Origin of the sequence: Phormidium sp. FACHB-1136, from assembly GCF_014697375.1 — a bacterium.
Classification (GTDB): domain Bacteria; phylum Cyanobacteriota; class Cyanobacteriia; order Phormidesmidales; family Phormidesmidaceae; genus Nodosilinea.
Genome location: NZ_JACJRS010000022.1, coordinates 1 through 57,671, shown reverse-complemented (window position 1 = coordinate 57,671; position 57,671 = coordinate 1). Strand labels below are relative to the sequence as shown.

General features: G+C 57.2%; 46 protein-coding genes and 1 pseudogene (1 of these 47 running past the window's edge). 23 read left to right on the top strand and 24 right to left on the bottom strand.

From position 1 onward, the window contains the following. Positions 1-1,199, bottom strand: partial view of a transketolase C-terminal domain-containing protein gene (locus H6G62_RS09060; RefSeq protein WP_190494257.1) — the 5' portion only. 703 nt of this gene lie to the left of the window's left edge; 1,199 of the gene's 1,902 nt are visible here — the first part of the coding sequence; its start codon is at positions 1,197-1,199; its stop codon lies beyond the left edge, outside the window. 646 nt (positions 1,200-1,845) lie between these two features. On the opposite strand from H6G62_RS09060, the gene pip reads away from it, so the two are divergent. The 3 genes from pip to hpsP all read left to right on the top strand — a co-directional run bounded on the left by pip (position 1,846) and on the right by hpsP (position 5,338). Next, positions 1,846-2,796: a prolyl aminopeptidase gene (gene pip / locus H6G62_RS09055; RefSeq protein ID WP_190494254.1), complete on the top strand. Its 951-nt coding sequence runs from the start codon at positions 1,846-1,848 to the stop codon at positions 2,794-2,796. A 127-nt stretch (positions 2,797-2,923) separates the two neighbouring features. Beyond that, positions 2,924-4,105 (top strand): hormogonium polysaccharide biosynthesis glycosyltransferase HpsO, encoded by a 1,182-nt coding sequence (gene hpsO / locus H6G62_RS09050; protein WP_190494289.1) that lies wholly within the window; start codon positions 2,924-2,926, stop codon positions 4,103-4,105. A 27-nt stretch (positions 4,106-4,132) separates the two neighbouring features. Further along, entirely contained in the window at positions 4,133-5,338 is a 1,206-nt protein-coding gene (gene hpsP, locus H6G62_RS09045) for a hormogonium polysaccharide biosynthesis glycosyltransferase HpsP (protein WP_190494252.1), read from the top strand. A 58-nt stretch (positions 5,339-5,396) separates the two neighbouring features. Here the strand turns inward: hpsP and H6G62_RS09040 are convergent, their stop codons facing one another. Further along, a complete protein-coding gene (locus H6G62_RS09040; protein ID WP_190494250.1) occupies positions 5,397-5,567 on the bottom strand; it encodes a PCP reductase family protein in 171 nt (56 codons plus the stop codon). Positions 5,568-5,961: 394 nt separating this feature from the next. Here H6G62_RS09040 and sigC point away from each other — a divergent pair, with 394 nt between their 5' ends. Continuing rightward, positions 5,962-7,407, top strand: a complete 1,446-nt coding sequence (gene sigC, locus H6G62_RS09035; protein WP_277883015.1) for an RNA polymerase sigma factor SigC — start codon at positions 5,962-5,964, stop codon at positions 7,405-7,407. 112 nt (positions 7,408-7,519) lie between these two features. On the opposite strand, the gene larC is transcribed toward sigC, so the two are convergent. Further along, complete coding sequence (larC, locus tag H6G62_RS09030) at positions 7,520-9,100, bottom strand: nickel pincer cofactor biosynthesis protein LarC (protein WP_190494249.1); 1,581 nt, start codon at positions 9,098-9,100, stop codon at positions 7,520-7,522. 143 nt (positions 9,101-9,243) lie between these two features. Here larC and H6G62_RS09025 point away from each other — a divergent pair, with 143 nt between their 5' ends. Beyond that, positions 9,244-9,909, top strand: a complete 666-nt coding sequence (locus H6G62_RS09025; protein WP_190494247.1) for an L-threonylcarbamoyladenylate synthase — start codon at positions 9,244-9,246, stop codon at positions 9,907-9,909. Between the two features lie 171 nt (positions 9,910-10,080). On the opposite strand, the gene alaS is transcribed toward H6G62_RS09025, so the two are convergent. The 4 genes from alaS to H6G62_RS09010 all read right to left on the bottom strand — a co-directional run bounded on the left by alaS (position 10,081) and on the right by H6G62_RS09010 (position 15,067). Then, entirely contained in the window at positions 10,081-12,702 is a 2,622-nt protein-coding gene (gene alaS, locus H6G62_RS09020; protein WP_190494245.1) for an alanine--tRNA ligase, read from the bottom strand. A gap of 380 nt (positions 12,703-13,082) precedes the next feature. Further along, positions 13,083-14,684 (bottom strand): HAMP domain-containing sensor histidine kinase, encoded by a 1,602-nt coding sequence (locus tag H6G62_RS27320; protein ID WP_199324855.1) that lies wholly within the window; start codon positions 14,682-14,684, stop codon positions 13,083-13,085. A gap of 120 nt (positions 14,685-14,804) precedes the next feature. Further along, positions 14,805-14,930, bottom strand: a complete 126-nt coding sequence (locus H6G62_RS28290; protein WP_277883014.1) for a hypothetical protein — start codon at positions 14,928-14,930, stop codon at positions 14,805-14,807. Further along, the gene (locus H6G62_RS09010; RefSeq protein WP_190494243.1) at positions 14,927-15,067 is read right to left on the bottom strand and encodes a hypothetical protein; all 141 of its coding nucleotides are present in this window, start codon (positions 15,065-15,067) and stop codon (positions 14,927-14,929) included. Before H6G62_RS09010 ends, H6G62_RS28290 begins: the two co-directional genes overlap by 4 nt. Positions 15,068-15,489: 422 nt before the next feature. Between H6G62_RS09010 and H6G62_RS09005 the strand changes: the two genes are divergently transcribed. The 3 genes from H6G62_RS09005 (at position 15,490) to H6G62_RS08995 (ending at position 18,782) form a co-directional block, all read left to right on the top strand. Next, positions 15,490-16,128 carry a hypothetical protein gene (locus H6G62_RS09005; RefSeq protein ID WP_190494241.1) on the top strand — a complete coding sequence of 213 codons (639 nt, stop codon included), beginning with the start codon at positions 15,490-15,492 and terminating at the stop codon, positions 16,126-16,128. 185 nt (positions 16,129-16,313) lie between these two features. After that, a complete protein-coding gene (gene dnaA / locus H6G62_RS09000; protein WP_190494239.1) occupies positions 16,314-17,741 on the top strand; it encodes a chromosomal replication initiator protein DnaA in 1,428 nt (475 codons plus the stop codon). A 402-nt stretch (positions 17,742-18,143) separates the two neighbouring features. Next, positions 18,144-18,782, top strand: coding sequence for a restriction endonuclease subunit R (locus tag H6G62_RS08995; RefSeq protein WP_190494237.1), 639 nt, complete (start codon positions 18,144-18,146; stop codon positions 18,780-18,782). 36 nt (positions 18,783-18,818) lie between these two features. Here the strand turns inward: H6G62_RS08995 and vapB are convergent, their stop codons facing one another. The 3 genes from vapB to H6G62_RS08980 form a co-directional block, all read right to left on the bottom strand. Continuing rightward, positions 18,819-19,052: a type II toxin-antitoxin system VapB family antitoxin gene (vapB, locus tag H6G62_RS08990; RefSeq protein WP_190494235.1), complete on the bottom strand. Its 234-nt coding sequence runs from the start codon at positions 19,050-19,052 to the stop codon at positions 18,819-18,821. A gap of 2 nt (positions 19,053-19,054) precedes the next feature. Beyond that, positions 19,055-19,363: a DUF4926 domain-containing protein gene (locus tag H6G62_RS08985; RefSeq protein WP_190494233.1), complete on the bottom strand. Its 309-nt coding sequence runs from the start codon at positions 19,361-19,363 to the stop codon at positions 19,055-19,057. A 138-nt stretch (positions 19,364-19,501) separates the two neighbouring features. Beyond that, positions 19,502-23,251, bottom strand: a complete 3,750-nt coding sequence (locus H6G62_RS08980) for an AAA family ATPase (RefSeq protein WP_190494231.1) — start codon at positions 23,249-23,251, stop codon at positions 19,502-19,504. A gap of 124 nt (positions 23,252-23,375) precedes the next feature. Between H6G62_RS08980 and H6G62_RS08975 the strand changes: the two genes are divergently transcribed. Both H6G62_RS08975 and H6G62_RS08970 read left to right on the top strand, forming a co-directional pair. Continuing rightward, positions 23,376-23,573, top strand: coding sequence for a hypothetical protein (locus H6G62_RS08975; RefSeq protein WP_190494229.1), 198 nt, complete (start codon positions 23,376-23,378; stop codon positions 23,571-23,573). 159 nt (positions 23,574-23,732) lie between these two features. After that, positions 23,733-24,146, top strand: coding sequence for a type II toxin-antitoxin system VapC family toxin (locus tag H6G62_RS08970; RefSeq protein WP_190494227.1), 414 nt, complete (start codon positions 23,733-23,735; stop codon positions 24,144-24,146). A gap of 39 nt (positions 24,147-24,185) precedes the next feature. On the opposite strand, the gene H6G62_RS08965 is transcribed toward H6G62_RS08970, so the two are convergent. After that, a complete protein-coding gene (locus H6G62_RS08965; protein WP_199324854.1) occupies positions 24,186-24,605 on the bottom strand; it encodes a hypothetical protein in 420 nt (139 codons plus the stop codon). 334 nt (positions 24,606-24,939) lie between these two features. On the opposite strand from H6G62_RS08965, the gene H6G62_RS08960 reads away from it, so the two are divergent. Beyond that, positions 24,940-25,506, top strand: a complete 567-nt coding sequence (locus H6G62_RS08960; protein ID WP_190494225.1) for a Uma2 family endonuclease — start codon at positions 24,940-24,942, stop codon at positions 25,504-25,506. A 140-nt stretch (positions 25,507-25,646) separates the two neighbouring features. Here H6G62_RS08960 and H6G62_RS08955 read toward each other — a convergent pair whose 3' ends face one another. Continuing rightward, positions 25,647-27,206 carry an HlyD family efflux transporter periplasmic adaptor subunit gene (locus H6G62_RS08955; protein ID WP_190494223.1) on the bottom strand — a complete coding sequence of 520 codons (1,560 nt, stop codon included), beginning with the start codon at positions 27,204-27,206 and terminating at the stop codon, positions 25,647-25,649. Between the two features lie 134 nt (positions 27,207-27,340). Continuing rightward, on the bottom strand, positions 27,341-30,334 hold the full coding sequence (locus H6G62_RS08950) for a peptidase domain-containing ABC transporter (protein ID WP_190494221.1): 2,994 nt from the start codon (positions 30,332-30,334) through the stop codon (positions 27,341-27,343). A 1,035-nt stretch (positions 30,335-31,369) separates the two neighbouring features. Between H6G62_RS08950 and H6G62_RS08945 the strand changes: the two genes are divergently transcribed. Both H6G62_RS08945 and H6G62_RS08940 read left to right on the top strand, forming a co-directional pair. Beyond that, positions 31,370-35,164: a calcium-binding protein gene (locus H6G62_RS08945; protein WP_190494219.1), complete on the top strand. Its 3,795-nt coding sequence runs from the start codon at positions 31,370-31,372 to the stop codon at positions 35,162-35,164. A 136-nt stretch (positions 35,165-35,300) separates the two neighbouring features. Further along, the gene (locus tag H6G62_RS08940) at positions 35,301-35,858 is read left to right on the top strand and encodes a hypothetical protein (RefSeq protein WP_242051903.1); all 558 of its coding nucleotides are present in this window, start codon (positions 35,301-35,303) and stop codon (positions 35,856-35,858) included. Between the two features lie 104 nt (positions 35,859-35,962). Here H6G62_RS08940 and H6G62_RS08935 read toward each other — a convergent pair whose 3' ends face one another. Next, a complete protein-coding gene (locus tag H6G62_RS08935; RefSeq protein WP_190494217.1) occupies positions 35,963-37,240 on the bottom strand; it encodes a cyclic nucleotide-binding domain-containing protein in 1,278 nt (425 codons plus the stop codon). A gap of 94 nt (positions 37,241-37,334) precedes the next feature. On the opposite strand from H6G62_RS08935, the gene H6G62_RS08930 reads away from it, so the two are divergent. Beyond that, complete coding sequence (locus H6G62_RS08930; RefSeq protein ID WP_190494215.1) at positions 37,335-37,886, top strand: hypothetical protein; 552 nt, start codon at positions 37,335-37,337, stop codon at positions 37,884-37,886. A gap of 2 nt (positions 37,887-37,888) precedes the next feature. Here H6G62_RS08930 and H6G62_RS08925 read toward each other — a convergent pair whose 3' ends face one another. Beyond that, the gene (locus H6G62_RS08925; RefSeq protein ID WP_199324853.1) at positions 37,889-38,644 is read right to left on the bottom strand and encodes a COP23 domain-containing protein; all 756 of its coding nucleotides are present in this window, start codon (positions 38,642-38,644) and stop codon (positions 37,889-37,891) included. 310 nt (positions 38,645-38,954) lie between these two features. Between H6G62_RS08925 and H6G62_RS08920 the strand changes: the two genes are divergently transcribed. Next, positions 38,955-40,793, top strand: coding sequence for an RluA family pseudouridine synthase (locus tag H6G62_RS08920; protein WP_199324852.1), 1,839 nt, complete (start codon positions 38,955-38,957; stop codon positions 40,791-40,793). Between the two features lie 52 nt (positions 40,794-40,845). On the opposite strand, the gene H6G62_RS08915 is transcribed toward H6G62_RS08920, so the two are convergent. From H6G62_RS08915 to H6G62_RS08895, 5 genes are all read right to left on the bottom strand, one after another. After that, a complete protein-coding gene (locus H6G62_RS08915; RefSeq protein WP_190494213.1) occupies positions 40,846-41,772 on the bottom strand; it encodes a bile acid:sodium symporter family protein in 927 nt (308 codons plus the stop codon). Positions 41,773-41,813: 41 nt separating this feature from the next. Beyond that, positions 41,814-42,272 carry a Fur family transcriptional regulator gene (locus H6G62_RS08910; protein WP_242051902.1) on the bottom strand — a complete coding sequence of 153 codons (459 nt, stop codon included), beginning with the start codon at positions 42,270-42,272 and terminating at the stop codon, positions 41,814-41,816. 80 nt (positions 42,273-42,352) lie between these two features. Further along, complete coding sequence (locus tag H6G62_RS08905; RefSeq protein WP_190494211.1) at positions 42,353-43,996, bottom strand: hypothetical protein; 1,644 nt, start codon at positions 43,994-43,996, stop codon at positions 42,353-42,355. A gap of 75 nt (positions 43,997-44,071) precedes the next feature. After that, positions 44,072-44,485: a hypothetical protein gene (locus tag H6G62_RS08900; protein WP_190494209.1), complete on the bottom strand. Its 414-nt coding sequence runs from the start codon at positions 44,483-44,485 to the stop codon at positions 44,072-44,074. A gap of 128 nt (positions 44,486-44,613) precedes the next feature. Beyond that, the gene (locus H6G62_RS08895; RefSeq protein ID WP_190494207.1) at positions 44,614-45,555 is read right to left on the bottom strand and encodes a hypothetical protein; all 942 of its coding nucleotides are present in this window, start codon (positions 45,553-45,555) and stop codon (positions 44,614-44,616) included. A gap of 192 nt (positions 45,556-45,747) precedes the next feature. Here H6G62_RS08895 and H6G62_RS08890 point away from each other — a divergent pair, with 192 nt between their 5' ends. The 4 genes from H6G62_RS08890 to H6G62_RS08875 all read left to right on the top strand — a co-directional run bounded on the left by H6G62_RS08890 (position 45,748) and on the right by H6G62_RS08875 (position 49,186). Then, positions 45,748-46,620: an MlaE family lipid ABC transporter permease subunit gene (locus H6G62_RS08890; protein ID WP_190494205.1), complete on the top strand. Its 873-nt coding sequence runs from the start codon at positions 45,748-45,750 to the stop codon at positions 46,618-46,620. A 145-nt stretch (positions 46,621-46,765) separates the two neighbouring features. Continuing rightward, positions 46,766-47,527, top strand: coding sequence for a fasciclin domain-containing protein (locus H6G62_RS08885; RefSeq protein ID WP_190494203.1), 762 nt, complete (start codon positions 46,766-46,768; stop codon positions 47,525-47,527). A gap of 144 nt (positions 47,528-47,671) precedes the next feature. Beyond that, complete coding sequence (locus tag H6G62_RS08880; RefSeq protein WP_190494201.1) at positions 47,672-48,304, top strand: L,D-transpeptidase; 633 nt, start codon at positions 47,672-47,674, stop codon at positions 48,302-48,304. A 57-nt stretch (positions 48,305-48,361) separates the two neighbouring features. Then, complete coding sequence (locus tag H6G62_RS08875) at positions 48,362-49,186, top strand: aldo/keto reductase (protein WP_347239319.1); 825 nt, start codon at positions 48,362-48,364, stop codon at positions 49,184-49,186. Between the two features lie 163 nt (positions 49,187-49,349). On the opposite strand, the gene H6G62_RS08870 is transcribed toward H6G62_RS08875, so the two are convergent. Beyond that, entirely contained in the window at positions 49,350-49,970 is a 621-nt protein-coding gene (locus tag H6G62_RS08870; protein ID WP_190494199.1) for a hypothetical protein, read from the bottom strand. Between the two features lie 184 nt (positions 49,971-50,154). On the opposite strand from H6G62_RS08870, the gene H6G62_RS08865 reads away from it, so the two are divergent. After that, positions 50,155-50,475, top strand: a complete 321-nt coding sequence (locus tag H6G62_RS08865) for a hypothetical protein (RefSeq protein WP_347239318.1) — start codon at positions 50,155-50,157, stop codon at positions 50,473-50,475. Between the two features lie 6 nt (positions 50,476-50,481). On the opposite strand, the gene H6G62_RS08860 is transcribed toward H6G62_RS08865, so the two are convergent. The 3 genes from H6G62_RS08860 to H6G62_RS08850 form a co-directional block, all read right to left on the bottom strand. Next, positions 50,482-52,197: a TolC family protein gene (locus H6G62_RS08860; protein WP_190494197.1), complete on the bottom strand. Its 1,716-nt coding sequence runs from the start codon at positions 52,195-52,197 to the stop codon at positions 50,482-50,484. A gap of 271 nt (positions 52,198-52,468) precedes the next feature. Next, entirely contained in the window at positions 52,469-53,878 is a 1,410-nt protein-coding gene (locus H6G62_RS08855; protein WP_190494195.1) for a TIGR03279 family radical SAM protein, read from the bottom strand. Positions 53,879-54,178: 300 nt separating this feature from the next. Further along, positions 54,179-55,024, bottom strand: coding sequence for an undecaprenyl-diphosphate phosphatase (locus H6G62_RS08850; RefSeq protein WP_242051905.1), 846 nt, complete (start codon positions 55,022-55,024; stop codon positions 54,179-54,181). 389 nt (positions 55,025-55,413) lie between these two features. Here H6G62_RS08850 and H6G62_RS08845 point away from each other — a divergent pair, with 389 nt between their 5' ends. From H6G62_RS08845 to H6G62_RS27755, 3 genes and pseudogenes are all read left to right on the top strand, one after another. Further along, on the top strand, positions 55,414-56,166 hold the full coding sequence (locus tag H6G62_RS08845) for a DUF3120 domain-containing protein (protein ID WP_242051901.1): 753 nt from the start codon (positions 55,414-55,416) through the stop codon (positions 56,164-56,166). A gap of 203 nt (positions 56,167-56,369) precedes the next feature. Next, entirely contained in the window at positions 56,370-57,365 is a 996-nt protein-coding gene (locus H6G62_RS08840) for an FHA domain-containing protein (RefSeq protein ID WP_190494193.1), read from the top strand. Positions 57,366-57,561: 196 nt separating this feature from the next. Continuing rightward, positions 57,562-57,671, top strand: a pseudogene (locus tag H6G62_RS27755) (IS630 family transposase); the annotation flags it as partial.

Sequence of the window (57,671 nt, the reverse complement as noted above, 5' to 3'; positions counted from 1 at the left end):
ATTTCCAAAAAGGCCGCGAAGGTGGCAAACACGCCCTGCTTGCCCTTTTCCATGCCAAAGCCCGCCGCCGCCGAGAGGTTGCCCCGCTCTTGGATGCCGCCGCTGACAAAGATTTCGGGGTAGGCCTTGCGAATCTGGGCCAAGCCACAGGAGCCTTCCAGGTCGCTATCCACCACCAGAACGCTGGCCTTGCGGGTGGCTTCGTCCATCTCGCCCAGCACTTCCACCATGGCATCGCCGAAGGTGTTGCGGTTGGCCCCGGTGGTTTTGCTGGAGCCGATGAACTCGTAGGGGTTGGGGCTGGGGGAAATGCCGTTGAGGATTTCCACCGCTGCGGTGTGGCCCTTGGCTTCTAGGTAGCTGATGGCGGCTTTGACGGAAATCACGTCGTGGCCGTGGGTGCTGCCCTCGATGCCTTCGATGCCCACCGCCATCGCCCGCTTGTTGATGACCGCCACGGGGCCAGGGGTGTTGATCGCCTTGCAGATGTTGGCATAGAGGCTGTCGATGTCTTCGCCGTCGCCCTCAAATACCGTCAGGCCGTGGCCTTCCAGGGTTTTCTTGACGCTGTAGCCGCCCATGTAGCTGGAGGGGTGTCCGGCAATGGTGACATCGTTGTCGTCGATCAGCAGCTTGACGTTGACATGGTGGGCCACCGCAAACCGGGCCGCTTCGGCGTCGTTGCCCTCCTGCTGGGAGCCATCGGAACCGAGGCAGAACACGGTCTTGCCGGGGTTCGCCATGGCCACACCGTTGACGTAGGGCCACATGTGACCCAGGCGACCGGAGCTAAACTTCACGCCGGGGGTGAGGCCCAATTCGGGGTGTCCGGGCAGCTTTTGGCCTGCTTCCCGGTAGCGCATCAGTTGCTCGGCGGGCATATCGCCGTTCAGCACCGACATCAGGTATTGGGTGGCCACCCGGTGCCCCGCTTCGTCAAAGAACACAGGCACATACTTCTCTCCCGCGCCCCGGAACAGGGCATCCAAAATCACCACTTCGGGCACCGTGTCGTAGGGGCCGCCGGTGTGTCCGCCTACGCCGCGAGCCGCCCCCGTGGCCGTAAAGAAGACAATGGCATCACGACAGAGCTGAATATTGGCCTTAAGGGCGCTGCGTTGCTCGTCGGTGAGGGTGGGGTTAGCGGCATCTAGAGAAATTCGTTGGTACGCGCCCAGGTCAATGGGAAAGCTCGTCATAGTGATTGTCCTAGTGATAGGTCTAGTGGTTGGTCTAGCGGGGGTATGTGGCTGTGTGGAACAGGCCATCGCCTATCCCCTACCCCACGGGGGCGACTAGAGATTAGTCCCTCTCCATCATTCAATACTCTGGGATCGCTGTGAAGGGCTGCATCAAGACTTGGTTAAGGTTGGTAAGCCGATACCCGATCACGCCTTCTACGGCTAGTAGGGTAGGCCGGACTTTATGGCTGAAACCGATGAGATTTTATCGATTAGAGCCCAAAATGAGCACCCAGATGACTGGCCCGCCAATGCTGGACAAAAAATTGTGATCACAATCACGACCAACACCCCTCGTATATCACCAACGCTAGGGGTGCCATTCCCTACCATGGGAAAAAGCGTAGGAGGGTACCTACCGTGGCCAATCCCTGCAATAAGCCCCTCAAAACCAACCCCTTTATCAGCCTTCGTGACCCGCAAACAGGGGAATGGCGCGTGGTAAAGATCAACCCCAGGAACCGTCGATAATTCCTGGGGATAAAAATCGACCGCTCTGCATCTCGGAGCATTCTGACCAGCGGTAGAATAGCCCCATTGATTCAGTTGTTCCGCAGTTTTTAGGGAGCCACTGATCAGATCCCGATTTCCTTCGCTGGCCCCTATGCGTACCCTTTATCCTCCCATCGAGCCCTACCATACCTTTGGGCTACGGGTTTCTCCCCTTCACCATCTCTACATTGAGGAAGTGGGGAATCCCCAGGGGAAGCCTGTGATTTTCTTACACGGTGGGCCGGGGGGCGGCACCACACCGATCTACCGTCAGTTTTTTGATCCCCAGCGCTGGCGAATCATTTTGTTTGATCAGCGGGGTTGCGGCAAAAGTACGCCCTACGCCGAGCTAGAAGACAACACCACCTGGGCCTTGGTCAGCGATATGGAGGCGATCCGCGAAACCCTGGGCCTTGAGCAGTGGACGGTATTTGGGGGCAGTTGGGGTAGCACCCTGGCCCTGGCCTATGCCCAAACCCACCCTGACCGATGCAATGGGCTGATTCTGCGCGGCATTTTTACCCTGCGCCAGAAGGAAATTCACTGGTTTTACCAAGAAGGAGCCAGCTTTTTATATCCCGATGCCTGGGATCAGTACCTCGCCCCGATTCCAGAGGCCGAGCGAGATGACCTACTGACCGCCTATTATCGACGGCTGACCAGTGAGGATCGACAAACTCGTCTAGAAGCCGCCCGCGCCTGGGCGATTTGGGAAGCCAGCACCAGTATGCTGATGCCGAATGCCAACCTGGTGAACCGCTTTGGGGCCGACGAATTTGCCCTCGCCTTTGCCCGCATTGAGTGTCATTATTTTGTCAATCATGGCTTTTTCGATCAGGATGATCAACTTTTGCGAAATGTAGATCGCATTCGTCACATTCCCGGCGTGATTGTGCAGGGGCGCTACGATGTGGTATGTCCGGCGACGACGGCCTGGGAACTTCACCGGGCTTGGCCAGAGGCAACGTTTGTTTTGATCCAAGACGCGGGCCACTCAGCCCTGGAAGCCAGCATTGTCGATGCTTTGATCGAGGCTACCGATGCCTTTGCCAGTCGTCCCTAGCTACGCTTACACCTCCCCCAGGTGCCCCTGGGTCTTTCCGTTGTGTCACAGGACAGAGGATGTCCTAGTCTAAACCCAAGGCTTTTCCCCGTTGCCCCTCCCCTCCCCAGCCCTGAAGGTTTTTGCCATGCGTGTGTTGGTGCTAAGCCATACTTATATTGTTGACCTCAACTGCGAAAAGCTACGGGCTTTGGCGCACCTCAGTCCCGATATCACGGTGAGGGTGGGGGTGCCTCGGCGCTGGAGTCCTGGGGGGGTGCAAAATCGGCTGATCGAGTCCCAGGGCTGGGAAGACGGCAATTTTCGGTTGGTGCCCCTGGGCAACTTTAGCCAAAATCATCAAGGCTTGCTGGGTTTTGGGCCAGACTTAGTAACGCTCATGCGCGAGTTTCGGCCCCAGGTGATTCAGGTGGAACAGGGGGCCAAATCCCTGGCCTATACCCAAACCATCACCCTTAATCGTCTGCTGGGCCTAAACGCCAAGAACGTCTTTTTTACCTGGTGGAACCTGCCCTACGCCCTGAAGTTTCCGGTGTCCTGGCTAGAATCCTATAACCTGCGCCACACCGACGGTCTAGTGGCGGGCAACCAAGACGGAGCTGATGTACTGCGCCAGCGGGGCTACCAGGGGCCATACCGAGTGATGCCTCAGCTTGGGGTGGACGAAACCCGTTTTTTCCCACAGTCTCAGCCCGATCTAGCCCAGCAGCTCAATATTCCCGAAGACACCTTTGTGGTGGGATTTGTGGGACGGTTTGTGGCCGAAAAAGGGCTACTCACCCTCTGCGATGCCCTGGCAAGCCTGAAGGATCATCCCCAGCCCTGGGTGTTGCTGCTGCTGGGCCGAGGCGACCTCAAAGACACGCTGCAAGCCAACGTGGCGGCGGCGGGCTTGTCCGACCAGGTGCGCTGGGTGGAGAGCGTTCCCCACGCCGATGTGCCGAGTTACATCAACCTCATGGATACCCTGGTGCTACCTTCAGAAACCACTTACCAGTTCAAAACCCTCACCTCCGTCGGTTGGAAAGAGCAATTTGGCCATGTGTTGATTGAGGCCATGGCCTGTGCCGTGCCCGTAATTGGATCCGATTCTGGCGAAATTCCCCACGTCATCCAAGACGCCGGACTGGTCTTTCCCGAAGGCAACGCCGCCGCCCTCGCCGACCGCCTGCGTCTGCTGTTAGAGAACCCCAGTCAACGCCAAACCCTGGCCGAACGGGGCTACAGCCGCGCCATAACCCACTACACCAACACAGCCCTTGCCAAGGAGCTTCTGGCCTTCTATCAAGACCTCGGCGTTAACCCCTAACCCTCGATCCCCACCTCCAACCCTCCCATGTCCCTCCGCGTCCTGCAAATTGTTCCTTCCATATCCCTGGTCTATGGGGGGCCAAGCCAGATGGTGCGCGGCTTTTCCCAAGCCCTCGCCCAGGCCGGATCGGAGGTCACCGTCCTCACCACCGATAGCAACGGTGACAGCGGGCAAGCCCCCCTTGATGTGCCCCTAAATCAACCCGTCGAACAGGACGGCTACAGAGTGCGGTATTTTCGCTGTTCCCCCTTTCGGCGCTACAAGTTTTCTGTGGATTTGCTGAGGTGGCTGTCCCAGAACGCCCAGAATTACGATATTGCCCATATTCACGCCCTGTTTTCCCCCATTAGCACCGCAGCGGCCACCGTGGCTCGGCAGAAAAACTTACCCTACATCCTGCGCCCCCTCGGCACCCTCGACCCCGCAGACTTGGCCAAGAAAAAGCGCCTAAAACAGCTCTATGGTCAACTCTTGGAACGCCCTAACTTGGCCGGGGCGGCGGCTATCCACTTCACCAGCCCCCTAGAGGCGGAGGTTTCCCATCGCTTTGGGGTGGCCACCACAGACTGGGTGATTCCCCTCGGCGTCGATCCCCAGCCTTCTCTGTCACGGGCAGAACAGGATCAGGTGTTGGACGCCCTACAAGTACCGAGGGATCGGCCCATCGTCCTATTTCTGTCGCGGTTAGACCCTAAAAAAGGGTTAGATCTGCTGATTCCGGCCTTAGCCCAGGTGGCCCAAGCGGATCGACCGTTTCACCTGGTGCTGGCGGGAGACAATCCCCAAGATCCGGCCTATAAACAAGCCATTGAGCAACAGATTCAAACCCTAGGGCTGGCCAAACGCACGACGATGACCGGGTTTGTGCGCGGTGCCCAAAAGCAGGCGCTTCTGCAAGCGGCGGCCTTGTTTGTGTTGCCCTCGTACTACGAAAACTTTGGCATTGCCGTGGCCGAAGCAATGTTAGCGGGTTTGCCAGTGGTCATTTCCAACGGCGTGTACATCTGGCCCGACATTGTGGCTGGAGAGGCGGGCTGGGTTTGCGATCTTTCTGTGGATGGGATCGCAGGGGCATTACAGGAAAGTCTGCAAAGCCCCGACCAGCGTAAACTTCGCGGTCAGCAGGCCCAACGCTACGCCCAAACCCACTACCGCTGGGACGCCATCGCGAAGCAAACCCTCGCCGCCTATGATCAAGTGTTGCCGCGTCGGGGAGATGGCTCTCGGTAAAGGCTTCGGGTGGTGCATGGCGGAGCGAATCCACCCTACGGATGATTGAATCGCAGCACTATTGCCCAAACTCTAGACGCACCTGTTCCACGATTTCCGCCGTGATGGCGTCGGCGTCTTGTTCGCGGGCCACGTCTTCAATGCGTTTGCGGGCCTGGGCACGGACAAAAAAAGGAATGTTTTTGAGTTTGGCTTGGGCCTCGGTTGTCCAGGAGGGAAAGTCTGACATGGGCGGACGGGGATCAAGGGTTCAACAACAGGCCACTGAGGATCCAGGCCATTGCCTCCGATCCATCGAAGCCCGATCATCCTCACATCCTAATCGGGAATGATCGGACTAATGTGAGTTTTTCACGAAGGTGTAACGTTCCGTCAGGAATGGGCGGCAACCTTGGCGTAGATTACTCTGTCAGTGAAACTACCCGGCCTACCCGTGGCTGGAGCGATGGGGTCTGTTTTAGCCCCTATTCAGGCTGAGTTGCTCCGTTGGTGACGGGCTGGTGACGGATTTATGACGAGTTTGTGACTGGTTTGCTTAACACTGTTTCTAAAAATATGCCAGCGGGGAACACTAACAGCATCGCCCACTAATGGCCCATCTGTACGAGTTATTCGAGAGTGTCATGGTAGCAACACCACGCTATAGCCGAGACGACGATGCCCAGCGGGCCACCCGCACGGTGGCTCTATCTTTAGAACGGGGGAACGCCATGGAGGCCGATGGGTGGGAAACCGCCGATCAGACCGCCGATCAGACCGCCGATCAGACCATGGAGGCCGAGGAGATCGCAGCGGTGGACGACGACGGGCCAGCCGACCACGCCTTAGATGACGACGCTACCGCAGACGATGCCCTAGACCTTGAGGACGCCGCAATGGACACCCCCAACTCGGATATGCACCCTGCTGATGTGGATCCCGCTGAGGTCGAGGATCTAGCCACTGGTGACTTTGAGGCCGATGCAGCGGCCCTGCTGCAAAACCGTCGCACTACGGATTTGGTGCGGCTCTATTTGCAGGAAATTGGTCGGGTAAAGCTGCTGGCCAAGGATGAGGAGGTCTCCGAGGCCCAATGCGTCCAAAACTATATGCAACGGCTGCAAGCCCTAGAACAAGCCGCCAAGGTAGAGGGCGGCATCCTCAGCACCTACCACACCCTGCTGCAAACGCGGGATCGGCTGTCTTCCCAGTTGGGCTATCGACCTTCCCTAGAGCGCTGGGCCACGGAAGCCCAAGTTCCCATTGCCGAACTAAAACCCACCCTAGCGGCGGGCAAACGGGCCTGGGCCGACCTCAGCGACCTGACGGTGCCCGAATTAGAGCAGGTGGTTGCCGAGGGCATTCGGGCGAAGGAGCACATGATTAAGGCCAACCTGCGCCTAGTGGTTTCCGTGGCCAAAAAGTACCAAAATCGCGGTCTAGAACTGCTGGATCTGATCCAAGAAGGCACCTTGGGTCTAGAGCGGGCGGTGGAAAAGTTTGACCCCACCAAGGGCTACCGCTTCAGCACCTACGCCTACTGGTGGATTCGCCAGGGCATTACCCGCGCCATTGCCACCCAAAGCCGCACCATTCGCTTGCCCGTCCACATCACCGAAAAGCTGAACAAAATTAAAAAGGCCCAGCGCAAACTGGCCCAAGAAAATGGCCGCACCCCCACCGTGGACGACATCGCCAAGGAACTGGACATGACCGGGCCGCAGGTGCGCGAGGTGCTGCTGCGGGTGCCGCGCTCCGTTTCCCTAGAAACCAAGGTGGGCAAAGACCGCGACACCGAACTGGGCGACCTGCTGGAAACCGAAGGTCTGTCGCCGGAGGACATTTTGATTCGCGAATCCCTGCGGCGCGATCTGCAACAGCTCATGGCCGACCTCACCACCCGTGAGCAGGACGTGATCACCATGCGCTTTGGCCTCACCGACGGCACCTCCTATTCCCTGGCGGAAATTGGCCGCGCCCTAGAGCTCTCCCGTGAACGGGTGCGCCAAATTGAATCCAAAGCCCTGCAAAAACTGCGCCAACCCAAACGCCGCAACCGCATCCGCGACTACCTCGAAGCCCTCGGCTAGTTGGTGCTCCTCCGTGAGGGCACCCTACAACTAACGCAATAACATCGACAAATCGACACACTGTAGGGACGAGGTCTCCTCGTCCTCTTCGTTTACATCAACGTTTGTTCCATCAGGCTTGATCCCGATACCAAGATCCCAAAGCCGTGTGGTAGACCACCTGCCAAGGTACGCCACACTGTTGGGCGAGGGCGGCGCAGTCCTCGTATTCGGGGTGGACGTTCAGCACCGCCTGGGTGGAGGGATGGTAGGCCACCTTCAGCGTGATGGGGCCGTAGGGGGTTTCCAGGGTTTGGAAGTCTCGCTTAAGGATGGTGCGCTGTTGTTGACGATGACGGATGCCCAGCGTGGGCGTTTCGGCAAACAAAATGTCGGTACAGCGGGCCTCGGTGTCGGGGTGGCACAGCACCGTAATCAGCAGCCCCGGTCGCGATTTTTTCATGGCGATGGGTTGGGCAAAGACATCTAAAGCGCCTGCTTCAAATAAACGGTCATAGAGGTAGCCCATGGCCTGGGGCACCATGTCATCCACCTGGGTTTCTAGCACCGCAATGGTTTCGGTGTTGGGTGGGGTGTTGCTTTGCTGAACGTCATTTTTTTGAACGTTGCTTTTTTGAATGTCACTTGGCGGAGCGGTCGAGGAGACCTCGCCCCTACGGTCTGTCACCGTTCCCACCCACAGCCGCAGAATGTTGGCCTGGGGAAAGTCCTTTTGTCCGGCCCCCAATCCCACCCGATTTAGGGTCATCGTTGGGGGTTCCCCAAACCCTTGGGCCAACGCCGCCACGATGGCCGCCCCGGTGGGCGTCACCCGTTCACCCCAGAGACCGTTGTTGTAGATGGGCATTTGGCGCATTTCCATCAGCTTGAGCACCGCCGGAGCCGGGACAGGCAGCCAGCCGTGGGCCGCTTTCACCCGTCCTTGCCCTGTGGGTAGGGCTGAACAAAACAGTTCATCAATGCCCAAGTAATCCAGTCCTAAACAGGTGCCCACAATGTCCACGAGGGCATCGGTGGCCCCCACCTCATGGAAATGCACTTGGTCGATGGCGATGCCGTGAACCGCCGCCTCTGCCTCCGCCAGTTGCCGAAAAACGGCCAAACTCCAGCGACAGACCCGTTCCGGTAGACCTGCCTGGGTAATCAGGGCTTCAATTTCTGGCAGGTGCCGGGTACCGGGGGGATGGCCATGATCGAGATCAGCCTGGAGTGAGGGAGACGGCTCAGGATTAGGGGAACCGTGACTGTGGCTGTCCTGATGGCTGTGGCTGTGGGCGGAAGCGTGGCTGTGGGAAGATCCGTGACTGTGGGCAACAGCGTGGCTATGGGTGTGGCTATGGGTGTGGCTATGGTGACCGTGGGCAGAACGATGGGCAGAACTGTGGCTGTGGGCCGGATGTGCTTGTTCGTGGCTGTGGTGACTGTGACTGTGGGCTGCACTATGGGCGTGGCTACCGTGGTCGTGTTGCCAAACTTCCTGGGCAAACGAGTCTTGCAAATCAACGCTGGCTTTGAGGGCACGAAGCCCCTGACGCAAAACGGGGGCCGCCGACAGATGAAATTCATCCCCCAACCCTAGCCGATCCAACTGGGTTTGAAGATAGTCGATGGGCACCCCGGCATCCAAAATGGCCCCAAGGCACATATCACCGGAAATGCCCGATGGACAGTCGAGGTAGGCTATCGTTTTCATACAAATGTGCTGAGCTGTGCCAGAATTCTTCCAAGATAGGGGAGCCGCCGTTGGCTAGCGCACCAAAGTCGTCCTAGGAGGGGCTTGGGGGGTAGCATCCTGGCCCCATCGGCACGGTTCGGGACGTTTGAAGAGGCAACCCCATGGCAACGCACTATCGACTGCACCCCGAAACTCCACAGTCTCGCAAGGTGCAAACCATCGTGGATGCCCTGCGTCAGGGGGCTATTGCCCTCTACCCCACAGACACAGTCTACGCCATTGGCTGCGACCTCAATCATCGGGAGGCGGTGCAGCGGGTGCGCCAAATCAAGCAGCTCGCCAACGATAAACCCCTCACCTTCCTCTGTTCCTCCCTGTCGAACATTACCGACTATGCCGTTGTGAATGACAATGCCTACCGCATTATTCGCCGCCTGATTCCGGGGCCGTTTACCTTTTTGCTGCCCGCCACCAAGCAGGTGCCGCGCCTGGTGATGAGTCCTAAACGCCGCACCACCGGGATTCGAGTTCCCAATAGCCCCATTTGTTTGGCACTGATTGAAACGCTGGAGCATCCCATCATTTCTACATCGGCCCTAAGTGTGGTGCCCCATCCGGCGGCTAAATCCAAGCCCCGTCATATCGACAAGGCGGAGGTGTTTGATGTGCTGGAAAAACTGGTGGACATCATCATCGACGACGATGAACCCATGGCCTACGAGGTTTCCACCATCATTGACATGATCGACGACGAACCTACCATCATCCGCAAGGGGCTAGGCTGGGAAACCGCCTGCGATTGGGGTGCTCAGTTAGCGACGTCGTAATTCGTTGGGTCTGAATTGAGTGGTTTCCTAATCAGCAAAACGGGGGTTCGCTGCGGCCTAGCCATACCAAATCCTAATCGAATAACCCCGATTCCCAGCCCAGCAAACCGTAGGGGCGAGGTCTCCTCGCCCGCTGATACCGGGGGCAAACAAGCCAGATTTAGTATAAGACTATTGCAAACTCTCCACTAGTTGGGCTTTAGCCGTATTCAATGCTTCCGCCAATTTACCCGGATCGCGCCCGCCCGCTTGAGCCAAGTTAGGCCGTCCGCCACCGCCGCCGCCTGTGATCTTGGCAATGCCGCCGATGAACTTGCCCGCTTGCAGCTTTTTGTCGATGACTTCCGGGCTGAAGGCGGCGACGAGGCTAACTTTCTCGGCTTCGGGGATGGAACCGAGGACAACGGCTCCGGCTCCCAGCTTTTGCAGCAGGCGTTCGGCGGCGGTTTTCAGGGCTTCGGCACTGACGCCCTCCAGTTCCGCCACAATCAGCTTCAGGTTACCGACGGTTTCAGCGGTGGCAATCAACTGATCGGACTTCAGCACCGCCAGTTCCGACTTGAGGACATCCAACTCCTTCTGAGCCGCTTTCAGGTCGGTTTGCAAGGTGGTGATGCGGTCGGGTAGTTCTTCCGGCTTGGCCTTAAAGCGGTCGGACAAATCCCGCACCACGGCATCACGGACGTTGAGGTATTCCAGCACCGCTGGCCCAGCGACAGCTTCAATGCGGCGAATGCCGGAGGCCACCCCGGTTTCGGAAATCACCTTGAACAGGCCAATTTCGGCGGTGTTGCTGACGTGGGTGCCGCCGCACAGTTCCATCGAAACACCGGGGAAGTCAATCACCCGCACTTCGGCTCCGTACTTTTCGCCAAACATGGCGGTAGCGCCCTTGGCCTTGGCCTCGTCGATGGGCATCACGGCTACGTCGGCGGCGTGGCCTTCGTCAATCCAGGTGTTGACCTGTTCTTCGACCTGCTGAATTTCGTCGGCGGTGAGGGCGCGGGGGCAGTTGAAGTCAAACCGCAGACGGTCGAAGGCTACCAGGGAACCCGCCTGGGAAATGTCGGAATCCACCAGCTTTTTCAGGGCCGCTTGCAGCAGGTGGGTGGCGGTGTGGTTGGCCTGGGCACGACGGCGGCAGGCGCGATCAATCTGGGCGGTGACGGCATCGCCGGATTTCAGGGTACCTCGCTCCACTCGGCCCACATGGACAAAGAAATCGCTGTCCTTTTTCACATCCACAACGCGGACGACCACGGACTCGCCGGACAAATAACCCCGGTCGCCAATCTGCCCACCGGATTCGGCATAGAAAGGGGTTTGGTCGAGGACGATCTGCACGTCTTGGCCTGCTTCGGCTTGGTCTACCGCACTGCCCTGCACCAAAATCGCCTCAACTCGGCTGGTGCTGCTGGCCTCGGTGTAGCCCAAAAAGGTGGTGGAATGGATGTGTTCGGCCAGGGCATCGAGGCTACCCTGCACGGTCAGGTCAATGGTTTCGTGGGCATCCTTAGAGCGCTGGCGCTGTTCTTCCATCGCTGCCTCAAAGCCCGCTCCATCGACGGTAAGGCCCTGTTCTTCGGCGATTTCCTGGGTGAGTTCTAGGGGGAAGCCGTAGGTGTCGTAGAGCACGAAGGCATCCAGGCCAGAGATTTGCTTCGCCTTGGAGGCCGCCTCGCGCTTGAGTATTTCCGCTAGCAGCTTTTCGCCCCGTTCCAGGGTTTCCAAAAAGCGGGCCTCTTCCCGATTCAGTTCGGCTTTGATGGTGGCCTCCCGTTCGCGGGTGTTAGGGAAGGGTTCTTCGGCAAGCTGAATCGCGCTTTCGGCCACGGTGCTGATGAACGCGCCTTCAATGCCGATCAGTCGTCCATGGCGTACCACCCGCCGAATTAGCCGCCGCAGCACGTAGCCCCGACCCACGTTAGAGGCGGTGATACCGTCGGCAATCATGTGAACGACGGCCCGCACGTGGTCGCCAATCACCTTGAGGGACACCTTGGTTTTATCGTCGGCCTGGGCGTAGTCGAGGTTCGCTAGCTTCGCCGCCGTTTCGATGATGGGGAAAATCAGGTCGGTTTCGTAGTTGTTGGGCACCTGCTGGAGGATTTGCGCCATCCGCTCTAGGCCCAGCCCGGTATCGATGTTTTGGTTTTGCAGCGGCGTCAGGTTGCCCTCGGCATCCCGGTTGTACTGCATAAACACCAGGTTGTAGAACTCGATGAAGCGGCTATCGTCTTCGAGATCAATGTGGTCGTCGCCCAGTTCGGGGTGGAAGTCGTAGTAAATTTCGGAGCAGGGGCCGCAGGGTCCCGTGGGGCCAGAGGCCCAAAAGTTATCGGCCTCATCCATGCGCTTAATGCGATGGGCGGGAATGCCCACCTGGTCGCGCCAGATGGCAAAGGCATCGTCGTCTTCGCGGAACACGCTCACTACCAGGCGTTCCGCAGGCAGCTTGAACACTTCCGTCGAAAGTTCCCATGCCCAGGCGATGGCCTGCTCTTTGAAATAATCCCCAAAGCTGAAGTTGCCCAGCATCTCAAAAAACGTGTGGTGCCGTGCGGTGCGGCCCACGTTTTCGATGTCGTTGGTGCGAATGCACTTTTGGGAGGTTGTCGCCCGATCCACATCCGCCGCCCGCTGGCCCAGAAAAATCGGCTTGAAGGGCAGCATCCCGGCAATGGTGAGCAGCACCGTGGGATCCTCTGGCACCAGGGAAGCGCTGGCTTTGATGGCATGGCCCCGCGCCGCATAGAAGTCCAAAAAGGTCTGGCGGATCTGTGCGCCAGTCATCACAGTTGCAGCGGGAGATTTGGACTTGGCCATGGGACGTTAGGAAGGGTGGGGTTGAAGAAAAGTAAAGGGTTTCTATTCTAGATCCATCGTACCCTGTCCGTCCCTGGCCAGAACGCTCCCGTTACCCCTCATTTGGTAACTGCCATGCCAATGCTCAATGAGGTTTCCTTTGCGTCGATCCCAGGGCCAGTGCTTGTACCCCAAGCCGGGTAGTCCTATTTCGTACAGGCTTTCGTAAAGGCTAGAGAATAATCAGACGACCCTAAAGACCTTACGGCAGTAGATGGCTGTTTCTGGCTAGTTTTCCTCTGCCCCGTAGACTCATGCACTACCACTTCGTGCATGACACGCCCTAGCGTCCGTGAGTGGCTCTGCCATTACAGGGTGCGGGTTTCTAGGGGTAGAAAGACGGTGAGAACTTCTCCGGCTTGGGGGCGTTGGCGAACGATGAGTTTGCCGCCCAGGGATTGAAACAGGTTTTTGGTGGCGTGGAGGTTGAGGCTTAGCCCTCCGGTTTCGGGCTGAAAAATCAGCAGTTGCCCCAGGGCTTTGAAGGGGGAGGACAGCAGGGTATCGGCATTTGGCCCTGGGTCGTTGGCATCGGCGTCGGGGGGGTGTGATTGGAACTGAAGTTTGAGCTGGTGTCCGGCAAGGGTGACGGCCAGTTCGATGTGGCTGTAGGGGGGGAGGCTGTGGGTAAAGCGGTCAATCAGGCCCGCGAGTACCTGGTTCAGCATGGTGGGGTCGCTGTTGACCAGGGGCAGTTGGGGGGGCAGGGTAACGGTCAGGGTGTGGTTGCGGCGGCTGGCCTGCTGCTGCCATAGGGGAATGGCCTCCTGGAAGAGGTGATCGAGGGGGAAGGCGGAGAGGGGCGATTTGGGCTGTTGATGGGCTTCGGTTTCCAGTTCTACTGCCCGAAAAATTAGGTTAAAGCGGTCGATCTGCTGGGTACATTCCCGGTCGATGGATCGCAGCCGTCGGGCGACTTCCTCGGTCACATCCTTGCGCTTGAGTAGGGATCGGGTGAGGGTGCGGATGGTGGTGAGGGGGGTACGAATTTCGTGGGCCATGGCCTTCAGCAGTTCCGTGTCGCTGCCCATTTCTAGATCCGGGGCGGGGTCGGCGGGGTCGGCGGCGGGGTCGGCAGCGAGGGCTGGCCCCAACGGGCTGGCGGGCCGGGAGGCGGGCCACCCCTCACGCCCCAGGATTTCGCGGCGGGGGGTGAGTTCGGCGGCGGCAAAGACCACGGGGCTAGGGGCGGAGGGCTGAGCTTGGTGGCGTAGGCGTTGGATCAACAGGTGACTGTATTGGGTAACCAGGCGATAGTCGGGGGCCACGGGCGGAAATTGCGTGATCAGGGAATCTACCGTAGCCAGCAGGGCGGGGCGCACCTGGGCAATGCGCAGCCGTACCTGCTGCCAAGTTTGCTCGGCTAGGGTGGGGTCAAAGGAAAAGCGAAAACTGGGTTGGCCATCGTCCCCATCCCCCAGCACCAGCACGAGGCAAAAGTCGGCGGTGAGCAACAGGCAAAAGCGCTCCTGGGCCAGGGGATCTTCGGGGGAGAGAGGCACCATGGGCAGGTCGTTGAGGGTGCCCTCCATTCGCCCCCGCTGCCGACCGGGCAACTGAGGACGGGCAACGGCCAAAATGCGCTCCAGCGGTTCGGGCACCAGCAACCAGTGGTGGATCAACTGCCCTCCCAGGCGATCCGGCAGTACCGGAAATGGCCCTGAGATCACCACTCCCAGAGGGAACCGTTCCCCTGATCGGGCGATGGGGGCGGGACAAGTGGCCAAAAGCTGAGCCAGGGCCGCAATGCCCCCTAGCCATTCCTGTTCGGCCCGTCGTCGTTCCTGGGCCTGGGCTTCTAGGGTGCCGATGCCATCTGTAGATGACCGACTCCCACCCCCGCCCTGCACCCAGGGCGACGACCCTTGATTGAACAGTTGGCTGAGGGAAAAGAAGGGAGGGTGCGCCAATGAACTTACCTGACTCGCAGCGGGGCTAGGGCCACCTAGGCCGGGGGCTATTGCGAGATTACGGCTTTCCTCTACGATTTGGCTATGGGTAGAACCGAACGTTTCTAGCTCCGGCGGCTTCTAGCCAAACCAGTCGGAGGCCATGGCCACCTCCCGATCAAGGCGATGGTTCGCACAGGTGACGATGGCCTCATCGTCCCCATGGACTGTATGGGAATGACGTAAAGGACCGGTAGGCGTCGTCATAGGTAGGCGGTTAGGCGCTGCCGTAGGTCGGTGGTATTCGCTGTAGTTCCAGGGTGGGGGTAGGAGGGGGCTTGCAACACCGTCTCGATTTTGGCCACAACAATGGGCAAGGTAACATTAGCGATAGCTTGGGACATGGAAATAACTCCGGGGAGCGTCTAAAATACGGCAAATAAAGGGGTCAGACTCTGGATACAGCGGGGAAACTCATCTCAGGATAGATAGATCATGCTAGAGCCATCAGCGGTATAAATATTCCATGAAGGCAATTCATTCAGACATTCAGACCATCACAGCAACGACCCATCAATTTATCCAGAATGAGAATAAGAAACTGGGGATCAAGGTAATCGATGTAATAACAGGGATATTTCCAGGATGATCGATGGAGGATAGTGCCCTAGCTACGTTTCAAAGAAAAATATTTTCTCCCCAGAAAAACAGACAACTTGATCAGAAACGATGAATTGCTCAATGGGTTTTAATCTGTTTCCTTGGGCACAATTCAACGGTTGGCTACCTCCCTTAATCTGCTCTGGGTTTTACCCTAAATTGCATCATGAATGTCGCCCTGAATTGCACCCTAGATACCACTAGCGATGCCCCCATACATCATCCCGTTCTACTTGTCCTCTGCGGCGGATTCCATCCCCCCGGCGACACGGAGGCATTACTCGCCCTTTGGGCCAAGGATCCAACCCTGAGCCGTATCCCCGCCATCTCCCTTGGCATGGAGACGCCCTGGGCACCGCTATCGGCCTATACCCTGCGCCAATCCCTCGATCAGGCGTGGGGCCAAGTGCCGCATCGCGCCCAACCCCCAGACCTCGTCCTGTGGGCCTTTAGTGCGGGGTGTGTGGGAGCGGTGGCCCTAGCTCATCATTGGCACCGCTATCGGGGCACGGTGCGGGCCATATTTTTGGTCGATGGTTGGGGGGTGCCTGGGGTTGGGGCTTTTCCCTGTCATCGCCTCAGCCACGATGCCTTTACCCACCACAGCAGCCGTCGGTTGGGATCGGGGCAGGCGGATTTTTGGGCCGATCCAGCGGTGCCCCACCGACAACTCTGGCGCAGCCCGCAGACGGTGACGGGCCTAGGGAATTTACCGCCCACGAGTGCATTACCCCCGCCCCGCCAACCCCTCAGTGCAGCGGATTTTTTGACCGCTTGGACAATGTTTTATTTTTTGAGGGGATGAACACTATATGTAGATCCGTAACCCCGTTCCTGGCGTATATCTAGTACTCTAGAGATCCAGAAATTTCCTTAGTTCGGCTCATCACGTTAGGCTATTTTCCCTTAACCCTTGGAACCGCAAGCGTTAGGCCGGATGCCCTGGGTGATGGGGGCGTCTAAGGGCGTCGCATCATCACGAGGTATGCTGTGGATCAGGCTCTCAATCGTTTGTGGGATCAAGTGCTAGAGCGGCTTCAGCAGCAGCTTAGCTCCCCCACCTACGAAACCTGGATCAAGCCCGCCCAGGCCCAGACCCTGAGCGACACGACCTTGGTGATTTCTACGCCCAACCCCTTTGCCCGTAACTGGGTACAAAAGCACTATTTGCCCAGCATTGCCCAGGTGGTGGAAGAGCTGGTGGGGCGACCCTTAGATATTCAGGTGGTGGTGGCCCCAGAGGGCGGGACGCCGCTGGAGGTGCCCTCGGCCTCTGGGGAGGAATCTATGCCTAGCAACGCTGGCAGGACAGGCGGTGGGACAAGCTGGTTGACTCCGGCGGCTCCGCCCCGCCCCACCATGACCGAGTTGCCCAACGTCAGCCGCGCCGACTACAACGACCTCAACCCCAAGGCCGTGTTTGACCGCTTTGTGGTGGGGGCCAATAACCGCATGGCCCATGCCGCCTCCCTGGCCGTGGCCGAAGCACCGGGGCGGGAGTTCAATCCGCTGTTTCTCTGTGGCCGGGTGGGGCTGGGCAAAACCCACCTGATGCAGGCCATTGGCCACTATCGCCAGGAGATTGCCCCCCACGCCAAAATTGCCTACGTGTCTACGGAGCAGTTCACCAACGACCTGATCGCCGCCATCCGCAAGGACAGTATGCAGCACTTCCGATCCCACTATCGGGATGTGGATATTCTCTTGGTGGATGATATCCAGTTCATTGAGGGCAAGGAATACACCCAGGAGGAGTTTTTCCACACCTTCAACACCCTGCACGAGGCGGGCAAGCAAATTGTGCTGGCGGCGGATCGGCCCCCCCACCAAATTGTGCGGCTGCAAGAGCGGCTGATTTCCCGCTTTTCCATGGGGCTGATTGCCGATATCCAACCCCCCGACTTTGAAACGCGGGTGGCCATTTTGCAGAAAAAAGCCGAATACGAACAGGTACATCTGCCCCGCGAGGCCATCGAATACATCGCCTCCAGCTACACCTCCAATATTCGCGAACTAGAGGGGGCGCTGATTCGGGCCATCGCCTACACCTCTATCTCCGGCCTGCCGATGACCGTGGAACACCTCACCGCCGTGCTCAACCCGCCCACGGAACAGATGGAAGCCTCGCCCCAGGTGGTGATGTCCACCGTGGCCGAACATTTTAATGTGTCCATCGAAGACCTAAAGGGAGCCTCGCGGCGACGGGAAATTAGCCAAGCCCGCCAGATGGGCATGTACCTGATGCGCCAACACACCGACCTCAGTCTGCCCAAAATTGGCGATGAGTTTGGCGGCAAAGACCACACCACGGTGCTCTATAGCTGCACCAAGGTAGAAAGCCTGCTGAAGCGCGACCTAGACCTCGCCCAAACCGTGCGCCAACTCAGCGACCGCATCCATGTGGCAGGCCGGGGTTGATCACCAGAATTCCTAGGGTGCATTCGCGGCACCACCATTCTTCCAGCGGAGGGGCGTAAACGGGCGATGGGTGCAGGTCGCAAGGCAACCCTGAGGCACTTGGCAGATAAGTTGCTATTCATCCTGGTGTATTTCCGAAATAACCTCAGTTCGGGTTAAGCTCAGTAGTCCGATGCCCCGGAAGCCCTCACCCCCCCGCCCCCTCTCCCACGGGGAGAGGGGGAGCTAGAGTTTCAAAGTCCCTCTCCCTTGGGGAGAGGGATTTAGGGTGAGGGCCAGCGTCGTTGCCAGAAGCGGGTTTCTAGCGATTGAAGCCTTTGGCTTATCCCGAACTCAGATTAGGCTACAGTGCTAGCCCCAGGCTCCTGTCACCGCCGCGCTCTGTCCCCTTCGCAAGATGCTATGGGCAGCATTATTCCTGCCAGCCAAATTTCTATCGCCCTGCTCGAAGAGCGCTATGACCTGCGAGAAGCAACCCAGCCAGATTTTTTTCTGGAATGGACACAGGGGCTAGGGGAACTGACCGAGCTAGAAAAGCAATATCTTGATCGGGTGAAAACCCATTTCAAGCTCCTCCTCAAAAGGAGGCCATTGTTAGAAAACAGCGTCAAGATGGTGGTGCTTTCGCCCCTGTTGGATAGGGCGGGTTTCTACGATGACCCGTTTCATATTCGTTCGGAGGTGAGTGTTGACATTGCCGTTGAGGACGAGGGGCAAATGATTCGCGGCAGGATCGATGTTTTGGTGCTGAGGGATCGGTTTTGGATCTTGGTGCTGGAGGCGAAGCGCAGTGATTTTGACGTGAATGTGGCGATGGGGCAGGCGCTGGCTTACATGCTGGCAAATCCTGAGTTGGGCCAGCCTACGTTTGCCATGGTGAGCAATGGCCAGAGTTCTTTGTTTCTGAAGCTGGCGAAAACGCCTCAGTATACCAACTCTCGCCTATTTTCTTTAGTCAATCCGGAGAATGACCTTTATGAGGTGCTGAAGGTGATGAAGCGGATTGGGCAGGTGGTCGTGGCCGAACCCCAGAGCGATTAGACCAGCCCTACCGCCAAGCCGACCGCCCACAATATTTCATTCAAACAACGGCTCCCGATCTTCCAAGGGCGGCTGTTCGCGGGTGGACATAAAGTCATCCGTGAAGTGGCTGAGGCTATCAAACAGGGGTTGCCAGGGCTGATCGGTGCTGAGCAGAACGATAGCATTACCGACTTTTTTGATGTAAACCTCTGTGCCGTTGAGATGGAAGGCCGCAGGCAAAACCACGACCTGGCCATTGTCATTTGTCAGTAATGGGGTGGTTTCCATGGCTAAACCTCTGGGCGATCTACCTCTAGGGTACTGGTTTCTCCAGACCGGGGGGTCTCCTTTTCCAGTCGAGATCGCACGGTCAGAATGTCGTCTGGACGTAATGGGGCCATTGCCGATTGGGGCACCGTCACCACATCCACCGATTCGCCGAGGGCGTTAAAGACCTCCAGGATACAGCCCGCTTCGCCGTCGTCTGGGGCGGGGAGGGTATCAATGAAGGTGGCAATATCGCCCTGCCGCAGGTGGTACTCCGGGAAGTCTCGATTCAGGGAAACGCGGCTATACAGGGGAATTTCAGAGTCTTTCATCGCTTTGGTTTGAGCGTGACGAACTGGATAATGTTGTCCTTAGCACGTTCTATCCACACTGTAACAACAAGCAGAGCACCCTTGGGGCCAAGGATTGGGTCTTCAATTTCATGCCATACCCGCCCTTTTGGCCAAACCCTACCGCCAAGCCGACCGCTCACAGGTGCGCCGCGCTACCCTCACTGTTTCGTCGGTTTCGCTTTTGGCGACAAGGTAGCCCCGAATGCGGTTACAGGTGTAGTTTACCCAGCCCACCTCTGCCAGCCACAAGGGCCACAGCCGTATCGTGCCATCATCACTGCCACTGACAATGGTTTTCCCATCGGGGCTGAAGACAACAGCATTAACACCACCATAATGGCCTGTTATCGGTTGCCCCAAAGGCTGACCGCTGCGATCCCATAGTCGTATTGTGCTGTCATATCCCCCACTCACTATCGTTTCCCCATCAGGGCTAACTGCCACGGAGCTGACCCAACCTCTATGGCGAGTTAGAGATTTGCTTAAGAATTGACCATTGCGATCCCACAGTCGTACTGTGCCGTCATGTCCCCCACTCACTATAGTCTCCCCGTCAGGGCTAAAAGCTACAGAATAGATTTGACCCCTGTGGCCAGTTAAGGGCTGACTCAGGGGTTGGCCATTGCGATCCCACAGTCGTACTGTGCCGTCATATCCCCCACTCACTATGGTCTCCCCGTCAGGGCTAATGGCCACAGCATTGACCCAGCCTTCATGTCCAGTCATAGGCTTTCCTAGGGGTTCTCCCATGCGATTCCACAGCCGCACGGTGCCATCAGAACCTCCACTAACCACTATTGCTCCATCAGAACTAATGGCTACTGTAACTCGCTCCCCATGACCAGTTAAGGGCTGGCCTAAAGGTTGGCCGTTACGATTCCACAGCCGCACGGTGCCATCAGAACCTCCACTAACCACTATTGCTCCATCAGAACTAATGGCTACAGCCCTAACCCACTCATCATGGCCAGTCATGGGTTGGCCCAAGGGTTGACCACCACTATCCCATAGCCGCACGGTGCTATCCGCACTTCCACTAACTACTGTTTTCCCATCTAAGCTAATGTCCACAGAAGTGACCCAGTCGTCATGACCAGTTATGGGTTGCTCCAGCGATTTACTGTTTTGATCCCACAACCGTACTGTGCCATCAAAGCCCCCACTGACCACTGTTTCCCCATCCGGACTAATGGCCACAGAAGTGATATTGCCGTTATGGCCCGTCATGGGTTGGCTGAGGGGCTGACCACTACGATTCCATAGTCGCACCGTGCCATCAGTCCCTCCACTACCTATCATTTCCCCATCGGAGCTAATGACGACAGAGTTAACAGCACCATCGTGGCTAATGATGGATTGGCCAAGGGGTTGGCCGCTGAGCCTCCACAGTCGCACCGTGCCATCAGTCCCCCCGCTAACCACCGTTTCCCCATCGGAGCTAATGGCCACAGAATTAACAGCACCGTCGTGACCAATGATGGGTTGGCCGAGGGATTGGCCACTAAGGCTCCACAATCGCACCGTGCCATCATCCCCCCCGCTAATCACCGTTTCCCCATTGGAGCTGATGGCCACAGAATTAACAGCACCGTCGTGACCAATGATGGGTTGGCTGAGGGATTGGCCACTAAGACTCCACAATCGCACCGTGCCGTCATCCCCCCCACTAATCACCGTTTCCCCATTGGAGCTGATGGCCACAGAATTAACAGCACCGTCGTGACCAATGATGGGTTGGCCGAGGGATTGACCACTAAGACTCCACAATCGCATCGTGCCATCATCCCCCCCGCTGACTACCGTTTCTCCATCAGAGCTGATGGCCACAGAATTAACAGCACCATCGTGGCCAGTGATTATTTGGCCAAGGCTTTGACCGCTGCGATTCCATAGCCGCACCACGCCAAAATCTCCCCCGCTGATTATCGTCTCCCCATCGGGGCTAATGGCCACTGACAGAACCCAGTCGCCGAGATTACCAAATATTGGGTTTCCATCAGGGGTAGTGCCTACTTGCATAACACCGCTATCATGAACCCCGATCACGCGAGTGAACTGAGCATAACGATTGCCCAAATCCAGGACAGCGGTAGATATCAGACGCTGTCCACCACCAATGCGAGGAAAGTGAGTCAAGGGATTCTCCCCAATGTTAATCGCCGCCAATCCGCTGACCATGCTCCCCAGCGGGTCGCTCTCAGCTAGGTTTTTAGCATTAGTTTCGTAAATCTCAATCTGTCGCAACTCAGCCCGTCGTACCTGGTACCCCGCAAACCCCGTCAACGTGGTTGTTAAAACTAGACCCGCAGCCAGTCCAGCGGTTCCCAGGCGTTTTAGGCGCTTTTCTTGCCGTTCGGCTTGGTCAGCGGCGGTAAAAAAGGACATATCTAGGGTCGTCATATCGCCCTGGTGGTGCTGGGCAAAGCTACGCAGCAAATCCAGGTCGGGCGGTCGCCACAGCAGGCCAGCGGGTTTGCCTTGGTCGTGCCAATATTGGGCCGCAGTTTCTAGGCGGCGCTGAAAGCGAATATCGTCGCGGCTGCTGTCCAGCCAGTCGTTGAGCTGTTGCCAGTGGCCAAACAGGGCTTCGTGGGTCACTTCCGCCACATCCTGGTTTTCTTGGCTGGCCAACGTTACCAATCGCGCCCCAGGAGACGAAAACCTCGCTAGAACCTGCTTTACGGCCTCCGGGCTATCCTGGCTGGCGATTAGGCTTTCCACCGGGGCACGGCGGCGGGTGTCGCGGGTGCCCTCCCCCAGTTGCACCAGGCCGATAAAAATGCGGCGGGCCGTCTCCTGTTCCCCTGGGCTGAGGTGGTCGTAGATCTCCTGGGCCTTTCCGGCTAGGGCACCACCCACACCCCCCATCTGGCGGTAGGTCTCCGCCGGGGCCACCCCCTGGGCCAGCCCCTCCCAAATGCGGCTAAGGGCAAACTGAAGCAGCGGCAACGCCCCCTCCCGGCCCTCGGTATCCGTCACCAACAGATCCACCGTGGCCTCATCTAGGGGATGTCCAGCTCGTTTGGCGGGTTCAGCAATGGCGCGGCGCAGTTCCGCCGTGGTCATGGCGGGCACAATCACGCTTTGGTCAGACCCGATGATTTGGTTCAGCCCTGGGTGGCGCTGGGTTTCGCCCAAAAAGTCGCTGCGGAGAGTGATCACCACCGAAACCTGGGCACTGGGGTCTTGGGCGGCGGTGAGCAGGTTGTCGATGAAGGCTTGGCGTTCCCCAGCCTCCTTACAGAGGGAATAGACCTCCTCGAACTGGTCTACCAGCACCACCAGCGGGGCATCCTGGATTTGGGGAATTAGGCTGGCGATGCGGCGCAGGCCGTCGTAGGTGCCTTCTGGGGTGGCGATGCCTAGCTCCGTGGCAAATTCCCGCGTTTTGGTGACGGGCATGGGGTCTTGGGTTGCCGTTTTAGCCAGCACCCCCGCCAGCGCCTCCAGGGGATGGCTACCGGGCACCAGCACCGCCACCCGCATCTGGGCCTTGCCCAACAGGGGCCGCTGGGCCAAGGCCGGAATCAACCCCGCCCGCGCCAAAGAAGACTTGCCAGAACCCGATGGCCCCAGAATCGGCAACAACCGGGGCACCGCCGACTGCTCCACCAGTCGTTGAAACCGTTCCCAGAGCCGTTCCACCTGGGCTTCGCGGCCAAAGTAGCGGTCGCCGTCCTGCTCTGTAAAGGCGGCCAGCCCCTTGTAGGGATTGGGGCCAAGCTGGGCGGGGGTATCGGCGGGGGCTTCCGGTTGCGGCGGGGTAGTTTGGTGAATCACATAGATCGTGTTGCCATCGCCGGAAACAATGGCACTGCCCACCGCACTCTCTTGAATGTGAATGCCACGATTCGACTGGTCTAGCATCGCCCTGATTGCCCCTTTCCGTAGGCTTCACCCTTTGATAGCACAAACTGACAGATCTGCTTCATCTGGCATAGTCTAGAGACGATCAATTAAGATTTAGGATAATCACTCAAGAGCAAGCGTAATGCCCATCATTAAAATCCCTAAACAGTATTTAATCGATCAAAATGAAGAGTTCATTACCGTGGATGTACCTGCATCAGTAGTATCGCTCTGGCAGCGGGACTATGACAAAATAACTAAGGCCAAGGGACTGCTAAAAGACAAGCGAAACCAAATGCTGGCCCATCTCGATACCATGCGCCAGGAGTGGGATCGTTGAAGTATCTCTACGATACCAATATTTTTATTTATTAGGCCAATTCAAGGTTGAAGTGCAACACCTGCTCAAATCCGCTTGCAGCCATGGATCTAATACTAAGCCTATGAAGGAGACCTATAGCCTGCTGTGCTGCGCTGTACCGTGTTCCTGGTTGTGGTCATGACCGCGAAGGCTGACAGCGGCTCTGAGACAGAGTGTTGCACTTCAGATTTGAGTCTGCGTTATTTTGCAGAAGAGCCAGAAGTATTGCGGTTTTTCTCGGAATCATTTCTCAGTCAAAATGAGGCATTCATTTCTCCCATTGTGCGAATTGAATTGTTGAGCTTTTCAGATCTATCTGACGAAGAAGAAACGATAATTACTAACTTGCTGACGCAGTTTGAACGCATTCCCATGTCGCCTCAAATCGAAGATCGCACGATTCAATTACGGCGCTATTATCGTCTCAAACTTCCCGATGCTCTAATTGCGGCAACGGCTTTACATCGCTCTGCCTGCGTAATAACCAGGAATGTGGACGACTTTAAGCGAGTGCCTGAGTTAACGCTGTGCAATCCCTTTGACGGGATGTAGGATAAATCACCTGAGTAGGGATTGCACGATACACCGCAGCTACAGAATCAACCCCACCAGGGGCAGTAGTTTGTGGCCATGCTGTCCCAACCAGCTTGCGGTGGCTTCCACATGGGGCCGCAGCTTATCGATGGCCTCCCCAAACCCGACCAAATCCTGGGCGTAGGCCAATCCGGTTTCCAGGGTCTTGGCGATGACACTCTTATCTGGCTCTGGTTTGGCGGCTTCCTGCTCCAGCTTTTTGGCCACCCCCGCCACGATAGGGTCATCCAACTGGGTTAGGAGGTCTCGAAGGGCCTGCAACTCTGCTTGAATATTCACGGTTTCTGGGGCTGGCAGGTTGGCCTGGTTAAACTGTACCGAAACTGTATTGCCGTCGCCCGTTACCACGGCACTTCCGGTTACGCTGCCGCCAATCTGTATCGAGCGGTTATTGCCTGGGGTGTCTGGGGTCGTCATAGACAAGATTGCTAAAGGGTTGCTTCAACTGTAAGACAATCGGCAAAGTTTTTGGCGATCGCCCTCACTTGCTGTGGTACTGGGCCAAGTGGGAGGGGGCCAAGTGCTACCCAAGTACAGCAACGACTCTCCCACCGCACTCTCTTGAATGTGAATGCCGCGATTCGACTGGTCTACCATCGCCCTCATGCCCCTTCCGCCTAGGCTTCCCCCTTTGATAGCACAATTGTTGATGGCCCAGTCCCTAACCATCCCAATCCTCAACCTTCGTTAGGATAGAATTACGCCGCTTACCGCTCCCAGTCCAGGACATCACAGGACATCACAAGCACCTATGGCCACTATCCTCAATCTAGAGCCCCTTGCCGCTGCCCTCACGCGAGAGCAGTTCTGGGCGCTGTGCCAGGGCAACCCAGATTTACGACTAGAGCGAACCCCGCAAGGAGCATTGATCATCATGAGTCCGGTGGGGGGAGAAAGCGGCCATCAGGAAGCCAATCTGATCATCAAGGTGGGCATCTGGAATGAGCAAACCCAACTGGGTTATGTGTTTAGTTCGTCTACGGTCTTTAGCCTGCCCCAGGGAGGTGATCGCTCCCCCGATGTGGCTTGGATTGCCAAGGCCCGATGGGACGCCCTCAGCCCCGAAGACCGGGAAGGCTTTCCCCCGATCTGCCCTGATTTTGTGATTGAACTGCGTTCCCGCAGTGATCGCCTATCGCCGCTCCAGGCCAAGATGCAGGAATATCTAGACAGCGGTCTCAAGCTAGGCTGGCTGATCAATCCGCAGCAGCGACAGGTGGAGATCTACCGTCCTAGCGAACTTCCTGAGGTGGTTGCTTGGCCAGTGACGATTTCTGGGGAGGATGTTTTACCGGGGTTTCAGCTTTTTCTGAACTGACACTCCCACGGCTAAAGCCAGTAGGATTCTTGGTTCAGCAAGACCATATACATCACCACAATTAAGGGCAGACCAGCCTACAGCATCAACCCCACCAGGGGCAGCAGCTTGTGGCCATGCTGACCCTGGGCGGACGTGAGCTAGCGTCCGGTTTTGAGGCTGTCGATCTTGCGGGTAAACAGGTCGGCGAAGATCATAATCACCCGCTGGGGCCGCGTTTTGATGTTGGCATTGAGGGACATCCCCGACTGCAACTGGATGGGCTGGCCATTGATGGGAATAAACTGTTGATCGAGGGTGATATCCGCCGGAAAGCGATATTCGGGGTTAATTTGGTCAGGAGGCAGGGCATCGGAGCCGATGTGGGTGAGGGTGCCCTTCACGTCGCCAAATTCGCTGTAGGGGAAGGAGTCAATCCGCACATCCACCCTCATTCCTTCCTCCACAAAGCCGATATCCCGGTTGGTGATAAACACCCGCGCCACTAGGGCATCGTCGGGCACAATTTCCATGATTGGTTCGGTGGAATTGGTGACAAAGCCCGGTTGGTTGGCCTTGAGGTTAAACACCGTGCCGTTGATGGGAGAGCGCAGTTCTTGGTAGACGAGGGTTTGTTGCAGTTCGGTGATTTGGCTTTCCACCTCTTGCAGGCGTTTTTCGTTTTCTAGGATGGTCTTGGTGAGTTGGCTGTCGATGGTGGCGATTTGGTTGTCGTTGGCGGCAATGCGGCTCTGAAGTTCGTCCTGGGAAGTGGTTTGGGTATTGCGGAATTTTTCTTCGGCCTGGGCAATGGCGACGATCAACCGCTGTTCTTCTTCCACCAGGCGATTCACCTCGGTTTGCTTATTTTTGACCTCCTGGCCCTGCTGCAAAAGGGGAATTTCGCCAATGCCACCCTGGGCTTGGAGGGTTTGCACCCGCGTCATAATTTCTTGGTTAAGGGCCAAATCCTGACGGGCGTTGGCCAGTTGGGCCTGGGTTTGGGTAAGCTGGCGGTCTAGTTGCTCTACCTCCAGGCGGGCAATGCCCAGGCGAGAAGCTAGGTCGGCATTGGCCGCTTGCAGGCGTTCCCGCTGGGCAGGGGTGAAGCTGGATCCGGTGGTGTCTCCGGCCAGTTGGGCGCGGTAGAGGGCGTTTTCCGCCACCAGGGCGGATCGGTTGCTGGTGAGTTGGAGCAGGCTGGGGGAAATTTCCGCCGGAGCCGCCACCCCTGCCTGATCCGCCAGTTGCGACCGATAGAAGGCGTTTTCCTCCTCCAATTTCACCCGAATTGCCTCCAGGGAAGCCAACTGGGCCTGACTGGTTTTGGGATCGAGGCTGACCAGCAGATCACCCTGTTCCACCGCCTGCCCTTCCTCAACATGAACCTGCTGCACCACGCCCCCCACCGGAGCCTGAACGGGCTGCACCGTAGCCTGGGGTTCTAGCTTGCCCTGAGCCGGAACGGCCTGCTCAAATTTCGCCAGATAGGCCCAGGCAATGGTGGCGGTGGTGACACCAATGATGCTCCACACCACCGCCCGCGACCACCGGGGCGACTGGCGCAAAATCACAGGCTTATCAAAGGTCTCTAGCTGCCGCGAGGGCGTGGTTGAGAGAACGGCATCCCCTGACTGACTGTGGCCATTGTGACCATTTGATCCGTTGGGGCTGCTGCCGTTGGGTTGTTGACCGGGGGGAAAGGGTTGGATGCGTACCATGGCAATTTCGGGGGTAGGGGGGAGTAATTGAGGCTTGGGTTGGGGCGCACTGCGGTGCGCCCGTACAGAGGATTTCGGTTCAGAGTTCCAGCCCCCCTCTCCCCGTGGGAGAGGGGCTGGGGGTGAGGGCTGGCCTACATCATGCTGGACTGCTGTTGGTAGAGGGTGTAGTAGCGGCCCTGGAGTTCCATCAGTTCGGCGTGGGTGCCCTGTTCCACGGCGGAACCTTGATCCATCACCAGAATTTGGTCGGCCTGTTTGATGGTGTTCAAACGGTGGGTGATGAAGAACACGGTGCGGCCTTGTGCCCAGGCATGGAGGTTGACAGACACCTGGTGTTCGGTGTCGTAGTCGAGGGCGCTGGTGGCCTCGTCCATAATCAGCAGGCGGGGGTTTTGCAGAATGGTGCGGGCGATGGCGATGCGCTGGCGTTGGCCCCCGGAGAGGCTGGCCCCCCGTTCGCCGATGCGGGTGTTGTAGCCCAGGGGCAGTTCCATGATGAAGTCGTGGCAGCAGGCGATTTTGGCGGCTTCAATGATGGCGTTGGCATCGGCATTGGGGTTGGTGAGGGAGATGTTTTCTTGAATGGTGCCCTCAAATAGCAGGCTGTCCTGGGGCACAATGCCGATCTGCCGCCGCAGGGAGTGCAGTTCCACCTTGCTGATGTCGTAGTGGTCGATCATAATGCGGCCCGATTCCACCTCGTAGAGGCGGGGCAGCAGCTTCATCAGGGTACTTTTACCGGAGCCGCTTTGGCCGACAATGCCGATGAAGATGCCCGCCTGAAACTCTAGGTTGATGTTGATCAACTGCATGGGGCCAGAGGGGCCAAACCGGAAGGCGACATTCTCGAAGGTGACTTGGCCCACCAGTTCCGGCATGGGGATTTGCTGGGCGTCGTGGGCGTCGGTTTCCTGGGGGTGGTCGATGATGTCGGACAGGCGCTCCAGAGACAGGGCGGTTTCCTGGAAGTTTTGCCAAAGCTGGGCGAGGCGCAAAATCGGCGCGGTCACGTAGCCGGAAATAATCCGAAAGGCAATCAACTGGCCGAGGGTGAGTTGCCCTTGCAGCACCAGGTAGGCTCCCACCCACAGCACCAGCAGGGCCGAGAGCTTGTTCAAAAAGTTGCTGGCGCTGTTGGCGGTGGTGGAGGTGAGCACCGTGTTAAACCCCGCACTGACGTATTCGGCGTAGCGTTCCTGCCATTTCCAGCGGGTGCGTAGCTCAATATTTTGGGCCTTCACCGTTTGAATGCCAGAGAGGGATTCCACCAAGAGCGACTGGGTAGCGGCGTTGCGCTCGGCCTTCACCCGCAGTTGCCGCCGCACAATAGGGGCCGCCAGCATGGTTACCGCCACAAACAGCGGAATCGTGGCCAGGGCCACCAGGGTCAGCAGCCAGCTATAGATGAACATCACCACGATGTAGACCACGGAGAACACCGCATCCAGCACCACGGTGAGGGCCGTTCCGGTTAAGAAAGAACGAATATTTTCGAGTTCGTTGATGCGGCTAGAGAGTTCCCCCACGGGCCGTTTATCAAAATAACGCAGGGGCAAACGGAACAGGTGATCGATAATTTCCGACCCCAGAGTCATGTCAATACGGTTGGTGGTATCGACAAAGAGGTAGGTACGTAAACTCGTCAGCAGCGCCTCGAATACCGCCACAATCACTAGGAAAATGCCCAGCACTTGTAGGGTATCAATACTGTTTTGCACAATCACCTTGTCGATGATGATCTGAATCATCAACGGGTTAGCCAAACCAAACAACTGCACAAAGAACGAGGCAACAAACACCTCCAGCAGCACCCATTTGTACTTCACAATGGAGGGCCAGAACCATTGCAGACCAAACTTTTGCTGCGGCGTTTCGCGGGTGGGTTCTAATAGCAAGATCTCGCCACTTTGACCCCAGGCTTCGGCAAAACTTTCTGGGGTGCGCCGAATTAATCCCACCTCAGGATCGCCCAAAATATAGGCTTTTTCGGAGGTTTCGTAGAGCACCGCAAAGCCTTCGTGCCACTGAATCAAGCAGGGCGTATTCAGCCGACTAAAGGCCGCCGCAGGCACCCGCACCAGTTGGGTTTTGAGGCCCATCATCTCGCTTAAGCCCCCCAGCACGGGCATCGACAATCCCACCCGTTCCTGCTGATTCACCAAGATTTTGCGGATCACATCCTTGCGGAAGGGCATCTTAAAATGCTGGCTGAGCATATCAAAACAGGCCAAGGCTCCATCCACCTGGCCGCGCCCCCTGGCGTAGGGATAGCCCCTGGCCCGACCATCTCCCTTGGCGGTGGTTTCGACGTCGCGGTCGTTGGCCGTTAGCTGGGCCTCGGTGGCGTAGGGGATGCCGTTCACATCCAGCACTTCCACCGGACGGTACACGGCCTCCGGTTCCGGTTCTGCCTCCATTTGAAAGGTCTCCGCCAGCACCGTGGGTGTCAGGCCAATCAGCCGTGCTCCCTGGGGGCTAATCACCTCCACCGTGGCTTGGGGATCCACCTTCAGCACCGATCCCACGGGCTGGTTGAGGATGGTGCCGCCACTGAGAATCCAGGTCAAGCCCGGATCCAAATTCCGCAGGCTGCACACCCCGCTGGGAAAGTTAACAATGGCCGATTCTTCGCACACTAGGCGGGCCTTAGCCTTCAGGTCGCCCAAATCAAGCGCCTGTTGTTTGGCGTGTTGGCTCAGCAGGTCAAAGGCTTCGACGGGGTAGATGTGGTCGCGCAGGGCGGCCCCAAAGCGGGGATGGTCGCTGAGGTACTGCAAAAAAGTGTAGGAGGGCAGGTTGAGGGCGACGATTTCCGTGGAGGCAATCACCGTTTCACAGGGTTGGCCCCGAATTAGGCTGATCACCCCCACCACTTCCCCCGGCCCTAGGCGCTGAAGGGTAACGGGCTGCTGACTGCGTGGATCGTAGCCCAACAGTCGGGCCTGCCCCTCTAGGATGACAATTACCTGCTGGCTCAGGATCTCCCGCCGCAGCATGGGTTGACCCACCCGATACCGCAGGGGCGTAGCGGATTGGGTCAACGTGGTGAGGACGGCCTCCGGCAGTTCGTCAAAGGGGTGAAAGACACCCAGGGTTTGGCTGCGGAACAGGGGTGTTTGGGGCATCGTCAGAGACAGGTTAAAAACCGCAGGGAGCGTCGTTTGAAATGAAATGGATTGGGGCGAGGAGCCTAGTCCGTGGAAGACTGCGGTCAGATCCCACTCAAACTAACTGATACTAAGTCTATCCACCATAGATGGCCCAGGCTCGAATTCCTTCAACTTCTCCTATTGTTTTCAGGTTGTCGGAAATTTTAGTCTGGCGAAAAAGAAGTTAATACTTGGCCGCAAAGGATGTTAACACTCTAGGTGCGGCTGGATTAGGTGTTAGAGACGACATTTTTGGGGGAGGGGGTCGGGAGGCGGGAACAGAGAGTGGGGAAATCAACAGGAGGACTGTGACAGTCGTGAAAGCCGACTGATGATTGAGTTCTACGCCTGGTTGCCTGACACAAGTCCCGAAAACCTTGAAAATATCTTGCCTTGGAACTGAATCTTATAGTCTCTAGGTTGGAACTGGAAGACTTGACTGAAGGAGCTTGCGGGCTAACGTCCGTCTTCTAGGAGAAATCAGAGGTTTCTGGAGATGTGTCAGGCAGTCAGATTAACTCGACTTGGCTACTTGCTGATACCAGTCCTTTATAGGAATGAGCATAATTTGGTGCATGAAAGCCTTGGCATAGGTGAACTCTAGCCAAATCCTCCCTATCCACATTCACATTGGATCGGTATGAGTCGCTGTTGATAAAGCTCTCTTCATAAACGGGCATTTATAAAAAGATTCAGTAAATCCACATAGAAATCTGACCTTTACCTGACTTTTATCTGACCTTTGCACGACGACCATGCGGAAATTACGGATTTGGTTCTGCTACAGTTCGAGGTGGATATCAACCGTCTTCCGCGACCGAGCCGTCAGATCAGGTAAAAAGATGGCTACAGCGGCGGTTACTTTCAACCCGTGAGAACTGGGATCAGTAAAACTAGCGCTGTTTGAGCATGTCAGTAAGCTCGGTAATGGGATCTCGATTTTAATCTTGAGTAATTTCAGTAAGACTGAATTTCAAGTTTTAAAAGCTAAGTTTTTTATGGAGGATAAGCATGTCATTATCACAGCAAATTGACCAAGGGCTACAGAATCTTGAGGTGTTACTTAAAAGCCTAGACACTTCGTTAGGAAAGAATCCCAAGTTCTCTAAATTTGTTGAGGCAGTTAACGATGCAGAAGAGAAAATTACATCTTCTTCTAACGATGTACTCGTCAAACAAGCGCTTAGTAGTCTAGATAGTCAACTGGACTCTATTTTCGGTGTCCGCGACTACATTAGTGAAGGAAATGGTGAATTTAAATTCAAACTCAATGAAACTTTAAGGACAGGTTTTGATAAGGGTCTGCCAAATCTTCAGGGCGACTTTTATCTAGACTGGTCGCTGACCAACTCTTCTCAGACATCTGCTGGCTTTAAGAAAGTTCAGCTCGATCTTGGCTCTTTCTTTGATGATTTGATTGAACCTTTTTTCAAGCCTGTCTCTGACATATTGCGCCCTTTTGATCCCATTGTTAAAGTTCTAGGCACAAACATTCCTGGGCTGGACGATTTCGGCATTGAGATTAACCTTCTTACTCTCGCCAAAACATATGATAAGGAGATTGATACAGGACTGATAGATGCTATCAAGGCTTTCAAAGACATTACTGAAGCTGTGGAATCGGCTCAGACAGCTTCTAGTGGTTTCATTGATCTAGGTGAGTTTAGCCTCTCAGCAAATGGTAACATCATCAGCTCTTCAGCTTTTTCAAACAACCCACTCAAACAGCAAGGTCTAAATGAATTTATCCCTAAGATAAAATCTCTAACTGGGAATCGTTTCAGCTTACCCTTTCTTGAAACACCAACTACCGCATTTAATCTTTTTCTTGGCAAATCTGATGTCAAGCTGATCGAGTATTTGATTCCTGGCTTGAGTGCTGAATTTAAATATGAGCAGATAATTCCAATTCCAGTTCCAATTCCAGTTCCAATTTATGCTGAGCTTGGAGCAAAAATCAGTTTTGGAAGTCCTGGCTTAACGATTGGTTACGACTCTTTTGGTATTACTAGTAACAACTTGTTAAACGGGTTTTATCTTGATCGTAGTAAGGCAATCTTCAATCTTGACTCGGAACTTTACGCATCTGCTAACGTCGGGATAGAGAATGTTGCTAAAGCATCAGTAAAATTCGATGTTACGGGTGATGTTGAATTTTTTCTCCCCGGTCAAGGTTCACAGGTACGCTACGCTGAATTGTCTAACGGATTCAGTAGCGTTAATTTCAACGTAAAAGGTGAGGTTACCGCAGGATTAACTGGATATGCACAGCATATAACTTTGAATCCAGTCAAGGCTTTTCTAGGCGCTATTACAGGTGATTACGAAAAACTAGTTGAAAGATACGAATTTCCGTTTGGGCCGAGAATCAACATCTTTACTTTTGGCGGTAGCAGTGGAACAGAAAATGCTTCGCAGTTTAAGCCTAATCTAGCTACTTACGATTCGACATCTCGTGAACTGCGTCTCAATATGGGAGCAGAAAGTGATCGCGCGAAACGCAATGTAAATAAGGATGCAATTGATGAAGAGTTCACCGTCAATCCGAATTTGAGCGTATCTGCCTTCGGTCAACAAGATTCTCACAGCAACGTTGCCAAGATCGTCGCGTTTGCCGACACAGGTAATGACAAAATCATTGTTTCTGCTAATGTATCAGCCGAGTTACATGGTGGGATTGGCAACGACTATCTCAGTGGTGGCGATCAAGGTGATTTTCTTTACGGAGATAGTAATGATGACAAGCTGCTGGGAAATAAAGGCAGTGACGAACTTCGTGGCGGTGACAATGCAGATGAGCTTTACGGAGGTGATGGCGTTGATAAACTCTGGGGTGACAATGGTAACGATGTTCTGAACGGTGGTAATCAAGGCGACTTTCTCTATGGTGGAGAAGGTCGAGATATTTTGTATGGTGGTGACGCGGGAGAAGCCAGCAAAGATGGTGACGATTTTCTTGATGGTGGTGCAGGTAATGATCTACTAATTGGTGAAGCTGGAAGCGACACTATCGACGGCGGTAGTGATATTGATGTAGTGGCTTATCTCAACTCTCCCAAAGGAGTAGTGGTTAATATTGATGTAACCACTGGATATAGTCACCAGAGTTACTTCTTAGATTTAGAACCCTCATTTTCAATCGCAGCCGGAAAAGCGCAAGATGGTTACGGGACAATCGATACATTGTTGAATCTGGAAGGAATTCTTGGTTCTACCTTCAATGACATTCTGATCGGCAACAGCCAAAACAATGCTATTGCAGGATTGGCTGGCAATGACCTCCTCATCGGTAACGGCGGTGACGACACTCTGGATGGTGGCGATGGCATTGATACGGTCAGCTACCGTCGCTCATCTAATAGCTCCAACATTGGTGTATCGGTTGACCTTTCTCAAGGGACAGGATTTGATGGCATTGACGGACTTGATACGCTAAGAAACATTGAAAACATCATTGGTTCTCAGTTCGCTGATCGCCTCACCGGAGATAGCCAAGCCAACACGATCCTGGGTGGCAGTGGCAATGACATCATTGATGGGAAAGAGGGAAGTGACCGCCTCTTTGGGGAAAGCGGCAACGACGAAATCCACGGTGGCAGCGGCGACGACTACCTAGTTGGCGGCACTGGTTCCGGTTGGCCCTCCGATATTCTCGATGGCGGCAGTGGTAACGACACCGCTTCCTACATCACGGCCACTTCTGGTGTTGCGGCTAGCCTCATGGCTAAAAACGGCTGGATCGGCGATGCCACAGGCGACACATTCATCTCGATTGAAAACCTTGAAGGTTCTAACTACGACGACTTCCTGATTGGCGACGAAGGCAACAACGTTCTCACAGGCTTAGATGGCAACGATACCCTGCAAGGCGAAGATGGCAACGACCAACTCTTTGGCGGCATCGGTAAAGACATTTTACGTGGCGGACAGGGTGATGACTATCTGTACGGTGGCGACCACGACGATACCTTGGAAGGCGGCGAGGGCAACGACTACCTCGACGGCGGGATTGGAGACAACATTCTCAACGCAGGCGAGGGCAACAACTCTATCTTTGCGGCCAACGGCAACAACACAGTCTACGCGGGGTCGGGCACTGATTTCATCACCCTAGGCCATGGTAACAACGCCGTCTATGCCGGAGAAGGTAGGAGTTCCATTAGTCTAGGTAATGGAAATAATAAGGTGTATGGTGGCGCAAACGTTGACATCATCTTCGTCGGCAACGGCAATAATGAAATCTATGCCAGCGAAGGCGAAAACACCATTACCGCTGGCTCTGGCGACGACCTTATCTATGGCGGCTCTGTCGCAGACATCATTTACGCAGGTGCCGGAAGTAACCGCATCTTTGCTAGCGAAGGCAAAAATATTGTTGTCACCCAAGATGGTAACGATACTGTGTATGCAGGATCGGGACGCGACTTTATCTCAACTGGCGGTGGCGATGACCTCATCTACGCCAGCGAAGGTGACAACTTAATCCATGGAGGAACAGGCAACAACACCATTTACAGTGGCAGTGGCCGAGACCTCTTCATTCTTAACACTGGAGATGGATTTGATAGGATCAAGAACTTTGAAGTTGGTAAAGACAAACTCGGACTAGTTGAAGGACTGCAAATCGATCAACTGACTATTTCTCAAGTCTATAGTGGCAGCACCTTCTTCACCCAAATCAGCCTTGCTGGATCTGATGACATTCTTGCAAGACTTGATTGGACACAGGCAAATCAATTAACTGGAAACTCCTTCATGTCCAATCTACCTTCATCCACTAGTTCTCTTCTCGCTATGTTTGGCTAAGAGCTTGATTAGGTTGATTTTTAGCAAGCCTGGATGATCACTCAAGACGAGGAAGTGATAATCCAGGTCTTACTGCCTAAACGGTACTATTGGTGGAGTATGCCTTGAGTCGTGTTCCCCTACCAACGGCCTAACCATGCCCACCCTCACCTTTGCTTGGCTCCCTCGCCTCAGTGCTTTGGCCCTTAGTGTAGGGCTAATCGCTGGGTGCGAAACCTATCCCGCCACGGGCAACACCATCACCACGGGCACCTACGAAGCCATGGCCACCGTCACCTATACCTGGCAGGTGGAATATGCCCGCAGCTTTGACCAACAGCGCACCATTCGCCGAGAAACCTTTGAATCTACCAGTTTGGTCAATCGCAATGGGGTGCGCCCTGAAGGCGCGGTGACTGGCCCCGATGATGAGGGTCTGTGGTGGCCTGCCCTGCCGCCCCGTCCCACCGCCGATGAGCTAGAGGATCGTAAACAGGAATCTATGGAACGACGCACCGATCCCCTACTGCAAAAGGACGTGGATTACGCCATCACCTTTGACTACGATGGCCAGCGCCGCACCCTACCCACCAGCCGCAGCGTCTACCGCGAGGCCAGTCGTGCCTATGCCGACCAGCAGGCCCTCGAACTCACCTTTGGCCCAGCGGAACAAAGCATTGGAGCGGCCCGTCGCATCGCCAGCTTTGATCGCTAGGAAGTCTGGTAGACATTCGCTAGGAAGTTCGGCAGAAATGCGTAGCACAACCAACGTAGCCGTCTCCATGACAAGCCGGAGGGTTGTCCTCCATTCTGCCTGACCTACCGGAAGGCGGGGGAGGCCATCCAGAAGCTAATCAGGAACCCGGCAATGGTGGAAAAGGTGACCGAGCCGCCGCCCATTTCGTAGGCTTCGGGCATCATGGTGCTGGCGACCATGGCGAGGATGGCACCGCCAGCGGTGGCCTGGGCCACATCCACCATCCAGGGGGAGATCACACCCACCATCAGGCTACCCAGGAGGGCCATGAGGCCACTGAGCAATACGGCCCCAGCCCACAGGCCAAGGATGCGTTTGGAGGAGGTGCCCGCGTGCTTCATGCCCAGGGAACTGGACATGGCTTCGGGGATGTTGGAAATAAACACCGCCAGCAAAAAAGACCCGCCCACGTGCCCCATCCCAGCATTAAAACCAATTACCAGGGCTTCGGGGATATTGTCGATCAGGGTGCCTACCAGAATGGCCAGGGGGGCCGAGCTTTGGGCCAGTTCCTTAAACTGCTGCTCGGAGATGGGGATATCCACCTCCACACTGTCTAGCACTCGCTGCCGCCAGTGGTCGTCCTCAGCGGGCTTGAAGCGGGCAGTGGATTGGGTAGTTTCTCGCAGCCGTCGGGCCAAAATCCGGCTGAGGCCGCTGGCCATTTGGGGGGAATGGGTGAGCATGGCGTCAAAATCTACCTTGCCCAGTTCGTACAGTTCCATAGGTGTCTTGGCGATCACCGTGGCCGATCGTTCCTCCCCGGTCAGCAGGGCCATTTCCCCGAACATTTCCCCCGCCCCCAGCTCCGCCATCAGTTTGGAGCCTTTGTAAATTTCGGCATCGCCATCCACAATCAAAAACATGGCATTGCCCGGTGCCCCCTCCCGGCAAAGAATTGTCCCTGGCTCCACGAAAAGGGGCTTGAGCAGCGGGATAATCGCCTGCATTTCCGAGGGGGAAAGGCTGTGGAGCATCTCGATGTGCTCCACCCGGTCTAGCACCTCGGAGGCTTCCTCCTGGCGATGGTGATACAAAAAGCGGCGAGAAGAGGAGGGGTGCCGGATAAATCCGCCCTGGTTGTCGATGTAGTTGACAATCACTGTGAACAGGGTGCCCCCCAGGGCAAAGCCCGCCACGAGGGGCCAAAAGCCGCTGCTTTGAAAAACAGGCAGGGTGATATCAAAGGCAATGGCGGAGATAAGGGTACCGCTGCCAAAGGCCATAATTGCTGCGGTAAAGGCTCGTCCGGGCTGCCAGCCAATGCCCAAAATGGCCCCCACCAAAAGGCTAGAGGCAGCAAGTAACCCTTGGGTCAGGGCAGTTAAGGGAGCACTCATTGGCGAGATTCACAGGGCTGTATCAAGATTACTCCAGAACGCCCCGCTTCCTGGCACACTAGAGCCTAGGATTTTATTGGTTTTTTAACTTGCCATGAATCGTTTATCCCAACGATTGCCCCGTCCAAACCTGCGCCCGAACGCCAACATCCTGTCCGGTCGTCGTCGCCGGAGTTCGGGGGCAGGGTTTGTGCTGATCTGTGCGTTGATCTACGGTCTGGCGGGCTTTTTGGTAACGGCCCTGCCCCCAGCACCCTGGCTGTGGCCCCTGGTTGTGGTCGCCCTAGGGTTGCACCTATGGGCGATTTCCCTAGTGGCAGCAGGGGATCGGGGTTGGTCGGCCCGCCTGGGGTCAGGCATCCTCCAACTGCTTGCCGCCCTGGGGCTTGTCCTGCCCCTAGCCGTGGCCATGAACTACCTCGGCAGCGACCAGATCGATGACATCACCATCCCCAGCACCCTGGGTCAGGTGATTCTCTGTAGCTTAGGGGCGGTGGCGGTGGCCCTGGCTTGTCGGTGGGCCACAACCCGACTCGGCGATCACCTGATCCGCCGTTTGTCCCTCCGTCAGATGCGCAGCGTGTTGGCTCTGGTGGGGATGATGGGCCTCACCCTGGGCGGTGCGGCTGGCATGTTGATGCCCTAGGATTAGCGGAAGCTATCGGGGTTGAGGGGGCGTCCACCCGCTGGCTGCGGAGACACGGATCCTCCCCCCGTCAGCCTTGCCCCAGTGCCACCATCGGAGGGGGCGAGGAAGGGCCGTAGGTAAATGCCACCGCCGCTCACCGTGGATCCCGAACTGCCCGATGGCTGACCCAGAATAGTGCCAATCTGGTCGAGAATATTGTTGCGGTTACCGTCTACCAGGGTGTTGACGCCCTCGGTGGTGCGGCCCTGGTCAGCGCTGGCGAGGTTGCCAAACACTTGGTCTCGGGTGAGGACAGGATCCTGCCCAGGCGGCACCGTGAAGACAATGCGGCAACCGGGCACCGATTCGGTGGTGACGCAGACGGTGTTGTAACCGTTTTCCAGACCCGTATCCAGGGTGAGCAGCCCATCGGGCCGATAGGACTCTAGGCGGGCGCTAATGGCTTCGCAGCGGCGCTGGGCAGGCCATGCGGTGCCCATGTCTTGGGGCACCGCCCAGGGATACCTCTGTCCGGGCTGGTTGTTGGGGGCATACATGACCGTGGGACGGCCATTATGCATTTGACAGGCAAAGAAGGACGCCGCCGTTTCCTCTGTGGCCGGGGGATCGCCCTCTGCTGTGGGTTCAGGGGCAGGGATGGCGGGTTCATCGGCCTGGGCCAAGGGAGCGAGGCTACTTCCGGTGGCTAGGGTAAGCATCGCGACGCTAGCGCCAACGGTAAGGCGTTTTGACCAAGGGTGTGTGAGGATGGCCATGGGGTTTACTCTCCTGTAAAGGGCTACGACAAATCTCGATGACGGCAAATATCCGGCTAATGGCAAATACATCCTTTTTCTAGAACACCCAGATTGATAGCCCAAGGTGTCATTGTGTTAGAGAACTTGACATACTGGCTCTCCCCGCGATAGCTGGGAACCTACGATAGCTAGCAACGGTTTGATGCGGTTGGGGCAAAGCCGTGGTTCGGCCCCATCTCGCTAAGTCCAGATGCCCCAGTTCCAAAGACCCAGTTCTAAAAGATGGTCTACTGTGATGGAAGACAGTCGTGATCATTGTGGCGTTCCGATGAAAGGTTGTCTGTATCCCTTATCGGCCTTTGTGGCGGCGGTTCCGGCCCAGCCCGATGTCTGGGATTACCGCTACGAAGGCCGCTGTCCTCGTACGGGATATGACTACCATCTCCCCCGCACAACCCTGGCCAAAGTCGCCGCCCAGGGGTTAATGGATGCCCTCGCCACCGACCCCCAAGCCTTGGGTGAAGGCAAAATGTACGGCGTACTGTTGGTGAAAAGTCCTGGCCTGAGTGCCCCTGAATGGGATAGCCCTCACCCTAAATCCCTCTCTCACGGGGAGAGAGACTTTGAAGAAGATCGCTTCCGGTCCCCCTCTCCCCGTGGGAGAGGGGCTGGGGGTGAGGGCCAGCTTGAACGTCAAATCGGCGTCCTAAAAGCCTTCTCTGGATTGTGGCGGGGGCAGGCCCATCGTCCGGGGTGGGTGCCGCCGATTCCGGGTCGAGAGCAAGTCGCCCTTCAAGAAGCCCAAACCCTCGACCAGTTGCACCGCATCAAAACCCGTCTACATACCCTGCAAACCCTACCAGAGCGGGAGACCTACGCTCGTCTAGGCGCGAACTTTGACCAACAGCGTCAAGCGTTGAACCAACGCCATCAGCAACGGCGGGAAGATCGGGCACAGCAACGACAGCACCTGATGGCCACCCTCAGCGGTGAGGCATTAGCGACGGCCCTAGCGGATTTGGATCAAGCCAGTCGGGGCGACAAGGCCGAAAAGCGCGACTTCAAGCGAAACCGGGCCGCAGCGTTGGATGCCCTCGCCGCAACAATTCAGGCAGCGGATGCTGAAAGGCAAACTCTAAAATGGCAGCGACGGGCCTTGTCTCAAAAACTTCAGGCGGATATGCACGCGGCCTATCGGCTTACCAACTTTGCCGGAGATTCTCTCACCCTGGCAGACATTCAAGCCCTAGAACAGCCCAGCGGCCTACCCACAGGCACGGGGGATTGCTGCGCCCCCAAACTCTTGCACTATGCGGCTCAGCACGGCTTACAACCCCTGGCCCTGGCAGAATTTTGGTGGGGGCCACCGTTGGGAGATCGGCAATCTGGCCACTTTTATGGAGCCTGCGAGGAACGCTGTCAGCCGATTTTGGGGTTTCTGCTGGCGGGGCTGTCGGCGGGTTCTGTGGCTAGATCTGTTTCTGGATGCGCCCCGACCTCTATTCCGGTCCCTGTGAATTGGGATGTCCCGATTGTTTATCGAGACAACTGGCTAGTGGTGGTGGATAAGCCCGCTGGGCTGCTGTCGGTGCCCGGTCGCTACGGGGATCGGCAAGATAGTGTGTTGTCTCGGCTGCGGTTGGCCTTGCCAGATGGGGACAACCTCCAGCCCGTACACCGTTTGGATCAGGCCACCTCTGGAATTCTCGTGTTGGCCCGCACCGCCGATAGTCACCGCTACCTCAGCCAGCAGTTTGCCCAGCGTCAGGTCAAAAAAGTCTATGAAGCGCTGCTAGAAGGACGCCTCACCCAGACGAGCGGCTGGATTGGCCTCCCCCTTAGCCCCGACCCCCACAACTCACCTCGGCAGCGGGTGGATTGGCACCAGGGCAAGCCTAGCCAAACCTACTTTGACATGCTGGCTCAAGGCGATGACCTTACCCGTGTTGAGTTCATTCCCCACACCGGACGCACCCATCAACTGCGGGTTCATGCCGCCCATCCCCAGGGGCTCAATGCGCCGATTCGAGGAGATGCCCTTTATGGCCAAGGCCAATACTCCGAGGAGGCCGAGTCCCAACGGCTCCATCTCCATGCCAAAGCCCTGACGATCCTCCATCCTCACCACAAAACCTCCCTGACCTTCACCGCCCCAGTGCCCTTTTGAGACCCAGTGCCCTTTTGAGAAAGGAGTCGTAGAAAAGACCCAGCGCCCCACCTCACAACCCTTTGCGTTCCCCAACGGGATCGCCATCCCCGATGGCGATGGGGGCGGCGGTGACCGGGCGGCGTTTGCTTTTCCAGGTGGCAAAGGCGAGGCCCGTGGCAAACATCAGCAAACTATAGATGGCGGCAGGGATGGCCATGCTGGGCTGATTCAGAAACAGGGGCGAACTGGCCAGAGCGATGGCTAGGGTGCCGTTCTGCAACCCCACTTCGACGGTGATAGCCGTACCGCTGGCCTCATCCAAACCAGCCGCACGGGACAGCCCATAGCCCAGCCCCATGGCCGCTAGGTTGAGCAATAGCATGACGCCCCCCACCTGCACGAAGAAATTCAGGAGGTTAGCCCGTTGTTGAATCAGCAGTCCGGCAATGATCACCCCTAGCAAAAACAGCGATAGCCATTTAACGCCCCGCTCAATCTGGGCCGCTGTGTGGGGGCGATAGTGGTTGACCACCATCCCCAACCCCACCGGAATGATGGTGATGACGGCAATTTGGAGAACGGTGGCAACCAAGGGCAGTTGCAGCGCGGTGGTTGATCCTAAAAAGCGCCCCATCGCCAGATTGACCACCAGGGGAATGGTAAACACCGTGATCACGCTGCTGAGGGCGGTGAGGGAGATGGAAAGGGCCACATTCCCCCGTGCTAGGTAGGTGATGACATTCGAGGTTGGCCCCCCTGGGCAGGCCGTCAGCAGCACCAGACCCACCGCGAGTTCCGGCTGGAGGGGCATCACCGAGGCCAGCAGAAAGCCCAGCAGGGGCAGCATCACCAACTGAGCCACCGATCCAACGATGACGGGCTTGGGATAGACCACCACCCGCCTAAAATCTGAACCCCGCAGCCCCAGCCCCATACCCAGCATGACCGCAAATAGGGCCAGGGGCAAAAAAACGGTCGTTAACGCACTGGATTCCATGATTCTTCCCTACCGTGATTGCAGGCAGTGTAGCGGTTCCCCTAGCGGGCCGCAGCGGTTTTAGTGCCAAAAAAATCAATCCGGTAGTCGGTGATGGAAACCCCCGTTTGGGCCTCAATGTGCTGGATCAGTTCCGCTGGCAGCACCACGTTGACATCAATAATCTCTTCGGTATCCAGGCAGTTGACATGGCTATGGGAACGGCTGCTGTGGCCATAGAGCCGCCCATCGGCCCGCTCCACACATTCAATAATGCCCTGCTCCGAGAGGGCATCGAGGTTTTGGTAGACCGAGGTATGGCCAATCTCGCGCCCCTGCTGGTTCAGGCGATGGTAGATTTCGCGGGCCGACAAATGCCCCTGCTGCTGCCAAAGGAGTTCCAAAATGTAGCGCCGCTGACGGCTCAGCCGCATTCCCAAGGCCTGACACCGATCTAGGGCATCCTCCAGGGAAGTGATGGGCAGGGGAGAAGGGACGGGCGCATCCATGGCAAAGGGCATAAATCGTACTCAGTACCACTTTACCAAAACTCTCAGCGGCAGAGTCTTCCCCTGGCCTAGCCACATGGTTCGGCCTTGTGTTAGTGGGTCAACGCGGCGGGAGATTCTGGCTCAGCCCGGTTCTCCCCATCACCCGCTGGGGTTGGGGCTTCTGGGTCAGATTTTGGTGGGTCAGGTAGCTCTGAGTTAGAAGATTCCGCATCAGACGGTTCTGGGTCAGAAGCCCATGCATCAGACGGTTTTGAATCAGGAGATTCTGCGGCAGGCCGTTCTGCATTAGATGGCCCTGTATCAGATCGCCCTGCGCTAGGAGATTCTGCCTCAGACAGTTCTGTGTCAGGTGGTTCTGTGCCAGGTTGCTCTGGATTAGGCGATTCTGGGTTAGGCGATTCTGGGTTAGGCAATTCTGGAACCGTCAACTCCGAATTAATGGGTGCTGGATCGGTTCGGTTTGCCTCGGCGGCTTCTGCGACGACTGGGGTTAGGGTAGCAGCCACAGCATTCAAGGGCTGTTCCTCATCCAGGGAGAATCTCACCGGGAGGGTATCGGGCGCGGGCTCCGGTTCTGGCAGCGGTTCTGGCGGTGGGGCAGCGGCTAGCACGTCAGGGGGGGCAATGGTGACCAGGGTGGGGCTAAGGTGGAAGGTCGGATGTTCCTGGCGATAGGCTTCTAGGGCGCGGGCAATGGCATCGGTGCGGCGGCGTTGGTCGCGGGTGATGCTGGCTTCGGTGTTGCCCAAGCCGGGGGCATTCCAGCGGCCCGTGTTGGGGTTAATGTACGACCGGGTGCGGGCCACGACGATGGCCTCCGTGCCCTCCAAACCCCAGGTTTTCACCTCCGCCAGCCGTTCGATGTAGCCCACCCGCCCAATGGCCGCCAAGGGCGACTGGTTGGCGAGGTCAATACCGTTGAGGGTTTCCTCCAGGGTTAGGGTCATGCCTCGGTTCAAGGCCCGCCGTTCTAGCACCTCCGTTTGGGATTGCAGCCGTTGTAGCTGCTTGCGATCCGCCTCCTCTGCCGAGGCCGCGCCATGCTGGTAGGAGAAGGTGCCCAGGTTCCAGGCCCGGTTGCCGGGATCGGTGTGGCCGTAGTAGGCGGTGGTAATGTCACCCTTGGCGGTGCGAGTTCCCTCGGCACTGCCCACAGTACGGGCCACCAACGACTGACTACCGCCCTCAAACAGGGTAGACAGCACCGGGGCTGGAGGGGCCGTCGCAGGAGGGGGGGCCACCTCGGATCGAGCGACCGTGGCTACGGTATCAGCGGTGGAATCTAACCTAAAGCTGACAATCACGTCGTCGGTCTTGGGTTCTGGCTCAGGGGAGATAGCCGCCACGGGATCCGGCGGCGGCGCATCGGGCGCTGGGGCCGCAACAACCGCCGGATCGGGGGGTAGCCGGGGAGGCACCGGAGGCAGCACATCGGCGGCACGATGGCCCTGATCCAGCGCTACGGCCACCGCCTGTCGGTTCACACCAGCGGGCAGTTGGCTGGGGGAATGAAACCGCATGGGCGGACGGGTGCCATGGGCCGGAATGGGCAGGGGGCGATGCTCTGGGGCAACGGGGGGAAGGGTAGTCTCTAGGGCGGGTTCGGGCGGCGGCGGCGGTTTGGGCAAGGCCGGAGGATCAAAGCTGAGGATAAAGTCCTCCGCTTGGGCTGGGGCCAGACCAACCCAAAACACCAAAGCACCCGTAGCGAGTAGAAATAGAAGCAGTTTCATGCTGGAGGGATGGGAATTTGGCAATCTGTAGGGTGAGCAACGCCCACCACCGGAACACGCTTTGCAGCCGTTACCCTAATTCACCTTGAACCGATACCCAGCATACTCATCCCCTTCGTAAAGGAGGATCAGTTGAGTGGTGGGGTCAAAGGCTAGGGGGTAGATCTCACGCTCAGACTTCACTCCGGCCCGCACCTCCATGGAAGCCAAACGGCAGTAGGGTTCAGACACAACCTTGCGCACGTTTTCCTTCGTGTCGCGCTCTGGGATGGTCAGCAACTTGGCCAGTTGGTCGCGGCTGAGGCGGGCATCGCTACGAATGATGGCTTCGCAGGTTTCCGTGGAAGCAGCGGTGGAGGTCGAACGGCTGGGAATGAGGGATTGGCCCTGACCCAGCACAACGACGGCTAACAGCAGCGCACCTCCGGCCATGAGGGGCTTTATCAAGGGTGCCGTGGGGGAATCGAGGGGGGGACGAGTGGACAGCATGGGGGGTTCCTTAAGGTCTAAAATCTCTAAACGCTTTAGCGAAATCTCTAGTGCCCCTGGCGTGAGGGCAGGGTATGAGGGCAGGACGCTGTAAACACTTGGTCAGGGAGTAGCTCCGGGAAGCTGCCTTAGATCAGATAGCCTCCAATGAACAGCCCACCCAGGGCTAGGCCCACACGGCTGATCAGGTTGATATCCGGCGAGGGCGGCAGAATGGCCCGGTATAACGTCAGGGCAAGACTGGCGAGACAGGCCACCACCGCCACCAGGCCCAGGCTCGGCACTACCATGAGCAACCCTTGAAGGGTCAAGCGGCCGACCACCCCGGCCCCGGCCCAAAGCATGGCTTCGGAGGTGGAGGGGGCTGGATAGGGTTCCAGTGCGGAGCCCTGGCCTAGGGAAGGTCGGCTAACCCAGAAGGGAATGGCCGAGACCAGCCTATGCCCTAGGCGATGCAGAGCGGGCCACAGCCTAGGCGACGGGTTGGATGCTCGACGGCGACCCTGGGGGGCACCGTAGGTATGGCGCAGGTGATCGGCCAGGGCGTGGGCCGCTTGGGCCGGATGGGGATCCACCGGGCGATAGCTCAGCACCACCCGTCCGGTCTCGTCTAGGCTGGCCCAGGCGGTCACGGCTTGGTCGAAACGGATGGCAGGTGGGTGAGGATAGGCGGCAGTGGGGTCGGCGGCTAGGGCATCGGATTGCTGCTGAACCCACTGCATTTCGGCAATGGCCTGCTCCTGCTCTAGGGAGAGATCGTTAATGCGTTGGGCCATCATCGCCATTCGTCGTCGATAGGCGGCTGGGGTCATCCGGCGATCCGGGACCGAGGCCCGCGTTCGTGGTTGGCCCGCCATAGGTTGGCCCGTCATGGGATTGGGGACACTTCCCGCTTGCCGAGATCGTCGCTGTAGCATATCTACCGTTTCTGCGGCTCGCACGGCGGTACTGTGTACCCTAACCCCATGGGGCGTTGGCCAATCAATCGGAACCTGAGCGGGCAGATTTTCCATCTCCCCCCGCTGGCGCAGGAGCTTGGCTTGGATGGCCTGAAAGGCTTGGGCGTCCATGGCAGCAAATAGAACAAGAGAACTATATACAAATGTACTATAAATTTTGCCGATGACAACCCCTAGCAGCGGTAGTCAAGAAAAGATCTATAAAATCAATCTGTCCAGCGACCTCAAAATCAGGCGTAAATGCCAAGTAGTGGTCAGCCGTAGTCAGCCCCACTTGCCCAGCGTTCATGAGCACCCTCCATCATGGTTAAAGTCCCGTTTCCCCAAGCCTGGGATGGCCATCGTAATGGCCACCGCCTTCCTGTCTCCCAGCCCCCCCAACCCTGGCTAGCGACCGAACCCACCACAGGGGTGCGGCAGCGATCCTGGCTGTATCACTCGGTCATGGCCTGTTTTTTGGGAGGGCAGGTGCTGATGCGCATTTTGCAGGGGCGGGTGGATCGCCAGAGCACCCTGGCCCAGATGGCGCTGGTTGGTCCCGGCACCCTCATGCCCGTGCTAATGATTAATCTCTTTGCAGGCATGATCTTTACCATTCAAACTGCCCGCGAACTGGATCGCTTTGGGGCGACCTTTGCCCTGGGGGGTGCCTTTGCCCTGGCCTTTTGTCGAGAACTGGCCCCCCTACTAACGGCAGCGGTGCTGGCGGGGCAGGTGGGTACGGCCTTTGCCGCCGAAATTGGCTGTATGAAAGTCACAGACCAGATTGACGCCCTCAAAATGCTGCAAACTTGCCCCATCAACTACCTCGTGGTGCCTAGGGTGGTGGCTTGCTGCATCATGCTGCCCGCCCTTACGGTGCTGGGCATGGTGTTGGGCATTTTGGCTGGGGCAGCCATTGCCGATCATCTCTATCAGGTGCCCGCCCAACAGTTCCTAGAATCCGTGCGATCCTTGCTGATGCTGGAGGATTTGATCGCGGTGTTAGTGAAGTCGGTTCTGTTTGGGGCCATGGTGGGTTTGGTGGGCTGCACCTGGGGGCTTACCACAACCTGTAGTCAGTCCGTGGGCCGATCCGCCACCGCCGCCGTCGTGACCACCTGGGTGGGGCTGTTTATGGTGGATTTTTTCCTGTCGCTGCTGCTCTTTGAGGGGGCAGGCGTGGCCCTCCATTAACCCCCCCACCGGGATGATCGCAGACCGGGGCTTGCCGTCAAAGATGTTACCAGTAGCAGACTAAAAAGATGTCTTGCCCCCAGAAAGTGTATTAAGATCAGCCTTAACCTCGTGTGTTTTGCAAAACTTTACAATTTTAGACCCCATGCGCAACCCTACTACTCAAAAGCTTCTTTCTGCCCTGCTGAGCTTAGCGGGTCTGGGAACGTTCGCCGCTGCTCCGGCCCTAGCAGAGGAACTGCGCTTCACCTCAGCCGGGGCTAATGCCGGATCGGTAGAACTGGCCGATATGCACATGACACCAACGGGCGACGCAATGGGCAACACCATTGTGGATGTGGCCGCTGGGAATGATGCTTTTAGCACCCTGGTCACCGCCGTAGAAGCCGCCGACTTGGTGGAGGCGCTGTCTGGGGAAGGCCCATTCACTGTTTTTGCCCCCACGAACGATGCCTTTGCCGCCCTGCCAACCGATGTGCTAGAAGCTCTACTGCTTCCCGAAAACCAAGACCTGCTGACAGAGGTGCTCGCCTACCACGTCGTTCCCGATACCGTAACTTCCTCCGGCCTGCGTAGTCCTCGCGATCTGGAAACGCTAAACGGGCCTGTGCGTGTACGGTCTCGCCAGGACGAAATCATCGTTAACGATGCCAACGTGATTCTGGCCGATGTCGAGGCTAGCAATGGAGTTATTCACGCCATCGATGCGGTGCTCATCCCCGATGGACTGGTGGAAACCCTGACCGCCCGTATGGCGGAAGCCGAAGTTGTTGAGGAAGTCGTTCCCCCCACCACGACCACGACCACCACGACCACGACCACGACTACGGCTCCCACCACGACCACGGCTCCCACCACGACCACGACGAGCACTACTCCAGTCCAGCCTGTGCAAGGTCTCTGGTAAAAGTCGCTGGTCATTGCTTAGCGATAACCGATGTATCCGTTCCCTAGCCCGTTCTGGGCTAGGGCAGCATGAATAGACCAATCTTTGGTATGCCCTCCACCCCTTCGTATATCCCTAGTAGCCACCCAAAGGACCCTAGCGGGGATGACCCACAGGATAGCCCCTTCCCTCCAGACCATTGCTGTAAAAACCCCAGGTTCACGGGCAATCTGGCCCTGGAGTTGGGTGTTTAGCTTAGCGGTGGCCGCGTTAGGCATTGCCCCCGGAGCGACCCTCGCGTCCCCATCGGCGCTGCCCTTGGCGGTGTCTCCAGATCCGGTTGCTCCTGCCCTATCGGGGCCACCGCTCGGCCTACCAGAGGACTACCTTCCCGACGCCCCCAAGCCGCTTGCTACCCACGTTGTCCTGCGCCTGGGGGAAAAGCGGGTGTATGTGTATGGCGGCGAAACCGTCCTAGACAGCTACCCTGTCGCCATTGGTGCCCCGGCCACCCCCACCCCCACTGGGGAGTACCAAATTTTTCAGATGATTGTCGATCCCGTGTGGCAAAGCCCCTGGACAGGGGAAATCCACGAACCCGGCCCCAATAGCGCCCTGGGCCTACGCTGGATTGGTTTTTTGACCCTAGACAACGGCATTATTGGCTTCCACGGTACGCCGACGGTGTCCTCCATTGGGCAGGCCGCTTCCAACGGGTGTGTGCGGCTGCGCAATGAGGACGTGGTGGCCCTCTTTAATCACGTTCAGATGGGGATGAGGGTGGTAGTAACGCCCTAGCGTCCCTGGCGGCTTCAGGGCATAATAGCCCCACTACATTGACAGGAGGCGCTGGCCATGGAGACTCGCCTGTTGGGCACTACGACGATTGCCATTAGCCCGATCATTCTGGGCACCTGGCAAGCGGGAAAAAAGGGCTGGGTAAATATCGACGATCAAACCATCATCCACGCCATGCAGGCGGCCCTAGAGGCAGGTATCACTACCTTTGACACCGCTGAGATTTACGGCGATGGCTACTCCGAGGAATTGGTGGGACAGGCTCTCGCAGATCGGCGGGATCGAGTGGTGTTGGCAACTAAGGTGTTTCCTACCCACCTGCGCTTTCACCAGGTGATTGAAGCCTGCGAGCAATCCCTCCGGCGGCTGCAAACGGAGGTGATTGATCTCTACCAAATCCACTGGCCCTCTGGTTCCTTTGGTAGTGAGGAGGTGCCCATTGGCGAAACCATGGCGGCGATGAACCATCTCAAGGAACAGGGCAAAATCCGAGCCATTGGCGTATCTAATTTTTCTCGGCAGCAGATCGAGGAGGCCGCCCAGCATGGCCGCATCGATAGCCTTCAGCCGCCCTATTCCCTCTTTTGGCGCGGGGTCGAAACCGATCAGTTGCCCTACTGCATTGAACACAAGCTGACGGTGATGGCCTATTCTTCCCTGGCCCAGGGGTTGCTAACCGGGAAGTTTGACGCCGCCCACCGCTTCCCCGAAGACGATATTCGCAGCAAAAACAAGCTGTTTCGCCCGCCCCTCTACGACACCGCCCTCGCCGCCCTGGCCGAACTGCACCCCATCGCCCATCGCCACCGCGCCACCATTGGTAACCTAGCTTTGGCTTGGCTGTTGGCCCAGCCCCAAACCACCGTCATCGTGGGGGCGTAACGCGGTTCAGGCCCAGGAAAACGCGAAAGCCGCTGATATCCATCTATCGGCCCAAGATCTGGCCGACATCGATGCCATTAGCCGCACCGTCACGGACTACGTTGATCCTGACCCGGTGATGTGGACGTTTGGCGGTTAGCCCCCTAACCTGGACGCGGCAACCCTACTGGCATTCCAGCGAATCAAAGACTTGATCGACATTGGCAGCGGCACTGTCGCCATGGGCCAAAATCCAAACAAACTGGGTGCGGCGGTTGTAGTCTACGGTTGCCATGAGGCTGGTTACTGCGTAGATGGCTTGATCCGCCTGGTATTCGCCCGTCTGCACTATCGCGGCAACAGTCGTGTCGCAGAGGGGACGTTCCTCGATGGTGGGCAAGGAAAACTGATAGGTCTCATCGCCCACCATGCCCTCCTGAAAAGACTCGATGAAACTGGACTGATCCGCCGAACTTTGCAGATAGCTGGGTAATCGCCCCATGGTTAGCAACACCGAGGGCGGCGTATCGGTGCTGGTCACTTGAATAATCTGCATCCCAAACATCGTCATGTCCATCACGCCTTCACTTTCCCCAGGGATGGTGAAGGTAAACGGAGCCTGATCGGTCTTCACCCCGTCGGGGCCAACCGCGAACTGTACGGTGCGGCCAATCAGCAACACGAGGGCCACTAGGGCAGCGGTAGACAGCACGAGGCAACCGCCACAACCCAGGGCTACCCAGAGCCAGGGGCCTTTTGCAGGGGTAGAGTCCGGTGGGGGCGGAGAATTGGACTGGGGGGCCATGGAGCGTTCCTCCAGGAATGGGCTATGTCCATCATACCCAAGGCGACAACGGGGCTTTCCAGATCGATTCTTGCCCTTCCTTGCCCTTCCTGTCCTTCTCCCGCTCCACAACTCACCGAAGGGTCTTCGGAAAAATCCTTGCGGCAAGGGTTGGATGAGGGGGGATAATGCCAGAGAACATGGTGTGACAGAGCGAACAGTGAAATACTTTTTTCTTTCCGATGGTTGGGTAACGGGTCGGGTTTGGGAATTTGGTGGACTGTGGAACGAGCGGGCTTGGCAGCGCAAACCTCACCTTCGTCGCCTCAATTTAGCCATTCACGAACAGGGGGAAACCCTATGGCTGTATCAAGTTGAAGAGGCGGTGTTGATGGTGGAGGTGAAGCTCGATAACGACAGTGAATCCGCCTTTAACCAGGTGGTGCTAAAACGGTTGATGACCGCTGAACAGGTGATTGAGCGCCTCTGTGCCGATCAGGCCACCTCGGCGACCGACCCCATCTAACCCCATCTAACGGGTGAGGGGGCTGAGGTTGCTCACGGCCCGTTCTAGGCGGGCTAGGGCACGGTTATACTCCAACTGGGCGCGCACTAGGTTGCCCTCGGCTTGGGTGAGTTCGCTAGTGGCGCTGAGCACGTCGGTTTGGGTGCCGACCCCAGCCTCAAAGCGCAAATTCGCCAGCCGGAGGGCTTGTTGCGCCTGGTTGACGGCAATAGTGGCCGTATTGATGTTGGCCTGATTGGCTTGCAGGGTGTAGTAAGCCTCCTCCACCTGACCCCGAATGGTGTTGCGGATATTCTCAAACTCAAATTCGTCGATGCGAATATCAAGTTCGCTCTGAGCGGCCCGCGCTTGGGTGCCGCCGCCATCGTAAAGCCGCCAAGCCAACTGCGCCCCTAGGGAAAAGCCATCATTGGTGCTGGTGGGTACGCCCTCTGGCGTAATCAGCAGGGCTTGAAAATTGTACTGGGCAAACAGCCCCACATTGGGCCGAGTGCGGGCTAATGTGACCTGACGCTGGGCTTCGTTGAATTCCCGCTCGACGAGGAACTGCTCTAGTTCGCCCCGGTTTTGGTAGGCCAGCACAATGCTTTCCTCCAGGCTCAGGGGCCAAGTGCCCTGAATCTCCACCCCTAGGGTCGTGAGGTTAATCGAGGGAGGGACGTTCAGGCGGCGGGCCAGTTGGCGCTGGGCAATGTCCCGCTGGCTCTGGGCTTGGGTAATATTTTGGCGGGCATTGGCCACCTGCACCTCGGCCCGCAGCACATCAAACCGGGTGCCCACCCCCACCTGTTCCCGCAGTTGGGTAATGCGTAGGTTGTCCTCCGCCTCTTGCAGAAAGGCTTGGTTGATGCGAATTTGCTCGCTGGCCTCTTGGACGGCGTAGTAGTCGGTGATGGTATTCAGTCGCAGTTCCACCTGGGTGCGTTCCACCTGAAGCATGGCTAACCGCACCTGTTCTTCGGCGGCCCGAATACGCGCCGCCCGTTCCCCGGACACCCCCAGGTCATAGTCGGTACGGATACCGCTATTCAGGCGGGTGGCGGTGTTGCCCAGCCCTAGGCCAAAGTTAGTTTGATCGGTCACCTCCAGGGTGGCATTGAGGTCGGCAGTGGGCAACCGGAGCGCCTGCTCGGCCCGCAGTCCCTCATAGCTACGCTCAAGCTGAAGCTGGGCGATACGCAATTCCTCGCTGTTACGGTAGGCCAGTTCAATGGCCGTTTCTAAGGAAATGGGCTGGGTACCGACAATTTCCACCTCGGCGGGCCGGGTTTGCAACTGGAGGGGGTTGGGGTGGGGGTTGAGATAGTCGAGGTCGGCTTCTGTTCGGGCCGGGAAAGCGGTGGTTCCTGAGCCAGTCGGGTCGGGAGCGACTTCGGCCTCGGTTTCAGGATCACCATCGGGGGCGACGGAACCGGGATCATCCGAAGTTGGATCAATCCCCCCTTCTTGCAGCGGTAGGGTCTCTCTTTCCTCTGATTCTGTGGGTGTTGCCGCTGCTGGATCTGAAGGACTCGGATCCTCAGTCGCAACATCCTGGGCTAGGGTGGCTGATTGCTCCTCTGGCTGGAGATCGGGAGGCTCTGGGGCAGAACTCGCTATGGAGCGATCTGCCGTTGAGGGATCTAGGGAGATAGCCTGGGCTGCAACGGGCAACGTAGGCCAGGAAAGGGCAGCCGTCCCCAAACCCAACAGGATTAAGCGACGACAATACGAGTCACGCATATACACCACAGGCCACCGCAACGACAAACTTGAACACTGCACTCGAACGAGAACCGTAGTCAGAACCCCAGGGATCTGACCCGACCCTCCAGTGTTTTAGCATATCGACACTTAGCCTGATGGGAAAGCCATTTTCCCCGTGACCTATCCTAGGGTAGAGATCCAGGGGAAATCCTCGAAACATTTGCGAACTATTCCTCGCAGATGAGTCCAAAAATCTCCCCAGGCAAACCGTATCATCCAAACCAGAAAGATGCCCCCGCGCCAACCCCTAGGATGGAGCCCAGTAGCCGATGGCAGGTTGCAGATTGGTGTAGGACGCCTTGGGCACCACGCCGCAGCAGATTTTGACGAGGGCATCGGTGTCTTCAATGGGCAAAATCGGCACCTTGAAGCGCTGCCCCACCTCCGCGACGCTCACATCGTCCAAAAAGAGGGTGTCTTCGGGTTGGCCACTGTCGCTGGACTTCAGCATCACCGTGGGCAACAGTAGGGCATCACCCAGATCCTTCCCATCCAGCCCCGCCATCAGGTCTTGCCCGGTCAACAGTCCGGTCACGGTGAGGTCGCGGCCCCAATAGTCGCTGGCTAGGGCGACAAGCTGCACGGTGAGGTCTTCCACCTGGTTGAGCCGATCCACAATGGGCTGGAAGGCGTGCTCCACGGCATTTCCTACGACCCAGGTGAGGGTGCGGGGCGGGTGAACGGCATCGGGCAGATAGTTGCTGGCGGAATCTGCAAACTGGGTGAGGAATTGCCGAATGGAGCCAACACCGTTGTCCAGTTGGGGATAGTCTTCGTAGTCGTCGGCACTGGGCACTTCCTGGTTGGCCAGCAGGTACCATTCGTCTGCCAGCCACGCAAAGCGGGTACCAAACTGGGCCAAAAATTCTGCCTGCATGGCCTCCACCTGGGCAATGGTAGCCGCAGCCTGATCGGCGGTGACGGGCGTTAGCTCATCCTGGGGCGGACGGAATCGGGTCAACCCCACGGGCACCACCGCCACGGAGGTAACGGCGGGGATATCGCCCTGGTGGAAGCGGGCCAAATCCCGCAGGGTGGTCATTAGGTGGTCGCCATCGTTAATGCCGGGACACACCACCACCTGGGCGTGAATTTGCAAACGCTGGGCTTGGAACCAGGCCAGTTGTTCCAGAATTTGGCCCGCCCGTGGGTTTTTCAGCAGCCGAGATCGCACCTCCGGCTCCGTGGCATGAACCGATACATAGAGGGGCGACAGTCGCAGTTGGGCAATGCGCTCCCACTCCTGGGGCAGCAGGTTGGTGAGGGTGAGGTAGCTGCCGTAGAGAAAGCTGAGGCGATAGTCGTCGTCCTTCAGGTAAAGGGTTTCCCGCTTGCCGGGAGGCTGTTGGTCAATAAAGCAGAAAGGACAGGCATTGTTGCATTGGATCAGCCCGTCAAATAACGCCGTTTCAAACTCTAGCCCCAGGTCGGCATCAATGTCCTTTTCAAGCTCGACGCGGTGGGTCTTGCCGTCGCGGTCGATCACCTCCAGGGTCAGTTCCTCATCGGCGCAAAGGAAGCGGTAGTCAATCAAGTCTCTAGGGTACTGGTCGTTGATGGAAACGAGAGCATCACCGGGCTCAAATCCCAACTCCTCGGCAATGGAGCCAGGGATAACGCGGGAAATGCGAGCCGGACGAATTGCGGATGCAGCCATGGCTTTAAGGAACCCCCATCAAACAGGATGAAGCAGATCGAGTACATGCCTTCCACCAGGATAAGGGCTTGGGCTTGGGGCCACCCCCTGGTCAGAACCATTTGTTACTGAGTATGCCCGCCTAGGCACCCGCTAACCTACTTTCCGGCTGCACGATGCGGCCCAGGGCGCTGAAACCTAGGCTCCTAGGCCACATCAGCCAGGTAACAATTCCTATCAGCTTGCCACGTCGCTGGCACTTGGCGGGGATGTCCCTAGCAGTTGGTGTCGCTGGAGGAAGCTTAATATCGCTGGGGATTGCTAGATGTTCTGCATCTTGCCCGTGGCGAGGGCCAGCAAAATGGCGGCACCAAAGGCGAGACGATACCACACAAACACCCAGGTGCTGTGCTGTTTGAGGAAACGCAGCAGCCAAAAAATCGCCAGGTAGGACGATACCACAGCCGCCAGCAGTCCCGCCAGCAGTGGCCCCAGACCCACGTTGCCTAGGCCGCTGTCTAGCAGTCCCTTCAGTTCCACCAGCCCCGCTAGGGTAATGGCGGGCACCCCCAGCAGGAAGGAGAACCGCGCCGCCGTCGCCCGCTCTAGGCCCATAAACAGCCCCGCCGTCAGGGTCGATCCGGATCGCGACACACCGGGGATCAACGCTAGGGCTTGGGCGAAACCCATCATTACGCCGTCCTTGAGATCCAACTGGTCAAAGGTGCGCTGCCGCTGGCCCACCATTTCCGCCGCCGCCAACAACAAGGCCATCCCAATGGACACGACGGCAATGGTGGCGCTATTTCTCAGGGGGGAATTGTCAAAGTCGGGAATGAAGACCTTAATCAACAGCCCGCCTACCACAATGGGCAGGGTGCCCACCAAAATGCCCAGGCCCAGGCGAAAATCCGGGGCGTCAAACTTGCGGTCTAGGGTGGCCCGCACGGTGCCCACGGTGACTTGGCGCAGGTCATCCCAGAAGTACCAGAGAATGGCCGCAATGCTGCCCAACTGGATCACCGCCGTGAAGGCCACCCCTGGATCGCCCCAGCCCAGCACCACCGGGATCATCTTGACGTGGGCGGTGCTGCTAATCGGCAGAAATTCCGTCAACCCCTGCACCAGACCGATCACCATGGCCTGGAAGACCGTTATCGTTTCCATCACCGCCGGGTTATCCGCCTGGGCCAGGGGCAAGCTGGGCAAAAAAGCACCCAGAACGTCTCCAGGTACCGTGCCTAGTTGAGGAATAAAGTCGGTGGCGAGGGCCATTAAGGTCATAGGAATTACTCAGGTCAATACTAATAAATTACGGGCAGCATCAATTACGGACAACACTAGGGGTGTTGTTGGGCATTGTAGGGGGAGATGGGCCGTCTTCCTCCTAGATGCCGTTTGGCGAAGCCTTAGCCTGATGACCTTACCCTAGGGCGTCTCCCGACTCAGGTTATCTATCAACCCAAACCCATATCCAGGGCAGAGGCAATGCTGAGGAAAAGCTTAAACCTTTGGAAATCTTGCCATTCTCGGGCCATCCCCCCTAGGGGCATGTTATGTTACAACTAGTTAAGTTGCCTCTAAGGTTTCCATTGAGTCTCTCCTCCGGCCTTACCCCGACCAAAAGCCTAATTCTGTGGCTCTCAGCGGCCCAGGGTTGGCTCAGTCGCTCCCACCAACAGCTACAGGTTTTTGGGGCGGCCATGGGCCTCGTAATTTTACCAGTTTTTTTTCAAGCGCCCCTAGTGCGCTACTTTCCCTGGGTTAGCCTTGCGATGACGCCCCTATGGCTGGGGTTAGGGGCCAAGCTGATGAAGCGTCCTCAATGGGAAGTATGGGGTGATTTAATCGTAGGCTTTGGCTGGATTTGGCTGACCGGAACCCTCTACTGGGGATGGTGCCGCTGGGAACCTGTGATGCACCTGCCCATTGAAGCCCTGGGAATGCCCATCGCCGTTCTGTGCCTGTACTACGGCAGCGGACGGGTGGGCAGCTACTTTTTCCTGGGTTCTCTACTCGGTACCGCTATCACCGATCTCTACATTAACTGGATGCACCTGTTCCCCGTGTGGCGGCAACTCATGGAGGTGGAACCCGATGTGGCTCCGGTGGTGCTGCGGGCGGCGGCGGTGGCCCTAGAAACCGACGTGGCGGCTTGTCGGGCGGTGGTGCTGGCCATCTTTCTGCTGGTAGCGACAGCCATTGCCCTATTTACCTCCCGACAGTTGGCCTGGTGGGCCTTTGGTGGTGCCGTTCTTAGCACGTTGATTGTGGACGGTTTGTTTTTCTTCAGCGCCATGCTGGCTTAGCGGATCCTGGCGCTACCCTACGATTCTGACCTTTGGCGACGGTGGGACAGGGTATCATAGACCCTAAACCCTTGTGTTGAGAATCATTCGCTGTCGGAGCTAGATGGGCGACTTAGTTGCACAATAGCTCTATAGCCCAGTGGCTTAGGCCATCTGTTAGGGTTAACGATGTCAACACGATAGTGAATGGCGCTTTAGTTGCGGTGAATACCCCTGAATCTGGCCCCTACCTCACCCTCAAAACCAATGCTGGCTCGCGCTATTTATCCCTAGCAGGGCTTCACCGTTGGACGGTGGGCCGTAGTGATGACAACAATTTGGTATTGCCCGACCGATGGATCTCTCGCAACCATGCCATGCTCCAGGGCATGGACAATGGCTCCTTTTACCTGATTGATTTGGGGAGTCGCAATGGCACCTTCATCAACGGGCGACGGGTGAGTGTCCCGGTTACCCTTCAGGATGGCGACCAGATTATTTTTGGGCAGACGGAAATTAGCTTCTCGAACCCCAAGGATTTGGCCCAGGGGACGGACTCAACGGCGACCTCCAAAGCAGCATCTGACCAAGAATCAACCGCTACGGCCATGCTGCATGTACGGCGGCTGATCTCGGTGATGGTGGTGGATATTCGCGACTTCACCGGATTAACCCGCCAGTCCGACGAGAAAATTCTCTCCGAGGCCATTGGCACCTGGTTTCGACGGGCGGGGGAAATTCTTACCCAGTACGGCAGCGGGGTGGATAAATACATCGGTGACGCTGTCATGGCGGTGTGGGTACATGGCCCAGAGGGGGCTAGCTCCGTCGAGATGCGACGCATTCTCCAGTCGGTGAATACCCTAGCCACCATGACCAGTTGCCTCCATGAGCAGTTTCCCCTGCCCTTCCCCCTGCGGATTGGAGCCGGACTGAATACGGGCTATGCCATGGTGGGGAATACGGGATCCGCCAATCGGCCCGATTACACAGCCCTGGGCGACACCGTCAACGCCGCCTTTCGCCTCGAATCCTCCACCAAGCAGCTAGGGATTGACCTAGCCATGGGTGAAACCACCTACGAGTCCCTCCAATCCCTGGGGGCTAGCGAAACCTACTTTCAGCGCCATACGGTGCTCTTGAAGGGCTACGACAACCCCATTACCGTCCACGGTGGCACCTTTGCCAGCCTGAATCATTTTTTGGTGCAGCACAAATAATGGAGCATTGTGGGCTGTGGCAGAGGGCCAGGGATGGGCTAGACCACCAAGAACCGTTGCAGGAATCCAATATAACTGCAAGAGCAATGTTAGAGAGTCTTTAACTGCTGTGAAATCACAAGCGCCTAGAGATTGTATTGCAGCCCGGAGACTGATTAGGACAGAATAGGGATGTTGTTTCCGCCCCTGAACCCCGATGCCTGCCCCCTACAGTGTGGATTTAAGAGTAAAGGCCGTTGCCGCAGTTGACCGAGGTGAGCGCAAGATCCACGTCGCTCGTGTCTTGCAGATCAGTCGCAATACGTT

Bases quoted from the DNA above. Each gene is read 5' to 3' on its own strand.
- H6G62_RS08850 (WP_242051905.1), bottom strand. From the start codon at position 55,024: ATGGAAACGATAACGGTCTTCCAGGCCATGGTGATCGGTCTGGTGCAG.
- H6G62_RS08880 (WP_190494201.1), top strand. From the start codon at position 47,672: ATGACCCACAGGATAGCCCCTTCCCTCCAGACCATTGCTGTAAAAACC.
- vapB (WP_190494235.1), bottom strand. From the start codon at position 19,052: ATGGAAACCACCCCATTACTGACAAATGACAATGGCCAGGTCGTGGTT.
- H6G62_RS08905 (WP_190494211.1), bottom strand. From the start codon at position 43,996: ATGAAACTGCTTCTATTTCTACTCGCTACGGGTGCTTTGGTGTTTTGG.
- H6G62_RS08925 (WP_199324853.1), bottom strand. From the start codon at position 38,644: ATGGCCATCCTCACACACCCTTGGTCAAAACGCCTTACCGTTGGCGCT.
- H6G62_RS09025 (WP_190494247.1), top strand. From the start codon at position 9,244: ATGGCAACGCACTATCGACTGCACCCCGAAACTCCACAGTCTCGCAAG.
- larC (WP_190494249.1), bottom strand. From the start codon at position 9,100: ATGAAAACGATAGCCTACCTCGACTGTCCATCGGGCATTTCCGGTGAT.
- H6G62_RS09005 (WP_190494241.1), top strand. From the start codon at position 15,490: ATGAATGTCGCCCTGAATTGCACCCTAGATACCACTAGCGATGCCCCC.
- pip (WP_190494254.1), top strand. From the start codon at position 1,846: ATGCGTACCCTTTATCCTCCCATCGAGCCCTACCATACCTTTGGGCTA.
- H6G62_RS08940 (WP_242051903.1), top strand. From the start codon at position 35,301: ATGCCCACCCTCACCTTTGCTTGGCTCCCTCGCCTCAGTGCTTTGGCC.
- H6G62_RS08970 (WP_190494227.1), top strand. From the start codon at position 23,733: ATGACCGCGAAGGCTGACAGCGGCTCTGAGACAGAGTGTTGCACTTCA.
- H6G62_RS08960 (WP_190494225.1), top strand. From the start codon at position 24,940: ATGGCCACTATCCTCAATCTAGAGCCCCTTGCCGCTGCCCTCACGCGA.
- H6G62_RS08875 (WP_347239319.1), top strand. From the start codon at position 48,362: ATGGAGACTCGCCTGTTGGGCACTACGACGATTGCCATTAGCCCGATC.
- H6G62_RS08930 (WP_190494215.1), top strand. From the start codon at position 37,335: ATGAATCGTTTATCCCAACGATTGCCCCGTCCAAACCTGCGCCCGAAC.
- H6G62_RS08870 (WP_190494199.1), bottom strand. From the start codon at position 49,970: ATGGCCCCCCAGTCCAATTCTCCGCCCCCACCGGACTCTACCCCTGCA.
- H6G62_RS08935 (WP_190494217.1), bottom strand. From the start codon at position 37,240: ATGAGTGCTCCCTTAACTGCCCTGACCCAAGGGTTACTTGCTGCCTCT.
- H6G62_RS08845 (WP_242051901.1), top strand. From the start codon at position 55,414: ATGTTACAACTAGTTAAGTTGCCTCTAAGGTTTCCATTGAGTCTCTCC.
- H6G62_RS08855 (WP_190494195.1), bottom strand. From the start codon at position 53,878: ATGGCTGCATCCGCAATTCGTCCGGCTCGCATTTCCCGCGTTATCCCT.
- H6G62_RS08910 (WP_242051902.1), bottom strand. From the start codon at position 42,272: ATGCCCTTTGCCATGGATGCGCCCGTCCCTTCTCCCCTGCCCATCACT.
- hpsP (WP_190494252.1), top strand. From the start codon at position 4,133: ATGTCCCTCCGCGTCCTGCAAATTGTTCCTTCCATATCCCTGGTCTAT.
- H6G62_RS08920 (WP_199324852.1), top strand. From the start codon at position 38,955: ATGAAAGGTTGTCTGTATCCCTTATCGGCCTTTGTGGCGGCGGTTCCG.
- alaS (WP_190494245.1), bottom strand. From the start codon at position 12,702: ATGACTGGCGCACAGATCCGCCAGACCTTTTTGGACTTCTATGCGGCG.
- H6G62_RS08945 (WP_190494219.1), top strand. From the start codon at position 31,370: ATGTCATTATCACAGCAAATTGACCAAGGGCTACAGAATCTTGAGGTG.
- H6G62_RS28290 (WP_277883014.1), bottom strand. From the start codon at position 14,930: ATGACGACGCCTACCGGTCCTTTACGTCATTCCCATACAGTCCATGGG.
- H6G62_RS08975 (WP_190494229.1), top strand. From the start codon at position 23,376: ATGCCCATCATTAAAATCCCTAAACAGTATTTAATCGATCAAAATGAA.
- sigC (WP_277883015.1), top strand. From the start codon at position 5,962: ATGGTAGCAACACCACGCTATAGCCGAGACGACGATGCCCAGCGGGCC.
- hpsO (WP_190494289.1), top strand. From the start codon at position 2,924: ATGCGTGTGTTGGTGCTAAGCCATACTTATATTGTTGACCTCAACTGC.
- H6G62_RS08980 (WP_190494231.1), bottom strand. From the start codon at position 23,251: ATGCTAGACCAGTCGAATCGTGGCATTCACATTCAAGAGAGTGCGGTG.
- H6G62_RS09040 (WP_190494250.1), bottom strand. From the start codon at position 5,567: ATGTCAGACTTTCCCTCCTGGACAACCGAGGCCCAAGCCAAACTCAAA.
- H6G62_RS08965 (WP_199324854.1), bottom strand. From the start codon at position 24,605: ATGACGACCCCAGACACCCCAGGCAATAACCGCTCGATACAGATTGGC.
- H6G62_RS08950 (WP_190494221.1), bottom strand. From the start codon at position 30,334: ATGCCCCAAACACCCCTGTTCCGCAGCCAAACCCTGGGTGTCTTTCAC.
- H6G62_RS08900 (WP_190494209.1), bottom strand. From the start codon at position 44,485: ATGCTGTCCACTCGTCCCCCCCTCGATTCCCCCACGGCACCCTTGATA.
- H6G62_RS08860 (WP_190494197.1), bottom strand. From the start codon at position 52,197: ATGCGTGACTCGTATTGTCGTCGCTTAATCCTGTTGGGTTTGGGGACG.
- H6G62_RS08915 (WP_190494213.1), bottom strand. From the start codon at position 41,772: ATGGAATCCAGTGCGTTAACGACCGTTTTTTTGCCCCTGGCCCTATTT.
- H6G62_RS08890 (WP_190494205.1), top strand. From the start codon at position 45,748: ATGGTTAAAGTCCCGTTTCCCCAAGCCTGGGATGGCCATCGTAATGGC.
- H6G62_RS08885 (WP_190494203.1), top strand. From the start codon at position 46,766: ATGCGCAACCCTACTACTCAAAAGCTTCTTTCTGCCCTGCTGAGCTTA.
- H6G62_RS09010 (WP_190494243.1), bottom strand. From the start codon at position 15,067: ATGTCCCAAGCTATCGCTAATGTTACCTTGCCCATTGTTGTGGCCAAA.
- H6G62_RS08985 (WP_190494233.1), bottom strand. From the start codon at position 19,363: ATGAAAGACTCTGAAATTCCCCTGTATAGCCGCGTTTCCCTGAATCGA.
- H6G62_RS08995 (WP_190494237.1), top strand. From the start codon at position 18,144: ATGGGCAGCATTATTCCTGCCAGCCAAATTTCTATCGCCCTGCTCGAA.
- H6G62_RS08955 (WP_190494223.1), bottom strand. From the start codon at position 27,206: ATGGTACGCATCCAACCCTTTCCCCCCGGTCAACAACCCAACGGCAGC.
- H6G62_RS08895 (WP_190494207.1), bottom strand. From the start codon at position 45,555: ATGGACGCCCAAGCCTTTCAGGCCATCCAAGCCAAGCTCCTGCGCCAG.